The following is a 53,497-nucleotide window of genomic DNA, read 5'->3' as shown; positions in this document are numbered from 1 at the left end:
ACCGGTCGCCTCCACCGGCAAGGGCACGCCCGCCATGGCCTCGGGCGCCCCGCAGCGCCTCGCCGCGGACGGTCTCGACCCCGAGAGCGAGACCATGATCCGCTCCGAGGAGGAGATGCACGTCAGGGTCGAGCGGGAGACCATCGGCCAGGCGCGGCTGCACAAGGTCGTGGACGTCGAGGAAGTCGAGCAGACGGTGCCGATCCGGCACGAAGAGGTCCACCTGGTCCGTGAGCCCATCGACCCGAAGACCGCCGCGGGCCGCACCGGCGACATCAGCGAGGCCGAACAGGTCGTCACCCTCCACGAGGACAAGGCGATCATCGAGACCGAAGTCGTGCCGAAGGAGCGCGTCCGCATGCGCGTGGACGAGCACGTCGAGCAGAAGACCGTGCACGGCCGGGTCCGCAAGGAGCGGATCGAGACCGACACGAGCCCCGCGACCACCGAGGAGACCAGCGGCTACGAGGGCGAGCAGGGCCGCAAGGGCCGCCGCTTCGGTAGCTGAACCGACCTGACGGCCGGTCGAACGGCCTCATCGCACCACGCGAGCGGGCCCCCACCCCCTGAATCCGGGGTGGGGGCCCGCTTCCGTGCCCGCGGACGCGCCGCGGGCACGGAAACGGGCCCGTGAGCGGCGGCTCGGCGCAACGAATCGCCGGTAGTGCCGGTGAAGACGCAACGAACAGCGGCAGCGGCCGCAATGATCGCGTCTTGCCGCCGCCACGCGCGCAACCGTACTGTCGAAGGAGTCCCGTACACCCTCTCTGAACAGGCGAAAGAGATCCATGGCACCGTTGCGCGCAGCGCTGTATCAGGGGCCGGGCGGCGTACCCGAATCGGTGGACGCGGCGCTCGCCGGATTCGAGGAGGCGGCTCGACGGGCCGCCGAGGGGGGAGCGCGGCTGCTGGTGACGGCCGAGCTGTCACTGACCGGCTATGCGGTCGGCGACCGTCTCGCGGCGCTGGCGGAGGAGGCCGACGGACCGTCGGCGCGACGAGTGGCGGAGATCGCCGCCCGGCACAGGATCGCCGTCGTCTACGGCTACCCCGAGCGGGACGGCGCTGCCGTGCACAACGCGGCGCGGCTCATCGGCCCGGACGGCACCCCGCTCGCCAACTACCGCAAGACGCACCTGTTCGGGGACTTCGAGCGATCCGCCTTCACCGCCGGTGACACGCCCGTCGTGCAGGCCGACGTCGACGGTGTACGGATCGGCCTGCTGATCTGCTACGACGTCGAATTCCCCGAGGCGGTACGGGCGCACGCGCTCGGCGGCACCCAACTCCTCGTCGTGCCGACCGCTTTGATGCGGCCGTACGAATTCGTGCCGCGCACCCTCGTCCCGGCCCGCGCGTACGAGAGCCAGGTGCACCTGGCGTACGCCAACCGCTGCGGGGCCGAGGGCGACTACCACTTCGCGGGGCTGAGCTGCCTCGTCGGGCCGGATGGGACGGTGCGCGCGCGGGCCGGGACCGGCGAGGAACTGGTCTTCGCCGACGTGGACCCGGCGCTGATCGACGCCGCCCGCGCGGAGACGCCGTATCTGGCCGACCGCCGCCCGGAGTTGTACCGCGCGCTCGGCTGAGCCCCCCATGCTCGGCTGAGCCCCGCGCGCCGGAGCGTCCCGCGAGCGCCCGTAACCCCCTTTTCCGCCACACCAGTTCAGCCAGGAGAGCCGCCCCATGACGTCCGTGCCCACCGCGGTCCACGACGAGCAGCACGCCGAGGCCCAGGAGCAGCCGCCCGTCACCATGTTCGGGCCGGACTTCCCCTACGCCTACGACGACTTCCTGGCGCACCCGGCGGGCCTCGGCGCGGTACCGCCCAGCGAGCACGGCACAGAGGTCGCGGTGATTGGCGGCGGCCTGTCCGGCATCGTCACCGCGTACGAACTGATGAAGATGGGCCTCAAGCCCGTTGTCTACGAGGCGGACCAGATCGGCGGGCGGCTGCGCACGGTCGGCTTCGACGGCTGCGATCCCGGCCTCACCGCGGAGTTGGGCGCGATGCGCTTCCCTCCGTCGTCCACCGCCTTCCGGCACTACGTGGACCTGGTGGGTCTGGAGACCAAGCCGTTCCCCAACCCGCTGGCGCCCGGCACGCCTTCGACCGTCGTGGACCTCAAGGGCGAGTCGCACTACGCCACATCGGTGGACGACCTGCCCGAGGTCTACCACCAGGTGATGCACGCCTGGAACGCGTGCTTGGAGGACGGCGCCGACTTCTCCGCGATGCAACGGGCCCTGCGCGAGCGGGACATCCCCGTGATCCGGGAGATCTGGTCGGCGCTGGTCGAGAAGCTGGACAACCAGACCTTCTACGGCTTCCTGTGCGACTCCCCGGCCTTCGCGTCCTTCCGGCACCGCGAGATCTTCGGGCAGGTCGGCTTCGGCACCGGCGGCTGGGACACCGACTTCCCCAACTCGATCCTGGAGATCCTGCGGGTCGTGTACACCGGCGCGGACGACGACCACCGCGGCATCGTCGGCGGCTCGCAGCAGCTCCCGCTGCGGCTGTGGGAACGCGAGCCCGACAAGACCGTGCACTGGCCGAAGGGCACCTCGCTGCGCTCCCTGCACGCCGCCCGCGACGGCCGGCCGCGCCCGGCGGTGACCGGGCTGCACCGTACGGCGGGCAACCGGATCACCGTCACGGACGCCTCGGGGGACATCCGTACGTACCGGGCCGCCGTCTTCACCGCGCAGAGCTGGCTGCTGCTGTCCAAGATCGCCTGCGACGACTCGCTCTTCCCGATCGACCACTGGACGGCGATGGAGCGCACCCACTACATGGAGTCCAGCAAGCTCTTCGTGCCGGTGGACCGGCCCTTCTGGCTGGACAAGGACCCGCGGACCGGCCGCGACCTGATGTCGATGACGCTCACCGACCGGATGACCCGCGGCACGTACCTGCTGGACGACGGACCCGACCGGCCCGCCGCGATCTGCCTGTCGTACACCTGGTGCGACGACAGCCTCAAGTGGCTGCCGCTGAGCGCCCACGAGCGCATGGAGGTCATGCTGAAGTCGCTCGGCGAGATCTATCCGGGCGTCGACATCAGGAGGCACATCATCGGCAATCCGGTGACGGTCTCCTGGGAGAACGAGCCGTACTTCATGGGCGCGTTCAAGGCCAACCTGCCCGGCCACTACCGGTACCAGCGGCGGCTGTTCACCCACTTCATGCAGGACCGGCTGCCCGCCGACAAGCGTGGCATCTTCCTCGCGGGCGACGACATCTCCTGGACCGCGGGCTGGGCCGAGGGCGCCGTGCAGACCGCGCTCAACGCGGTGTGGGGCGTCATGCGGCACCTCGGCGGCGCGACCGACCCGCTGAATCCCGGCCCCGGCGACCGCTACGACGAGATCGCGCCGGTGCTGCTCCCGGAGGACTGAGCCGGAGGACCAAGCCGGAGGACCAAGCCGGAGGACTGAGCCGGAGGGCTGGGAACGGGGCCCGCACGTCACGTACGACGGCCCACCGGCGTGAGCAGGAAGCGGCCGACCAGGCCGACGCCCGCGTCCAGGCGGCTCACGCACTCCTCGTACGCGTCCGGCCTGTCGCGCAGCGCCCACAGCAGCCGGGCCGCCGCCCAGGCCGCGTCCCGCGCCCGGTCCAGGCTCCACGAACCCACGACGTGGGTCAGCGGATCGGCGAGTTCGAGCAGGTCGGGGCCCGGCATCAGCTCTTCGCGCACGCGCTCCTCGACGCCGGTCAGGATCTCGCCGACGCGGTCGAAGTCGGCGGCCAGGGCGGGGGGTTCACGGCCGACGGCGCGGCAGGTGTCGACCACCGCCAGGGGGAGGTCGTGGCCGACATGGGCGTTGATGCCCGCCAGGGCGAACTGGAGCGGGCGGATGTCGCGGTGGGCGCGCATACGGAGCAGGGGCCGCCAGGACGCCGGCGCTTGCCTTCCCCTGGCGTCGTCCTCGACGGCCGTCAGGTAGCGGTTCGCGAACCGCACCGCCAACCGGGTCGCCGTCTCGGCGTCCTCGAAGCTGTTCGCGGCCAGTTGCCGCCCCACCTCGCGTGTCACCTCCACGTACACGGCGTTGAACACGCCCAGTCCGTCGCGGCGGTCCCCCGCCCGCCGCATCCGCCCCACCACCGAGGCGACATCCTGCTCCGTCGTCCGCATCCCCCCACCCTCCCGCGCCGCTCCACCCCGGCGCCTGCGGCGCGACCGGTTTCCCCTCCGCACCACCCGTGCGGCGCCGGTCGCGCTGTTCAGAGGGCGCCCGCCGCGGCGGCGGACCAGACGGTGGGGTGGAGGGGGCGGAAGCCCAGTTCGCGGTGGATGCGCAGGGGGGAGGAGATGCCCTCCCAGGGGTCGGGGAGAGGGCGGTCGGCCATGCCGGCAGGCACCTCGGCCCCGTTGACCCAGTGGATTTCGAGGGCGGTGACCGGCGCGTCGTCGGTGATGTTGTAGATCCGCCCGGCCACACCGGGGGCGTACAGGACGCGCAGGAGGCCCTGGGCGACATCGGCGTGGTGGACCATGGACATCCGGCGGTGGGCGGGCCAGTCCCCGGCCCACCGCAGCGCCTGCGGAAGGTGGGGATCGCCCTCGCCGTAGACGAAGGAGAGCCGCCCGACGCGCACGTCGATCCCACTGTCGCGGCCGAGGGCGAGCAGCCCGACCTCGGCCGCGCGCTTGGCGGCGGGATAGGCGCCCCACAAGGAGGCGCCGGGCAGCGTCTCGTCGTCCTCGACGGCCGGACGGCCGCGGCCTGCGCCGTACACCAAGGTGGTGCTGACCTGCACGAAACGGCCCACGCCCGCGTCGGCGGCGGCGCGGCCGAGGCCGAGCGCGGCGTCGCGGTTGACGGCCCACGCCTCCTCGTCGGGGACGCCGCGGAAGGCGGCGGCGATGTTGAGCACGGCGTCGGCGCCCGACACGGCCTCGCGGACGTCGTCGGCGTCACGCAGCTCGCCGACCACCGCCTCCGCGCCGAGCCGGGTGAAGGGCTCGGCGCGCGCCTCGTCGCGTACCAGGACGCGTACGGTGTCGGCGGTCCCCGCCCGTTGCAGCAGGCGGGGTACGAACCGGCGTCCGACCTGTCCCGTCGCGCCGGTGACCAGGATCTTCATAAGGTGCTCCTCGTGGTGCGGACCTGCGGCGGGACCCGGTGGTCCGCCGCTGTCCCCACCCTGCGCGGTGCGGCGCGCGGGCGGCAGAGACCTCTCTATCCGGGGAGTGGCACTCCCTGGATAGCCGCGCGGCGCGGACGCATGCTGGAAGGGTGAACCGACCCGAGCTCGCCGACTTCCTGCGCCGCTGCCGCACCCGCCTCGCCCCCGCCGACGTGGGCCTGGCCGAGGGGGCCAGGCGCCGCACGCCGGGGTTGCGCCGCGAGGAGGTCGCCCAGCTCGCCGGGATGTCGGCGGACTACTACGCGCGGCTCGAACAGTCCCGCGGCCCGCGCCCCTCGCGCCAGATGCTCACCGCGCTGGCCCGCGCGCTGCGGCTGACCGCGGACGAGCGGGACCATCTGTTCCACCTGTCGGGGGAGGAGCCGCCACGCGAGACGGGCGGCAGCGGGCACGTCAGGCCGGGGCTGCTGCTGGTCCTCGACCGGCTGCACGACACGCCCGCCCAGGTGGTGAGCGACTTCGGCGACGTCCTCGCGCAGAACGCGATGGCCGCGGCCCTGCTCGGCGACGTGTCGGCCCGGCCGCCCGCGCAGCGCAATGTCGTACGGCGGATGTTCACCGACCCCTCCGCCCGCGCGCTGTTCCCCGCCGAGGACCACGAGACGCTGGCCCGTCACCATGTGGCGAATCTGCGCGCCGTGCTCGCGGCCCGACCCGACGACCCGCGCCCGGCCGCGCTCGTGGCCGAACTGCGCGCGCAAAGCCCGCAGTTCGCCCGGATGTGGGACGACCACGAGGTCGCGGTGCGCCGCTCGGACACCAAGCGCTTCCGCCATCCGGTCGTCGGGGAGCTGGAGTTGGACTGCGAGGTGCTGCTCAGCCCCGAGCACGACCAGCGGCTGATCGTCTACACCGCGCGGCCCGGCAGCGCCGCGTACGACCGGCTGCGGCTGCTCAAGGTGGTCGGCCTCCAGGACCTGGCCGTCGGCTGAAACGGTCCCAGGACCGTCGCCCCCCGCGGGCCGCGGAACGTGACTGTCACGGCCCAACTCCCTTCGTACGTACGGGCGATGGCGCCTACGTAAGGGGTATGGAGGCGCGCCCGTGCCATGGCGTATTCCCGCGGCATCATTTGCCCCCTGGCATGCCCAACAGCGAGTGAAGGGCCGCTAACGTGAAGACACGGTCCGGCGGGCACGAATCCCCCGTGCGTGCCCGCCGGACCTTCGCTTCCCCGGGAATCCCCAGGGTTCCCCGGACGTTCCGGACCGTGCCGCCGCCCCGCTCCCCGCGCGGGCCGCGCGTACGGCCTCGCCCCTGCCGTCGCCGTACCGGATCAGTCGGCCGCGGCCCCGCCCGTCGCGGCGGCGACCCCCGGCGCGGGCGCGGGGGAGCCGGTGACCTCCTTGCCCGCGGCCGGGCGGACGACGCCCGCGCCCAGCACCAGGCCGAGGGTGAGGACGGTGACCAGCGTGAAGGAGACCGTCAGCGAGGTGGCCCCGGCGATACCGCCGATCGCGGCCGGGGCGACCAGGCCCGAGGTGTAGGTGACGGTGGCGACGCCCGCGATGGCCTGGCTCGGATGGGGGCCGCTGCGCCCGGCGGCGGCGAAGCACAGCGGCACGACCACGGATATCCCGATGCCGAGCAGCGCGAAGCCCGCGATGGCGGGCAGCGGCGAATGCGAGAGCACCACCAGCAGACCGCCGAGGGTGGCGAGCACACCGCCCGACCGCAGCGTCCGTACCGCGCCCAGCCGCCGTACCGCGAAGTCGCCGAACAGCCGGGTGACCGCCATCGTGCAGGAGAACGCGGTGTACGCGACCGCCGCGATGCCGGGCGAGGCCCCGGCGACATCGCGCAGGTAGACCGCGCACCAGTCGGAGCTGCCGCCCTCCGCGAACACCCCGCAGAAGCCGATCGCCCCGATCACGAGCGCCGTGCGCGGCGGCAGGGCGAACCGCGGCGGCGCGGCCTCGTCCGCGTCCGGCCGGATGTCGGGCACCCCGGCGCAGACCAGATAACTCGTCACCAGCAGCGCCGCGGCCATCGCGCCCAGATGGATCCTGCCGTCGAGCCCCGCGTGCGCCGCGGGCACGCCGATCGCCGCGCCCACCAGGGTGCCGACGCTCCACATGCCGTGCAGCCCCGACATGATCGACTTGCCCTTGCGGTGCTCCACCTCGATGCCGATCGCGTTCATGACGACATCCGCCATGCCCGCGCTGGCTCCGAAGGCGAGCAGTGCCAGGCACAGCCACGGCAGACCCGGCATGACCGCGGGCAGCGCCAGTACGGCCGTCCACATCCCGAGCAGGACGCGCAGCGCGGTACGGGAGCCGAGGCGGTGCATCAGCCGTCCGGCCAGCGGCATCATCAGCGACGAGCCGATCGCGGGACAGGCCAGCGCCAGGCCGAGAGCGCCGGGTCCCAGGGACAGATGGTCCTTGATCCACGGGATACGGGTGGCGAAGGTGCCGCTCGCCGCGCCGTGCACGGCGAACGCGATGGCGATGGCCATATGGGCCCGGCGGATCCGGGACGGAGCCGTCTTGTCGTCGGCGGCGGCGGTTGTCATGCGGCGTAAACTATCAGGAAGGCTACCTGAAAGTTAAGGGGTCATCGGCTGCCCGGAAACGGGGTGACCGGGCCGACGACTCACCGGTTCACGGGCTCGACCAGTCCGCGCTTCGGTCGGGCACCCGCTCCGGGAAGCCGTACGGCGTACGGGCCCACCGGCCCGGTCTGGAAGGATTCCCGCATGACCGTCACCCGCGCGCTTCCGGGCCGCAACGCGTCACCGCGCACCGCCCGCGCCATCAACGACCGCCTCGCCCTCCGCCTCCTCCAGCAGGAAGGCCCGCTCACCGCGGGGCAGTTGAAGGAACTCACCGGAATGTCCCGGCCGAGCGTCGCCGACCTCGTCGAGCGGCTCCAGGACTCCGGACTGATCGAGGTGGTCGGCGAGGCGGGCGAGGACAGACGCGGACCCAACGCGCGGGTGTACGGCATCGTCGCCGACCGGGCGTACGTCGCCGGACTCGACATCCGCGTCGAGAGCATCGGCGTGGAGATCGCCGACCTCCTCGGCCGCACCGTCGCCCGCGCCGACCTGCACGTGCCGGACGGGGCCGACCCGGCCGGGACCGTGGCCGAGGGCGTCGCACTGCTGCGCCGCGCCATCCGCACCGCGGGCGCCACCGGACTCCACACCGTCGCCGTCGGCGCGCCCGGCCTCGTCGACCCGGTCACCGGACGGCTGCGCGCCGCCAACGCGCTGCGCTCCTGGCACGCGGACCTGGTCGACGAGATCCGCTCCCGGCTCGGCGTGCCCGTGCTGCTGGAGAACGAGGTCAACCTCGCCGCCGTCGCGGAACAGCGCGTGGGCGCCGCGCGGAACGACGACACCTTCGTCCTGCTCTGGATCGGCGGAGGAGTCGGCGCCGCCGTCGTCCTCGACGGCAAACTGCGCCGCGGCGCGTCGGGCGGAGCAGGCGAGGTCGGCTTCCTGCCGCTGCTCGGCACCCCCGAGCTGCCGACCGCCACCGACTGCGACAACGGATACCACGGGCTGGTCGGCAGCCGCGCCGTCTGCGCGCTCGCCCGCGACCACGGAATCCCCGTCGGGGGCGCCGACGAGGCCGAGGGGGCCGCCGCGGCCGTCACCGCCGCGCTCGCCGCAGGCGCCGCCGCCGAAGGCTTCCTCGCCGAGCTGGCCTCGCGGATCGCCGTCGGGGCCGCAGCCATCTGCGCGGTGCTCGACCCCGGACGGGTCGTCCTGGCCGGTGAGGTCGCCCAGGCCGGAGGGGCCGCCCTGGCCGAACGCGTCGCCGAGTGCCTCGCACGCATCTCACCGCTGCCGACCGTCGTACGGGCCAGCGCCGTGCACGGCGGCGCCGTCCTGCGCGGGGCCGTGGTCACGGCCACGGACGCGGCCCAGGAGGAACTGTTCGCACCCGCGGTGTGAGGCAGGGCACACGGACGCCCTGGAGGCCGCGGGGGTGTGCGTGGCACACTGGTGCCGTACCAGTGACGTTTGCGCACTCCGGGGTCGGTGTAATTCCGAACCGGCGGTTACAGTCCGCGACCCGTCCGCAGCCAGCGGCCGGTTGACCAGGTGAAATTCCTGGACCGACGGTGAAAGTCCGGATGGGAGGCAGTGCGCGGCGGGCGTTCACTCGGGTACGCCGCCGTCAGCGGCCCCGCGCGCACAGCGCGAGCGGTCCGCGGCCGTCACCGGCGTACGCGATGGTTCGGTTGTCCCGCTCCACATCCCAACGCCCCGGAGTCCGTGCCCGAAGAGGCAGGAGGACCCGGTGGCCACCGCCACGGAAACCGACGCGATGCGACGCGCTGTCGCGCTGTCGGCCCGCGCGCTCGGAGACACCGCCCCCAACCCGGTCGTCGGCTGCGTGATCCTCGACGCCGAGGGCGCCCGGGTCGGCGAGGGCTGGCACCAGCGGGCCGGCGGCCCGCACGCGGAGGTGCACGCGCTGTTCGCGGCCGGTGAGCGGGCCAGGGGCGGCACCGCCCTGGTGACGCTGGAACCCTGCAACCACACCGGCCGTACCGGCCCCTGCGCCCAGGCGCTCACCGAGGCCGGGATCGTCCGCGTGGTCTACGCGGTCGCCGACCCCAACCCGTCGGCCTCCGGCGGCGCCGCCACCCTGCGCGCGGCGGGCGTCGAGGTCGAGGGCGGACTCCTGCGGGACGAGGCGGAGGCGGTCAACGTCGCCTGGCTCACCTCGGTCCGCCTCGGCCGCCCGTACGTGCGCTGGAAGTACGCCGCCACCCTCGACGGCCGGATCGCCGCCGCCGACGGTACGAGCCGCTGGATCAGCTCCGCCGAGTCCCGCGCCGACGTGCACCGACTGCGCGCGGAGTCCGACGCGGTCGTGGTCGGCTCCGGCACCCTGCGGGCCGACGACCCCCATCTGGCCGTACGCGGCATCGACGGGGTGACCCAGCCGCTGCGCGTCGTGGTCGACACCCGGGCCCGTACCACCGCCGCCGCCCGCGTGCTCGACGACGCGGCGCCGACCCTCATCGCCGTCGGCGAGGACGCCGACACCTCCCACCTGCCGGGCGTCGACACCGTACGGCTGCCGTACGCCAGGACCGAGGACGGTACGGAGGGCGGCGGCGTCGATGTGGCCGCGCTCCTGGCCGCACTGCACACGCGCGGGGTGCGCTCGGTACTGCTGGAGGGCGGGCCGACGCTGGCCGGGGCGTTCGTCGCCGCCGGAGCCGTCGACGCGGTCACCGCGTATCTGGCCCCCGCGCTGCTCGGCGCCGGGCCCAACGCGCTCGGCGACGCAGGAATCACCACCATCGCGCGGACGTTGCGGCTCGACGTGACCGATGTCGCCCGCCTCGGGCCCGACGTGCGCGTCACGGCGGTACCTGCCGTACCCGCCGTGTCCCCCTCCTCCCCCTCTCCTCAGGAGCGCTGAAGTGTTCACCGGAATCGTCGAAGAACTGGGTGAGATCACCGGCGTCGAGGACCTGGGCGACGCCAGCCGCTTCCGGGTCCGCGGGCCCGTCGTGACCGAGGGCGCCAAACACGGCGACTCCATCGCCGTCAACGGCGTCTGCCTGACCGTGGTCGACTTCGGCGAGGACGACTTCACCGCCGACGTGATGGCCGAGACGCTGAACCGCTCCAGCCTCGGCGCCCTCGGCCCCGGTTCACGGGTCAACCTGGAGCGCCCGATGGCACTCGGCGGGCGGCTCGGCGGCCACCTCGTCCAGGGCCATGTGGACGGCACCGGCGAGGTCGTGGAGCGCAAGCCCGCCGAGCACTGGGAGATCGTCACGATCTCGCTCCCCGACGACCTGTCCCGCTATGTGGTCGAGAAGGGCTCCATCACCGTCGACGGCATCAGCCTGACCGTGGTGGACGCGGGCGCCGACTTCTTCACCGTCAGCCTCATCCCGACCACCCTCGCGCTGACCACGCTCGGCCTCAAGCAGCCCGGCGACCCGGTCAACCTCGAAGTGGACGTCATCGCCAAGTACGTCGAGCGGATGCTGGGCGAGCGCGCGGCCGTCACCGGGCGGGATCCGGGACCGGAGGCCGTGAAGTGAGCGCCCTGCACTGGCTGAACAGCGAGGCGTTCACCGCCTTCGACCAGCACGTGATGTGGTCGGACATGATCGGCAATCTGCTCGGTCTCGGCGCGCTGGCACTGGGCTGGCGGCGCGCGATGCTCACCTGGCCGGTCCAACTGCTCTCCGGCGCCGTGCTGGTGGCCGCCTTCTGGGCCGCGCACCTCGGCGGCGGCGTCGGCAAGCAGTTCGTGGTGATCACCGTCGCCGTGTGGGGCTGGTACCAGTGGCGGCGCGGCCGGGACGGCAGCGGACGGCTCGCGGTCCGCTTCGCCACCTGGCGCGAGCGCGCGGTGCTCGTCGTCGCCACCGGGCTCGGCACCGTGGCCGTCGCCTCGCTCTTCCTCGCCTACCCGTCGCTGTCCTGGAACCCGTGGCCCGACGCGTACATCTTCGTCGGGACGCTGGCGGCGATGGTCGCCCAGGCGCGCGGCTGGGTCGAGTTCTGGTTCGCCTGGCTGGCGGTCGACGCGGTCGGCGTACCGCTCAACTTCCACAGCGGGCTGCCGTTCTCGGGCCTGGTCTACATCATCTACTTCTTCCTGGTGATCGTCGGAATGTACGCCTGGTGGCAGCAGACCAGGGCCGCCGCGGCCACGACCGCTTCCGACGCAGCCGCTTCCGACTCCACCTCGCAGAACACCGTTCCGGAGGGAGTGACGGCATGAACGCCGTGACCGCACTGCACAACGACTGGTACGAGGACGGTGACCTGGTGCTCGACCCGGTCGAACAGGCCATCGCCGACATCGCCGCGGGCCGCCCGGTCGTGGTGGTGGACGACGAGGACCGGGAGAACGAGGGCGACCTCATCGTGGCCGCGCAGAAGGTCACGCCCGAGATCGTCGCCTTCATGATGACCGAGTGCCGCGGGCTGATCTGCGTACCGCTGGAGGAACCCGACCTCGACCGGCTGGAACTGCCGCAGATGGTCGACGCCAACACCGAGTCGATGCGCACCGCCTTCACCGTCACGGTCGACGCGAGTGCCGAGCACGGCGTCAGCACCGGCATCTCGGCCGCCGACCGGGCCGCCACGATACGGCTGCTGGCCGACCCCGCCTCGCGGGCCACCGACTTCGTCCGGCCGGGACACGTCTTCCCGCTGCGCGCCAGGCCCGGCGGCGTCCTGGTCCGCAACGGCCACACCGAGGCGGGCGTGGACCTGGCCCGGCTCGCCGGACTGCACCCGGCCGCCGCCATCGTGGAGATCGCCCGCGAGGACGGCACGATGGCCCGGCTGCCCGAGCTGGTGCCCTTCGCCCGCAAGCACGGCCTGTCGATCATCTCCATCGAGGACCTGATCGCGTACCGCCGCTCGTCGGAGCCGACCGTCCGCCGCGAGGCCGAGACGACGCTGCCCACCGCCTTCGGCGACTTCCGCGCCTTCGGCTACCGCTCCACCACCGACGGCGTCGAGCACATCGCGCTGGTCGCGGGCGACATCGGTGACGGCACCGACGTCCTGGTCCGGGTGCACTCCGAGTGCCTGACCGGTGACGTCTTCGGCTCGCAGCGCTGCGACTGCGGCCCGCAGCTCCAGACCGCGCTGCGCAAGGTCGCCGAGGAGGGCCGGGGCGTGGTGCTGTACCTGCGCGGCCACGAGGGCCGGGGCATCGGCCTGATGTCCAAGCTGCGCGCGTACGAACTCCAGGAGCGCGGCCGGGACACCCTGGACGCCAACCTCGAACTCGGCCTGCCCGCCGACGCCCGCGACTACGGCGCCGCCGCGCAGATCCTCGCCGACCTCGGGGTCGGCTCGCTGCGGCTGATGACCAACAACCCCGCCAAGACCGGCGCGTTGGTCCGGCACGGCCTCGACGTCCTCGGCAGGGAACCCATGCCGGTCGCCGCCGGGGAGCACAATCTGCGCTATCTGCGGACCAAGCGGGACCGGATGGGCCACGACCTGCCGTGGCTCGACGCGGGCCAGAGCACCACCTGCGCCAACCAGTAGCGCCAACCAGTAGAACGCCCCGCCCTGATACGAGCGATGGCCATGGGATGCCTGATTGCCTTGTTACGGGTGATCAGGTGGAGACAACCGGCACGACAGCACATCGAGCACCGAGGAGAGAAGTGAGCGGTAAGGGCGCCCCCGAGCTGACCGTGAAGAACTGCGGCGACCTGCGTGTGGCCGTGATCGCGGCGCAGTGGCACACCCAGGTGATGGACGGCCTGGTCGACGGGGCGATGCGCGCCCTGCACGACCTCGGCATCGACGAGCCGACGCTGCTGCGCGTGCCCGGCAGCTTCGAACTGCCCGTGGTCGCCAAGGTGCTGGCCGGCCGCGGCTACGACGCGATCGTGGCGCTCGGCGTCATCATCCGCGGCGGCACCCCGCACTTCGAGTACGTCTCCCACGGCGTCACCGCCGGGCTGACCCAGGTCGCCGTGGACAGCGGTGTGCCCGTCGGCTTCGGCGTCCTCACCTGCGACACCGAGGAGCAGGCGCTGGACCGCGCCGGACTGCCGGGATCGAATGAGGACAAGGGACACGAAGCGGTCACCGCGGCCGTCGCGACGGCCACCATCCTGCGCTCGGTCTCCGAACCCTGGCGCTGAACAGGCGGCGGTTCCCCGTAGGCTAGGCCCCACCATGGCCAACAAGACATTCGAGCAGCTCTTCACCGAGTTGCGGCACAAGGCCGCCACCGGCGACCCCAGCACGTCCCGCACCGCCGAGCTGGTGGGCAAGGGCGTGCACGCGATCGGCAAGAAGGTGGTCGAAGAGGCCGCCGAGGTGTGGATGGCGGCCGAGTACGAGGGCGCCGACGCCACCGCCGAGGAAATCTCCCAACTGCTGTACCACGTTCAGGTGATGATGGTCGCCCGGGGTATCTCCCTGGACGACGTCTACGCCCATCTCTGAGCGCGTACGCGACCCGTACGCGCTCAGCGGCAGCCGGCCGCCACCCCCGTCACCCGTACCGCTTCCACAGCCTGCCCACGACCCGAAACCCGCCTCAGAGAAGGAAACCGTCCTCATGCTGCGCATCGCCGTCCCCAACAAGGGCTCATTGTCCGGACCCGCGGCGGCCATGCTCCATGAGGCCGGCTACCGGCAGCGCAAGGAGTCCAAGGAGCTCGTGCTGGTCGACCGGGACAACGAGGTGGAGTTCTTCTACCTGCGCCCGCGCGACATCGCGATCTACGTCAGCACCGGCCGCCTCGACATCGGCATCACCGGCCGCGACCTGCTGCTGGACTCCGGCGCGGTCGCCGAGGAGATCCTCCGGCTCGGCTTCGCCCGCTCCACCTTCCGCTACGCGGCCGAGCCCGGCACCGCCGACACCGTCCAGGACCTCAACGGCAAGACGGTGGCGACCTCGTACGAGGTCGTCGTCGAGAAGCACCTCGCGGACCACGGCATCGAGGCGTCCGTCGTCCACCTCGACGGCGCCGTCGAGACCGCCATCCAGCTCGGTGTCGCGCACGCCATCGCCGACGTGGTGGAGACCGGCACCTCGCTGCGGAACGCCGGGCTCGAAGCCTTCGGCGAACCCATCATGGAGTCCGAGGCCGTGGTGATCCGGCGCACCGGGGCCGACCCGGACGAGCCCAAGGTCCGGCAGTTCCTGCGCCGCCTCCAGGGCGTCCTGGTCGCCAGGCGCTACGTGATGATGGACTACGACATCCGTGTCGAGCAGGTCGAGAAGGCCGTCGCCCTCACCCCGGGCCTGGAGTCGCCCACCGTCTCCCCGCTGCACCACGAGGGCTGGGTCGCGGTCCGCGCCATGGTCCCGACCAGCGACGCCCAGCGGATCATGGACGAGCTGTACGACCTGGGCGCCCGCGCGATCCTGACCACCGGCATCCACGCCGCGCGGCTGTGACCGGCGCCGAGGACCGTACGCGGGCGGCGCTCGACGGGCTGCCGCGTACCTTCCGTCCCGTCGTCACCCGCGTGGTGCTGCTGTCCCTGGGCGCCGCGCTGGTGGTGGCGCTCACCGTCGTCGCGCTGATGATGCCGCACGACGGCGCCGGCCCCTGGAGCACGGGCGACCGGATCACCGTGATCATGGTGGGCGTGCTGATCGCCGCGGTGCTCGCGCTGCTCAGCCGCCCCAAGGTGACCGTGACGGCCGACGGCGTGACCGTGGTGAATCTCACGGTGAAGCGGCGGCTGGCGTGGGCCGAGGTGGTGCGGGTCAATCTGCGGCCGGGCGACGCCTGGGTCCATCTCGACCTCGCCGACGGCACGACGCTGCCCGTGATGGGCATCCAGCCCGGTATCGCCAAGGAGCAGGCGCTGCACGACGCCAGGCTGCTGCGCTCGCTGGTGGAGACGCTGGGTGAGGCGCAGGGCACGACGTCCGCCGACCACTGAGCGCGCGGCGGTGAACCCGTCGGCGAACCCTTCCGCGAGCCCGTCCGCGAGCCCGTCCGTGAACGCTGCCCCCGCCGTCCTTCGCGGGCGCGGCGCCAATGGCTACTCTGGGGGACGAACGGCGCCCACCGCGCTTGCCCCGCACCCCTGGTGCACCGCCCGCGGGGCCCCGACCAACCAAGGAGTGACACTCACACCCCGATGGACGAACCGTCCGGTAGTACCTGCGCCGCCCCTCCCTCCCGGGAATCCGGAGCGGCGGCCTCATGAGCACCTCACTGCTGCTGCTCGCGGCAGCCCTCGTCCTGATCCTTGCCAACGGCTTCTTCGTCGCCGCCGAATTCGGCCTGGTGACCGTGGAGCGCCCCGCGGCCGAACGCGCCGCCGCGGCCGGTGACCGCCGGGCCCGCAGTGTCGTGGCCGCCCTGCGCAAACTCTCCTTCCAGCTCTCCGGCACCCAGCTCGGCATCACCATCACCTCGCTGGTCGTCGGCATGCTGGCGGAACCCGCACTCGCCGACCTGCTGACCGGCCCGCTGACCTCGGCCGGCATCCCGGACGGCGCCGCCCCCGGCATCGCCGTCGTCGTCGGCATGATGGTCGCCTCCGCCGTCCAGATGGTGATCGGCGAACTCGTCCCCAAGAACTGGGCGGTCTCCCGCCCGCTGGCCGTCGCCCGGGTGGTGGCCGGACCGCAGCGCGTCTTCTCCACCGTCTTCCGGCCCGTCATCGAAGTGCTGAACACGGCCGCCAACCGGCTGGTGCGGCTGTTCGGAGTCGAGCCCGCCGACGAGCTGGCGTCCGCCCGTACCCCCACGGAACTGGTCTCCCTGGCCCGGCACTCGGCGCTCGCCGGGACGCTGGAGCAGGACACCGCCGACCTCTTCGTACGCACCCTGTCGCTCGGCGACCTCATCGCGGAGAACGTGATGACCCCCCGCGTCCGGGTCAGCGCGCTGGAGGACACCGCCACCGCCGCCGATGTGCTCAACCTGACCAGGGCCACCGGCCTGTCCCGCTTCCCGGTCTACCGGGAGCGGCTTGACGACATCATCGGCATGGTCCACCTCAAGGACGCCCTCGCCGTCCCCGCCGAGCAGCGCGACCGCGTCCCCGCGGGGACGATCGCGGTCGCCCCGCTGCTCGTCCCGGAGACCCTGCCGGGCCAGCAGCTCCTGGAGCTGCTGCGCAGCCAGCAGCCGATCGCCGTGGTCGTCGACGAGTACGGCGGCACCGCCGGGGTCGTCACGCTGGAGGACATCGTCGAGGAACTGGTCGGCGAGGTGCGCGACGAGCACGACGCCGCCGACCTGCCCGAACTGGTGCAGGTCCCGGCGGCCGAGGCAGACGGACCCGCCTGGGACGCCGACGGAAGCTGCCGGATCGACACCCTGACGAGAATCGGCCTGCAGGCCCCCGAGGGACCCTACGAGACGGTCGCCGGCCTCGTCGCCGACCTGCTCACCCGGATTCCCGAACCGGGCGACGAGGCCGAACTGCCCGGCTGGCGGCTGCTGGTCCGCGAGGTCACCCACCACCGGGCCGAACGCGTACGGATCGTGCGTACGGATCGCGTGGCGGGGGAGGCGAGCTCGTGATGAGCGCTCTCCAACTCCTGTTCGCCGTCCTGCTGGTGCTCGGCAACGGCTTCTTCGTCGGCGCGGAATTCGCCCTGGTCTCGGTCCGCCGCAGCCAGATCGAACCGCTCGCCGCCGAACAGCGCAGGGCCCGTACCGTGCTGTACGGCCTCGAACACCTCCCGCAGATGATGGCCGCCGCCCAGTTCGGCATCACCGTCTGCTCGTTGACCCTCGGCGCGGTCGCGGAACCGACCATCGCGCACCTGCTGGAACCGATCTTCGAGGCGGTGCGCGTCCCCGAGGACTTCGTGCACCCGATCGGATACGTCCTGGCGCTGGCCGTCGTGGTCTTCCTGCACCTGGTGATCGGCGAGATGGTGCCGAAGAACCTGGCGATGGCCGCACCGGAGAAGACCGCGCTGTGGCTGAGTCCGGGTCTCGTCGGCTTCGCCAGGGTGTTCCGCCCGGTGATCTCGGTGCTCGGCACCTGCTCCCGGCTGATCCTGCGGGCCTTCGGCGTGGAGCCGAAGGACGAGGTCGACTCCGTGTTCACCAGCGCGGAACTGACCGTGCTGGTCGAGGACGCCCGGCAGGCCGGACTGCTCGACATCGACGAGCAGGAACGCCTGGAGGACGCACTGGAGCTGGGCACCCGCCCGGTCACCGAAGTGCTGCTCACCCCGGCGGAGCTGATCACCCTCGACCCGGCCGCCACTCCGCGGCAGGTCGAGGAGCTGACGGTCCGCACCGGGTACTCGCGCTTCCCGATCGCGGGCGCGGGCGCGGACTTCCTCGGCTACCTCCACGTCAAGGACGTCCTCGACGCGGACGACCTGGACCGGCCCGTGCCGCAGCGGCTCTGGCGGCCGATCACCACCCTGCGGGCCGACCTGCCGCTGGACGACGCGCTCACCGCGATGCGGCGCGCCGCCTCGCACCTGGCCGCCGTCGCGGACGCCTCGGGACGGGTCCTCGGCCTGGTCGCGCTGGAGGACGTCCTCGAAATGCTCGTCGGCGAGGTGAAGGACCCCGCCCACCGCGCGCCTTCCCCCGCCCGGGAGGTGCCGCTCCCGCACGCCGCGGAGGACTCCGCCGAACTGGTCAGGTAGATCCGGTAGGTCCGGTAGGTCCGATAGGGCAGTGCCCGAAGGGGCGTGCGGAACCGCGTGTTCAGCGGTTCCGCACCCCCCTTCTGCGTCTGGTCCGGACGGTCCGGACGGTCCGGACGGGCCGGGCGGGCCCGCCCGGCCCGCCCGGTGCTACTCGACCGGGTCGGTCGGGGTCGCTCCGGGGCCGCGCCCCGAGAGGACTTCGCCGTACGCCTGCATGAGGTCGGGCAGGCGCAGGGTGGACAATTCGTTGCGGCTGGGCGCGGCCGGGTACTCGGACAGCCGCAGGTCCCGGTAGGCGCAGCTCTTCTCGTACAGGGTGCGCAGCAGGCGTCCGTTGCCCAACTCGTCGATCCAGCCCTGGTCCACCACGTGGCCCGCGATGGCCTTCAGCTCCTCCAGTGCCTCCTCGTCCCAGCGGTCGCCGTTCTCCGCGGCGAGGACTTCACCGATCCGGGTGAGTTCCAGCGGCCGGTAGCTGGGGAAGTCGACGCGGGTGGTGAAACGGGAACTGAGTCCGGGGTTGGCGGCCAGCAGCCGGTCCATCCCCTCGGGGTAACCCGCGAGGATGACCACGAGCCGGTCGCGGTTGTCCTCCGCGCGCTTGAGCAGCACCTGAAGCGCCTCGTCGCCGTACGCGTCGCCCTTGCTGTAGCCGGAGTTGGACAGCGCGTACGCCTCGTCCACGAAGAGCACGCCGCCGAGCGCGGAGTCGATCAGCTCATTGGCCTTCACCGCGGTCTGGCCGAGGAATTCGCCGACCAGATCGGAGCGTTGGGCCTCCACGAGGTGGTCGCCGCCGAGCAGCCCGAGTGCGTAGAAGACCCGGCCGAGGATGCGGGCGACGGTGGTCTTGCCGGTGCCGGAGGGCCCGGAGAAGACGAAGTGCCGTTTCGGCGGCTGCACCGGCAGGCCCTGTCCGGCCCGCAGCCGGGCCATCCGCAACTGCGCGGACAGCGCCTTGACCTGGCGCTTGACCGGCTCCAGACCGACCATCCTGTCCAGTTCCGCCAGCGCCTGGGTGAGCAGCACCGGGTCGGAGCCGCCCATCGGGACCTGCACCGGCAGGGCGCCGCCGAGCGGGGCGGCGGACCGGCCGCGTACGTCGTCGTCCAGCGGGCCCGCGGACAGCGGCGACTCGTCGGGTTCCGGCCCCGGACCGCGGCCCTCGCCGGGGTCGGCCAGCAGCGCGGACTCCATGTCGACGCCGCCCTCCGGCATCGCCTGCCCGGTCCCGGCCAGCGATACGGCCGCCAGCCCCAGGCCCTCGTCGAGGCCGTCGTCGGTCTCGTGGATCGCGGCCAGCCGGGCGGAGGTGTCCATGAAGGCGGGGTCGACGCGGTGCACCGCCCGGTAGAGCGGCACGGCCGCCGCCGTACGCCCGGTGCCCTCGTACGCGCGGGCCAGCCAGTAGCGCAGCTCCTTGCGCTGGGGCTGCTCGCTGCGGCAGCGCATCAAGGCGGCGGCCAGCAGCGGCTCGGCCTGGCCGCACATCTCCAGCCTGACCCTGGCCATGCCGCCGAACAGCCCTGCCTCGATGCCGAGTACGGGATCGCCCAGCAGCGGCTCGGTGTGCCGGACCAGCCGCTCCCAGTCCTTGACGAGATAGGCACGGCAGGCGTGCAGGAAGCGGACCTGCGGGTCGGTGTCGACCGGCGGGCAGTCCGCCAGGGCCCGGTCCAGCTCGGCGACATGGCGGCCGTCCAGCCAGTGCGAGGCGTGCGCCAGCAGCAGGTCACGGCTGGTCTCCAGCACCGGCTGCACCCACCAGCCCAGCCAGTACCAGGAGTTGAGGGTCCTGCGGTGGGCGGCCCGCTGCTCGCCGAAGCGGTCGCGGTGCCGGTACATCTGGAGCAGCGCGGTGGCGGTGTCCGCGCGCAGCGCGTGCAGCCCGAGCCAGGCGTCCGCCATGCCGGGGTCGATCCGGACCGCGGTCCTGAACTCCTCCTCGGCCTGGACGTAGGCGCCCATCGTGTACGCGTCGACGCCGCGCAGCCAGGCGAGATCGGCCGGGGCGCCCGGACGCTCGGTGCCGAAGTCCATCAAGTCCCCACCAATCGTTCCCCCGCGCCGCACTGTCGCCCGCTGTCCCAACCCGTGCGCACCGGGCGGGAGTTGGGGCAGGCGACAGTCCACCCCCGGCTGCCGGTCCGCCCTTTTCGCATCGTACCCGCGATGTCCCGCGGGCCGTAGGGTGCCGTGACCTGCGGGACAGCGTGAATCCGCGCGAGCGCGGGGAACGCGGCCCCGACGTACGGCCGTCGGGCGGTGACCGTGAGTGAGAAAAACCGGCTCTCGACGGGCCGATTCCGGCCCGGAGACAGGGCAGAGCCCCCGGTCACGGGGGAACAACCGGGGGCTCCGCGTCTTGTCGACGGCCGTCTCCGGCCGCTTGTTGAAAACGTAAGTGCTGGATACCCGGCCGGTCAAGCGGTGTTGACGGACGTGTGTCCGGCGGCGGGGGAGTGGCGGCGGGCTGCCGCCGAGCCGTCACTCCCGGTGATCACGGGCGGGGTTCGGGACGGCCCGGCAGCCGCCGGCGTCGTCGGTCTGGCGCACCAGAAGGTCGGCGAAGGGGCGGGACGGATCCGCGGCGAAATGCGTGTCCTCCGCGCGGGACCAGCCGGTCCAGAAATGCGCCAGTTCCGGTCCGTCGCGCAGCAGTCCGCGCTGGCGCGCGGTCGCCGGGTCCACCTCCAGCCACAGCAGCAACGCCAGATACGGGCGCAGCGCCCGCCGCCCGCTGCCGACGCCGTCCAGCAGCACGACCGGCGCGGCCGGGATCTCCCGCTCGCCCGCGAAACGGCGCGCGGTCCAGTCGTACACCTGGTGCCGGGCGGCCCTTCCCTCGCTCAGCGGCGTCAGCACCTGTTCGGCCAGGCGGCCGGTCCACTCGAACGGCTCCTCGTGCGTGGCCAGGTCGTCCAGATGGACGACGGGCGCGCCGCCCAGTTCCGCCGCCAGCCGCCCGGCCAGCGTGCTCTTGCCCGAGCCCGCGTGCCCGTCCACGGCGATCAGCCGCGTCCGCCCGCAGGACGGCTCCGCCCCGTCGAGCAGCCGCCCCAGCTCCCGTACCGTCAGTCCGTTCACCCACCTGACCTTACGGTGGGCCCGCGCCCTGTCGCGTGTCCGCGCGCCGGTGGTCCGTGCAGGTCGGCCGCGGGTCCGTGCCGGGCCGGTCGGTGGGCCGGCGGTCCCGCGCTCCCGCCGGCCGGGTGGGCGGTACGGTGCGAAGGTGACCCACTCCGAGAGCGGCGGCGCAGCCGCATCCGTGCTGTACACCTCCGAGCGCCTGACGAGGGCGTGTACCGAGGCCGAAACGGCGGGCGTCCAGGCCCTGCTGGTGGCGCCCGGCGCGGACCTGCGCTATCTCACCGGGTATCAGGCGCTGCCGCTGGAGCGGCTGACGTGCCTGGTGGTGCCGGTGGAGGGCGAGCCCTTCCTGGTGGTGCCGCGGCTGGAGAAGCCCGCAGCCCAGGCGTCGCCCGCCGGCGGGCTCGGCATCGAGATCGTCGGGTTCGACGAGACGGACGACGCGTACGCGCTGATCGCCCGGCGGCTGCCCGCCGGGATGGCCCGCTTCGCCGTCGACAACCACATGTGGGCCGAGAAGCTGCTCGCCTTCCGGGCCGCGCTGCCGGACGCCGAGGCCGTCCTCGCCGGTGACGTGCTGGCGGAGCTGCGGATGCGCAAGACCCCGGCGGAGATCGCCGCGCTGCGCCGCGCGGGCGGGGCGATCGACCGGGTGCACCGCAGGATCGGTGAGTGGCTGGTGCCCGGCCGCACCGAGCGCGAGGTCGCCAAGGACATCGCGGACGCCATCATCGAAGCGGGCCACGAGCGGGTCGACTTCGTGATCGTCGGGTCGGGGCCGAACGGCGCGAGCCCGCACCACGAGGTGTCGGACCGGGTGATCAGGGCGGGCGACCCGGTGGTGATCGACATCGGCGGCACCACCGCGGAGGGCTACTGCTCGGACTCCACCCGTACCTACGCCGTGGGCGAGCCGCCCGCCGCCTTCCGCGAGCTGTACGACGTGCTGTTGCGCGCCCAGACCGCGCAGACCGCGGCGGTACGGCCCGGTGTCACCGCGGAGGAACTGGACGCCGTCGGCCGGGACATCATCACCGACGCGGGCTACGGCGAGCACTTCATCCACCGCACCGGACACGGCATCGGCCTGGACACCCACGAGGAGCCGTACATCGTGGCGGGCAGCAAACGCCCCCTCGAACCGGGAATGGCGTTCTCCGTGGAACCGGGCATCTATCTGCCCGACACGTTTGGCGCACGCATCGAGGATATTGCCGTCTGTACGGAAAGCGGTGGCGAGCGGCTCAATCTGACAGGGCGTGACCTGGTGGTTCTTCCCTGTTGAGTGCCAGTGGTCCAGTCCAATATTGTTCCCGGCGCGCGGTCGGAAACCCTGGTGGAAACGGCCGGTGAACGACGATAGTTGGGGCCACCTGTCATGCACCCGTAGGAGCGGACAGGAATTCCCGATCACATCGAGGGGAACACCGCCATGACCAGACCCGCGCCCCGGCGTGCCGTACTGACCGCCGCGCTCGCGGCGGCCGCGGCCACCGCGACCGCGTCCGCGCAGTCCGCCTCCGCCGCCCCGGCCACCACCTCCGGCGCGGCCGTTCCCGACGCCGCGCGACACCAGGGAGGCGGCGGCACGCCCGACGCCGCCCCCGTCGACTACCACGGCTGGACCTCGCTGCCCGACTGGCTGTTCGGCGCCCACCACGGCACGCTGCCGCTGCCCGGCCGCCGGCCCGGCGTGGTCATCGGCCGCGCCACCGGCACGCTCGACTACACCGACCCGCACACCGGCACCACCGCCACGTGGGAGTCGGCCACCTGGACCTCGCCGGTCCGCCGGGTGCCGCACCCCGCCAGCGAGCTGATCGCGTCCTGGAACGCGCACACCCCGGCCGGCACCTGGATCCAGATCGAACTGCTCGGCACGTACACCGACGGCACCGCGACCCCGGCGTACGTCATGGGCCGGTGGACCGCGGGCGACGGTCCCGAGGACATCCGCCGTACCTCGGTGGACGACCAGACCGACGGCAAGAGCAGCATCTGGACCGACACCTTCTCCATCGACGACACCACCGCGGGCCCGCTGCTGGCCTCGTACCGGCTGCGGCTGACGCTCTTCCGCAAGCCCGGCAGCCACGCCACGCCCACCGTGTGGCGGCTCGGCGCGATGGCGTCCAACATCCCGGACCGCTTCACCGTCCCGGCGTCGGTGCCGGGCGTGGCCAAGGGCGTCGAACTCCCGGTGCCGCGCTACTCGCAGAACATCCACAAGGGCGAGTACCCGGAGTACGACAACGGCGGCGAAGCCTGGTGCAGCCCGACCTCCTCGACGATGGTCATCGAATACTGGGGCCGCGGCCCCACGGCCGCCGACCTGGCCTGGGTGAACCCCGCCTACGCCGACCCCCAGGTCGACCAGGGCGCCCGCTACACGTACGACTACCAGTACGAGGGATGCGGCAACTGGCCCTTCAACGCGGCCTACGCGGCCACGTACAAGGACCTCCAGGGCGTCATCACCCGGCTGCACTCGCTCGACGACATCGAGCGGCTGATCAAGGCCGGTATCCCCGTCATCACCTCGCAGTCCTTCCTCGCCACCGAACTGGACGGCGCGGGATACGGAACCTCGGGCCACCTGATGTGCGTCGCGGGCTTCACCGCGGACGGCGACGTCGTCGCCAACGACCCGGCCAGCTCCAGCGACGACGCGGTGCGCAACATCTACAAGCGCGCCCAGTTCGAGACCATCTGGCTCCGCACCAAGCGGATCAACGCCACCGGCGGCGTCAGCGGCGGCACCGGCGGTGTCGCCTACGTCTACTTCCCGGCGCAGCCGAGCCCCGGCCAGCGCCGCGCGCTGGCGGCGGTCGGCATCGTCTGACATCCCTTCGGCCGGGCTGCTGTCTGTCCGGTTGTCCGTCCGTCCGACCGACCGACCGTCCGTTTCCGGCCCGGCCCCGCTCCCCGTACGCGACGGGGCGGGGCCGGGTGCGTTCGGGGTGGACAGGCCGTCGCACGTGGGGAATTGGACTCGAAGTGGTAGAGACCAATTCGTGGTTTAGTCCAAAGGTCTGGACCAACCATTGACGGGTTCGCGTCACCGCAGGATTCTGTCTGCCACGTTCCCCCACAGGAGGCTAGACGTGAACCGTCTCAAAGCAATCGGCTCGGGCGTGGCCGCCGTCGCCCTGGCCGTGGCCGGGCTCGGCACCGTTGCCGCTCTCGGCCCAAGTCAGGCCAGCGGAGCCACGGTCTCGACGAACGCCCTGACCAACAACTGGTACGCCGCCGCCCCGTATCTGATGCCCAACGACAACAACCCGCCGAGCGCGACCGCCATCATGGACGCGACCGGCCTGAAGGCGTTCCAGCTCGCCTTCATCCTCGCCCCCAACGGCGGCGGGTGCAGCCCCACATGGGACGGGACCAGCGCGGTGTCCTCCGACACGGCGGTGGCGAACGTGATCTCCGCGATCCGGGCCAAGGGCGGAGACGTGTCCGTCTCCATCGGCGGCTACGGCGGCACCAAGCTCGGCCAGGCGTGTTCCGACGCCGCGTCCACGGCCGCCGCGTACCAGCAGGTCGTCACCAAGTACCAGCTCAAGGCGATGGACTTCGACCTGGAGGAGCCGGAGTACGAGAACACCGCGGCCGTCGCGCGCGAGATCGGCGCGGCCAAGATCCTCCAGCAGAACAACCCCGGCCTGTTCATCTCGGTGACCACGGCGGGCACCGCGGCGGGCACCGGCTGGTTCGGCCAGCAGATGCTCAACGAGGCCAAGTCGCAGGGCTTCACCCCCAACAACTTCTCGATCATGCCGTTCGACGGCGGCTTCAACGGGGCGGCGTCGCAGACCAGCGCGCTCACCGCCTTCAACGGCCTGCTGAAGACCACCTTCGGCTGGGACACCGCCACCGCGTACGCCCACGAGGGCTTCTCCGGCATGAACGGCCGCAGCGACACCGGCGAGTACTTCTACCAGGCCGACTTCCAGACCGTGCTGGACTACGCGACCAGCCACGGCATGGGCCGCTTCACCTTCTGGTCGCTCAACCGCGACCGCCAGTGCAGCCCGCCGGACAACAACGGCAGCACCTCGGGCACGTGCAGCAGCGTGGCGCAGAACTCCTGGGACTTCGCCAAGTACTCGGTGAAGTTCGCGGGCGCCACGCCTCCCACCAACCCGCCCACGACGCCGCCGACCACACCGCCGACCACCCCGCCCGGCGGCGGCACCTGCACGGTCGCCCAGTGGGCCGCCTCCGCCGTCTACGTCGGCGGCAACGAGGTGGCGCACAACGGGCACAAGTGGAAGGCCAAGTGGTGGACCACCAACGAGGAGCCCGGCACCACCGGCGAGTGGGGCGTGTGGCAGGACGAGGGCGCCTGCTGACCGGCCGCCGACCGTGACCGTCCGACGACCCGGGGCGGCGGCCGGACAGGCCGCTGAACCGCTGTCGGTCGAACTGGTCTGAACTGGTCTGAGGCTGTCCGAAAACCTATCGCGGGTCCGCGGCCGTCACCGGCAGCGGACCCGCGCTGGTGTGTGCGCGAGTCCGCATCTGCGCGTTTTCGCAAATGCACATGCTGGTGGTTGTTGACCGAAAACGGACCCTGGATCTCCGGTCGCGTGTTTCACTCCGAACACGTGATCAGTAGCCTCGCAGGGTAGACAGGTGCGCGCCCGTCGGCCGAACCACCGTGTGCGACGCGCCCGTTGAGCCCGATGACCTGGAGACAGCAACCGTGACCGACCGTCCTTCCTGGGCCCCGCAGGGCATCGACCTGACGGTGCCCAGCGTGTCCCGGATCTACGACTACTTCCTCGGTGGCTCGCACAACTTCGAGGTGGACCGGGAGGCGGCGCGGCTGGCCATGCGGGCCATGCCGGGGGCGCCCAAGATCGGCCAGGCCAACCGGGCGGTCATGCACCGCGCCGTGCGCTTCGCGATGGACCGCGGCATCGACCAGTTCCTCGACATCGGCTCCGGCATCCCCACCTTCGGCAACGTGCACGAGGTGGTGCAGCGGGCGAACCCCGACGCCCACGTGGTGTACGTCGACAACGACCCGGTCGCCGTCGCCCACAGCCGCGCCGTCCTGGAGGGCAACGACAAGGCGACCATCGCCGCCGCCGACCTCCGCGACCCCGGCTCGGTCCTGGACAACCCCGAGACCAAGCGGCTGCTGGACTTCGACCGCCCCATGGGCCTGCTGCTCGTCGCCGTCCTGCACTTCCTGTCCGACGCCGACAATCCGAACGAGGTCGTCGCCGCTCTGCGCGACGCGCTGGCCCCCGGCAGCGTCCTGGTCGTCACCCACGCCACCCTCCAGTTCGGCCCCGTCCCCTCAGGACAGCGCGGCGTCCAGGCCGTCTACCAGCGCACCGCCACCCCGCTGATCATGCGCACCAAAGAAGAGGTGGAACGCTTCTTCGACGGCTTCGAACTCGTCGAGCCCGGCGTCGTCCCGCTGCCGCACTGGCGCCCCGAGGCGCCGCTCAGCGACGACGACGACCCCGCCGTACTCCACGGTCTCGCCGGTGTGGGGCTGAAAGCGTGACCGCGCTCCCGGCCGCGGCCGGAAACGAGGGAGCGCAAGCGCCCGACGCACGCCCCGGCGACAATCTGCGCAGATTCGCCGCCATCTGGGCACGCGCCATCTACCCGGTCACGGTCACCTCGATGACCCGCGCCGAGTTCGAGGACCACCTGCTGCCGCTCACCCGCGTGCTGAGCGACACTCTCAGGGGCCGCCCGTTCGACCCCCGCCCGGCCGCAGAGGTCGGCACCGCCCTGGTCGCCGCGCACTGCACCGACCCCGAGGCGCTGCCCAGCATCCTCGGCGTCATCGACGCCTACCTCGTCCTGTACTGCCCGCCGGGACCCGGCCTCGACACCGACGAATGCCGGGCCCGCTGCTCACGCCTCCAGCACGCGGTCGCCGTCGGCTTCTCGCGGGCCCTGCGCGAACGCACCCTGCGCGAGCAGGAGTCCATCATCCGGGCCGCCCTGGACGCCCAGCGCGACGCCGAGGGCGCCCTGGCCGCCAGCGAGGCCCGCTTCCGCGCCGTCTTCGAGGGCGCCGCCCTCGGCATCGGGATCGCCGACCTCGACGGGGAAGTCCTCGAGGTCAACGACGCGATGACCCGGATGTTCGGCAGCGAATCCCTGACCATGCGCCGCAATGTCACCGAGTGGGTGCACAAGGACGACGGCACCGGCACCGGCACCCGCCGTCTCAACGGCGAGCTGGTACGCGGCGAACGCGACACGTACGACGTCGAGCGCGCCTACCAGCGGGTCGACGGCACCATCTTGTGGGCCAACGTACGGGCGTCCCTGCTGCGCGACGCCACTGGCCGCCCGCAGTACCAGCTCGCGCTCGTCGAGGACGTCACGGAACGGCGCGGACTGCTGCGCCGGCTGCGCCACCAGGCGACCCACGACGCGCTCACCGGACTGCCCAACCGCGCCCTGTTCTTCGAACGCCTCGACGTCGCGCTCGACGCCGACCCCGCCAACGGCACCAGCCGCATCGGCGTCTGCTACCTCGACCTCGACGGCTTCAAGGCCGTCAACGACAGCCTCGGCCACGCGGTGGGCGACCAGCTCCTCGTCGCCGTCGCCGAACGCCTCCAGTCCTGCGTCACCTCGCCCGACCAGCTCGTCGCCAGGATCGGCGGCGACGAATTCGTCGCCCTCTACACCGACCCGCCGAGCCTCGCCGCGGTCACCGCGCTCGCCGAACGCATCCTGGACGCGCTGTCCGCCCCGGTCCTGCTCGACGGCCGCGAACTGCCCGTCCACGGCAGCATCGGCATCGTCCACGGCCCCGTCGAGTCCCGGATCGCCGCCGACGTCCTGCGCAGCGCCGACATCACGATGTACCGCGCCAAGGAACAGGGCGGCAACCGGTACGAGGTCGCCGACCCGGTCGCCGACGCCCGCGCCATCACCCGGCACGGCCTGACCAACCAGCTCCCGAGCGCCCTGGAACACGACGAGTTCTTCATCGAGTACCAGCCGCTCGTCGGCCTCGACGACGGCGCCGTGCACGGTGCCGAAGCGCTGGTGCGCTGGTGCCACCCCACCCACGGCATACTCGGACCCGACCAGTTCATCCCGCTCGCCGAGAGCACGGGACACATCGTCGGCCTCGGCCGCTGGGTCCTGGAGCGGGCCGCCCGCCAGGCGTACGCCTGGCAGAGCGAGCACATCGGCGGCGGCCCGCCGCCACGGGTCAACGTCAACCTCTCACCGATCCAGTTGCACCACCCCGAGCTGGTCCAGGAGGTCTCCCGCGTCCTGGAGGACACCGGCCTCGACCCCGCCTCGCTCTGCCTTGAGGTCACGGAGAGCGCTCTGATCGGCGCCGACGAGGACACCCTCAAGCCGCTGCGGCAGATAGTCGACCTCGGCGTCTCCATCGCCCTCGACGACTTCGGCACCGGCTACTCCAACCTGTCCTCCCTGCGCTGGCTCCCCGTCAGCGTCCTCAAGCTCGACCGCTCCTTCACGCGCGGCATGCGCGGCCACGCCGCCGACCCCGTCGATCTCAAGATCGTCGGCGGTATCGTCTCCCTCGCCCACGCCCTCAACCTGACCGTCACCGTCGAAGGCGTCGAGACCCGCACCCAGGCCGACCATCTGCGCGCCCTCGGCTGCGACACCGGCCAGGGCTGGTACTACGCCCGCCCCGGCCCCCCGGAGCGGCTCCACACCCTGTCGCTGGCCGACGCCAGCTAGGACCTGTCCGGCCCGTCGTCACGGCTCCGCCATCGCGCGGGGCCGTGAGAAACGACGCACTCGGGCGCGTCGGGCGGGCGCCGGGGCGGAGCCGCGCGGCCCACGTGGTGGAATCAGGCGGTACGCCAGCCCGTGGTCCGTCCGAGGAGAGCCCCCTGAACACCGCCGTCGCGGAGACGATCTCCGCCCTCGCTCTCCTGGTGGTCCTCGGCTTCGCCGTCCTGCGCCCGCGCGGCTGGCCCGAGGCGGTGGCCGCGGTGCCCGCCGCGGGACTGCTCATCGGCATCGGGGCCGTGACGCCGTCCGCCGCCTGGCACGAGACCAGGGAACTGCTGCCGGTCGTCGGCTTCCTGGCGGCCGTGCTCGTCCTGGCGGAACTGTGCGCCGACGACGGTCTGTTCACGGCGGCGGGCGACGCGGTCGCGCGGGCCTGCCGGGGCGAGCCCAAGCGGCTGCTGGCCGGGGTGTTCGTCGTGGCCGCGCTGGTCACGGCGGTGCTGAGCCTGGACGCCACCGTCGTCCTGCTCACGCCGGTGATCATCGCGACGGCCGCGCGGGCGGGCGCCAAGGCCCGCCCGCACCTGTACGCGACCGCCCACCTGGCCAACTCCGCCTCCCTGCTGCTGCCGGTCTCCAACCTCACCAATCTGCTGGCCTTCACCGCCGCCGGAGTGTCCTTCACCCGCTTCGCGCTCCTGATGACCCTGCCGTGGCTGCTGTCCGTCGGCATCGAATACACCGTCTTCCGCCGCTACTTCGCCGCCGACCTCGCCATCCGCGAGCACCCGCCGGAGCAGGGCGAGCCGCCGGCCGTGCCGGTGTTCACGCTGGTCGTCCTCGGCCTGACCCTGGTCGGCTTCGCGGTCACCTCGCTGGGCGGCCTCAACCCCGCCTGGGCCGCGCTGGCGGGCGCGCTGGTCCTGGGCGTACGGGCGCTGCGCCGCGGCCGGGCGACGGTCCGCGGCCTGGTCGCGGCGGCCGGGCCGCTGTTCTGCCTGTTCGTGCTCGCCCTCGGCGTCGTGGTGAAGGCCGTGGTCGACAACGGGCTGTCCGACGCCGCCGACCGGGTGCTGCCGCACGGCAGCGGCCTGCTCGCGCTGCTCGGGACCGCCGCGTTCGCCGCCGTCCTGGCCAATCTGATCAACAACCTGCCCGCCGTGCTCGCCCTCCTTCCGCTGGCCGCCGCGGGCGGCCCCGGCCCGGTGCTCGCCGTGCTCATCGGCGTCAACCTCGGCCCCAACCTCACCTACGCGGGTTCGCTCGCCACCCTGCTGTGGCGGCGCGTGCTGCGCGACCACGGCACCGACTCCGACCTGGGCACCTTCACCCGGCTCGGGCTGCTCACGGTGCCGCCGACGCTCATCGCCTCCACGGTCGCGCTGTGGGCGGGCCTGCGGCTCACCGGAACCTGACCGCCGCCTTTCCCAAGGGCCCGTCAGCTCCGCTTGGTGAGCGTGCTCGGGGCGCCCTCGGCCTGCGGCCCCGCCTCGATCCGCAGGGTGCGCGCGTCCGTCATGGAGACGGAGTACTCGTGCCCTGTCATACAGGTCCGCGACGAGTCAGGGTCCGTGGGCTTGGCGGCGGTGACCCGCAAGGTCATGGTGTTCCCCCGGACCTGCGCCAGCGACAGCGCTTCCGTACAGCCCCGCTCGGCCCCCGTGCCCGACTCGGGGATGTTGCTGACGTCCTGGCCGACGGCCTCGCCGCGCGCCCCCGCGTGCAGGCTGAGCGTGACGGTGAACCGGTCGCTGCGCGGCTGGCCCCCGCTGCCGCTCGGATTGCCGGGCCCCATACCGACCCAGGTGCCGACCCACGAGGCGGGCAGCGCGTCCGTGGGCGCGGAGGTGTGGGTGCTCGTGCTCGGGTCGGGATTCCCGTTGTTGTTGTCGCCGGAGCCGCGCTGCTGGTCGAGGATGACGCCGATCACCACGAAGAGGACCAGCAGCCCGGCGACGACCAGCCCGACGATCGCGCCCGGCCCCATGCCCGAGCGGCGGCGCGCCGGATTCCACGGCACGGGCTGCGGTCCCGAGTACGGTCCCGTGGGCGCCGCGGGTCCCGAGACGGGCGACGGTGTACGCGGCGGCGCGTACGCGGCGTGCGGGGGAGCGGGGGTCTGGCCTCCGGAGCCGGGCCCGCGGCCGGGCGCGGTCAGCGGCGCCGTGGGGGAGTACGGCGAGGGCCCGACGGCGGCCGTCGGGTCCGCCAGCAGCGTGCGGACCCGCGCTTCACGGCCGCGCAGCTCGTCGGTGAGGCCGGGCGCCGGGACCTCGTGCCACACGCCCGTACGGTGACCCGCCTCCCGCAGCAGCGCCAACGCCTCCTCGGCGGTCGGCCGGTCCGCCGGTTCCTTGGCGAGGCACGCGTGGACCAGCGGCGCCACCGCGTCGGGCAGCCCGGTGAGGTCGCCGTCCTCGTGCACGATCCGGTACATCAGCGCGGGCGTCGACGGCTCCTCGCCCGGCCGGTTGAACGGGCCGTGCCCGGTCCCCGCGTAGACCAGTACGGCCGCCAGCGCGAACAGGTCGCCGGGCTCGGCGGACGCGCCCGCGGTCGCCTGCTCGGGCGCCATGTAGCCGGGGGAGCCGATCACCCCGCCGGTCCTGGTGTGCCGGGAGTCCTCCGCGGCCCGCGCGATGCCGAAGTCGATCAGCAGCGGCCGGTCGGGGCCGAGCAGCACGTTCGACGGCTTCACGTCGCGGTGCGCGAGACCCACCGCGTGCACCGACCGCAGCGCCTCGCAGAGTTCGGCGGCCAGCGACGCCAGTGCCGGTTCCGGCAGCGGGCCGTGCGCCGAGACCCACTCGGCCAGTGAGGGCGCCGCCACGTACTCGGTCGCCAGCCACGGGGGGCGGGTGCCGGGCGGGCTGTAGTCGACCACCGCCACCGTCCACGGCGAACGCACCCGGTCCGCGTGCCGGATCTCCCGCGCGAACCGTTCCCCGAAGCCGGGGTCGAGCCCGAACTCGGACCGTACGGTCTTCAGCGCGAGTGCCCGCCCGGCGGGTGTGCGCGCCAGGTAGACCTGTCCCATGCCACCCGCGCCGAGCCGCGCGAACAGCGGATATCCGCCGACGGTGCGCGGATCCGTGGTGTCCAAGCTCTCCATGGGCAGCAGCGTAGGGCCGCCTGCGGCTGTGCGGGAGCGCGTTCCTACTCATCCGCCTTCGTCGCCGTACTCAGTCGCCACTCCAGGCCCGCCTGGTGTTTCCCACCCCGCCCGCCCGTGCGGGTGCTTTCTCCGTCTGCGGGTGCCGCTTGTGCCTGGTCGGTGCCGGTCCGGGGTACCTCCTCGAAATCCGTAACACCTGGCCCCTCGTATCCGGTGCCGTTCCTGTCAACGTATTTCTGCGGGGGCACCCCGCCCCGTCCCCTCCGGGTCCGTCGGCGTCCGCCTGTCCGTAGATGGCCGGGGAGGGTGTCAAAGACCGTGAGGGCGCCCCGCGTGTCCTCCGCCCACCCGGGGGCCGGGCCCACCCAGCGGACGCCGACGTACGTGCTGGCCCACCCCCTCCCGGCCGCCCCCCCACCGGCAGCCGGACGCCGAGGTGCCCGAGCCTGCCCACCCCCACCGGCAGGCGGACGCCGAGGTGCCCGAGCCTGCCCACCCCCACCGGCAGGCGGACGCCGACGTACGCTGGCCCACCCTCTCCCGGCCGCCCCGGTTGGGCGGCCGGGTGGCGCAGGGCCCGGCCCCCACTCACCCCCCTCCGCCACCCCCACGGACAGGCGGACGCCGACGTACCCGAGCCCACCCACCCACTTCCCGCCCGCCCCGGTTGGACGGCGGTCGCGCAGGGGCCCGGCCCCCACCCACCCCCCTCCGCCACCTCCACGGACGGGCGGACGCCGACGTACCGGAGCCTGCCCGCCCCCTCCCGCCTACCCCGGCTGGACGGCCGGGTGGGGCAGGGCCCGGTCCCCGCCCAATCCCCTCCCGCCCACCCCCGCCGGACAGGCACCCGCCGCCGTACCCAAACCCACCCACCCTCGCCCCCCCTCAGCCCCCACCGGGCAGGCGGACGCCGATGGACCCGGAGGGGACGGGGCGGGGTGCCCCCGCAGAAATACGTTGACAGGAACGTCACTGGATACCCGGGGCCAGGTGTTACGGATTTCGAGGAGGTACCCCGGGCCGGGACCGACCAGGCACGGGCGGCACCCGCAGACGGAGAAAGCACTCGCACGGGTGGGCGGGCGGGCAAGACGAACCGCACAGCGGCGAACCGTAAGACGGAATCGCGCCCGTGACGTGGGGCGTCCGATCAGGCATACTCCAACGCGCCAGAACCGCTGATCACCGCGTGCCGCGACCCGGCAGGGGAACATCGGTTCATGGGCACTGCCCACCGACGGCGCCGCCACACCCAGGGCGTGCCGCCGACGCCCCCGACAGGGAGGAGTGTGCCGCGATGTCGCAGCACGGCCCGCAGCCGGTTGTCCGCCAACTGCCCACCGAGGAGGCGCGGGATCTGCTCGCGCTCACCCGGGACCTGGCCCAGCGGGAGATCGCGCCCGTGGCCGCCGCGCAGGAGGACGCGGGCCACTTCCCGCGTGAGACCTTCGCGCTGATCGGGGAGACCGGACTGCTCGGCCTGCCGTACGCGGAGGAGCACGGCGGCGGGGGACAGCCGTACGAGGTCTATCTCCAGGTGCTGGAGGAACTGGCCGCGGCCCGCCTCACCATCGGCCTCGGCGTCAGCGTCCACACCCTCGCGTGCCACGCGCTCGCGCACTTCGGCGCCAAGGAACAGCGCGCCGAGCACCTGCCCGCCATGCTCGGCGGCAGCCTCCTCGGCGCCTACTGCCTCTCCGAGCCCGCCGCGGGCTCCGACGCGGCCAGCCTGCGTACGCGCGCCGTACGTACCGGCGGCGGCGGGGACGGCGGCGGCGCGGACGGCGACGCCGGGAAATGGGCGATCGACGGCACCAAGGCGTGGATCACCCACGGCGGCGTCGCCGACTTCTACACCGTCCTGGCCCGCAGCGGCGGCGACGGCGCGCGCGGCATCTCCGCGTATCTGGTGCCGGGCGACGCGCCGGGCCTCAGCGCCGCCGCGCCTGAGCGGAAGATGGGCATGAAGGGCTCGCCCACTGCCCAGGTGCACTTCGACGGCGTGACCGTCCCCGACAGCCGCCGCATCGGCGAGGAGGGCCAGGGGTTCGCCATCGCGCTGGCCGCGCTGGACGCCGGACGGCTCGGCATCGCCGCCTGTGCCGTCGGCCTCGCCCAGGCCGCGCTGGACGCCGGGCTCGGTTACGTCAAGGAGCGGCGCCAGTTCGCCCGGCCCCTGGCCGACTTCCAGGGGCTGCGCTTCATGATCGCCGACATGGCCACCAAGATCGAGGCGGGCCGCGCCCTCTACCTGGCCGCGGCCAGGACCCGCGACGCCGGTCTCGACTTCTCCCGGCAGGCCGCCATGGCCAAGCTCTTCTGCACCGACGCGGCGATGCAGGTGACGACGGACGCCGTCCAGCTCCTGGGCGGCTACGGCTACACGGCCGACTTCCCCGTGGAGCGGTACATGCGCGAGGCCAAGGTCCTTCAGATCGTCGAGGGCACCAACCAGATCCAGCGCATGGTGATCGCGCGCCACGTGGCGGGCCCCGAGTCGCGGAGCTGAGCGTCCACCTGATGGCGGGTGGTACTCCGGCGCCCCGGACGGGGCGCCGGCTCAGGCCGCGCGGGGCGCCGGTACCCGGAAGGGGTGCGAGCCGGGGCCGCCCACGTGCGAGAAGGGCTGGGTGCGCCAGTCCAGGGTGTCGGGCAGGACCAGGAGGGTGCCGAGGTCGAGGTCGTGGACCTCACCGGGCAGGGAGCCGTCGAGGGGGCTGGCCTCCTCGACCGGGCGGCCCGAGCCGGAACAGACGGTGAGGCCGAAGGGGTTCCACGGCGTGGGGCACAGGGCGTGCTCCGGAAGCCGGTCCTCGTCGGCGAAGACCGCGATCGGCCGCGCGCACTCCGGGCAGTCCACCCGGACCAGGTCCAGATCGTCCTCGAACGAGTCATCCGTGTCGTCGGCGTCCGGCAGCCCCGGCAGCAGCGCGAGCGCGAATTCGCGTTCGTGCCCCTCCTCGGGCGCCGGCTGGGTCCGCTCACTGCGGTTGTGGCGCACATGGTTACGCATATTCGCGTCTCCCCCATCGGACGGATGTGCCCTCCATCGGGCCGGCCCGGCGTCAATCCCGCGGCCATAGCGAGCACTTCCCGCCGCGCTACGCGGGTAATCACGCCATCGACCTCATAGGGATGCATTGGGTGTGGCCTTCGTCACATCCCGCCTTTCGGCCGGTCCATGCGCCCTCGCCATGCCTCCGCGCACCCCTCGTGCCCCCGCGCGGCATCTTGCGGGAGTGCCGGATAAGGTGCGAGCGGGCGTGGCCGGGCAGGGCACGCCGACCGGAGGAAGCGGCTCGGCAGAATGCGTGGCGACGTGATGCGTGACGGGTGGCGGCGTAATGCGTGACGGTGGCAGGCGGACCAACTGGGCCGGGAACATCACCTTCTCGGCGGAACGGGTGCACCGCCCGGAGTCGACCGGCGCCCTGCGCTCACTGGTCGCCGCGAGCCGCCGCGTGCGGGTGCTGGGCAGCGGCCACTCGTTCAACGACATCGCCGACACCGACGGCGCCCTCGTCGAACTCTCCGGCCTGCCACCAGAGATCGACATCGACACGGCCGAGGCCACCGTCCGCGTCGCCGCGGGCGTCCGCTACGCCGAACTCGCCCAGCGGCTGCACGAGTCCGGCTTCGCGCTGCCCAACATGGCGTCCCTGCCGCACATTTCGGTGGCCGGCTGCGTCGCCACCGGCACCCACGGCTCCGGCGACGCCAACGGCGGCCTCGGCACCTCCGTCAGCGCCCTCGAACTCGTCACCGCGGACGGCGAAGTCGCCGTACTCAGCCGGGAGAAGGACGGCGACCGCTTCGACGGCGCCGTGGTCTCGCTCGGCGCGCTCGGCGTCGTCACCGCCCTCACCCTCGACCTGGTCCCCGACTTCGCCGTCCGCCAGCATGTCTTCACCGGACTCGAACTGGCCGACCTGGACGGGCACTTCGAGGCGATCACCGGGGCCGCGTACAGCGTCAGCATGTTCACCGACTGGCGCGCGCCGCGCTTCGGACAGGTCTGGCTCAAGCAGCTCGCCGACGCGCCCGCGCCCGAATTCCCCTGGGCCGCGCCCGCCACCGGGCCGATGCACCCGGTCCCCGGCGCCGACCCGGTGAACTGCACCGCACAGCAGGGCCTGGCCGGCCCCTGGCACGAGCGACTGCCGCACTTCAGGCCGGGATTCACCCCCAGCAGCGGCGCCGAGTTGCAGTCCGAGTACCTGCTGCCCCGCGAACACGCCCTGCCCGCGCTCCACGCCCTCGCCGCGCTCGGCGCCGACATCGCGCCGCTGCTCCAGATCTGCGAAGTGCGTACCGTCGCCGCCGACCGGCTCTGGCTCAGTCCCGCCTACGGGCACGACACCGTCGCCTTCCACTTCACCTGGGTGCCGGACACCGCCGCCGTCCTCCCCGTCCTCGCGCTCCTCGAACAGCGACTCGCGCCGTACGCGCCGCGCCCGCACTGGGGCAAGGTCTACGTCGCCGACGCCGCCGAGGTCCGGTCCCGCTACCCCCGTATGGCGGACTTCCGGGCGCTGGCCGCCGAGCTGGATCCGGGCCGCACCTTCAGCAACGCCCACCTGGACCGGCTGCTGCCCGCGTGAGCGCGACGGCGCGACCCCCGCGCGGGATGTGACCGAACCGTGCACATGCATACGTAACGCGGCGCTGTGCCTATGGGTAAGGTCATCCGCTATGGAGGAGTTGGACCGGCACATCGTGGAACTTCTCGTCGCCGACGGGCGCATGAGCTACACCGACCTGGGCAAGGCCACCGGCCTGTCCACCTCGGCGGTGCACCAGCGCGTGCGCAGGCTCGAACAGCGCGGGGTGATCCGCGGCTACGCGGCCCTCGTCGACCCCGAGGCGGTCGGCCTGTCCCTGACGGCCTTCATCTCCGTCAAACCGTTCGACCCCAGCGCCCCCGACGACATCGCGGACCGGCTCGCCGAGGTCCCCGAGATCGAGGCGTGCCACAGCGTCGCGGGCGACGAGAACTACATCCTCAAGGTGCGGGTCGCCGCCCCCATCGAGCTGGAACACCTCCTGACCCGGATCCGCACCCTCGCGGGCGTCTCCACCCGCACCACGGTCGTCCTGTCCACGGCGTACGAGGCCAGGCCGCCGCGCGTCTGAGCCGCGAACCGGCTGCCGCGGACCCGCCGTCACGAGAGGCGTGGAGGGGTCGGGGGCCGCCACCCCGGAGTCGGGCGCGCGCCCCGACCGGGGGAGACTGTGCCCATGCACCGCACCTCCACCCCGCAGCCCCCCGCCACCCCCGCGCCGACCGGCACCGTCCTGCTCCGCGGCGGCGCCGTCTACAGCCCCGCCGACCCCTTCGCGACCGCGATGGTCGTGGACGGCGGCACCGTCGCGTGGGTCGGTTCTGAAGGGGCCGCGGACTCCTTCGCGGACGGCGTGGACAGTGTCATCCAGCTCGAAGGGGCGCTGGTCACCCCGGCCTTCACCGACGCGCACGTGCACACCACCGCCACCGGCTTCGCCCTCACCGGCCTCGACCTGTCCGGCGCCGCGTCGCTGGCCGACGCGCTGACCCGTACGGCCGAATACGCCGCCGCACGGCCCGCCGACCGCGTGCTGCTCGGCCACGGCTGGGACGAGAGCCGGTGGCCCGAGCGGCGCACACCGACCCGCGCGGAACTGGACGAGGCGGTCGGCGGACGGCCCCTCTACCTGACCCGTACGGACGTCCACTCGGCCGCCGTCAGCACCGCGCTGCTCGATCTGGTGCCCGGTGTCAGGGACGAGCCCGGCTTCGACCCGCAGGCGCCGCTGACCCGCGACGCGCACCACGCGGTACGCCGCGCCGCGTACGCCGCCGTCACCCCCGCCCAGCGCGCCGCCGCCCAGCGCGCCGCGCTGCTGCACGCCGCGGAACAGGGCATCGGCGCGCTGCACGAGTGCGCGGGCCCCGACATCTCCTCCGAGGACGACCTCACCGGCCTCCTCGCGCTGGCCGCCGCCGAATCCGGGCCGCGGGTCTTCGGCTACTGGGCACAGGCCGCGTCCGCCCCCGCCGACCTCGACCGGGTCCGGGACCTCGGCGCGATCGGCGCAGGCGGCGACCTCTTCGTGGACGGCTCGATCGGCTCCCACACGGCCTGCCTGCACGCCCCGTACGCCGACGCGCCGCACACCGGCGTCAGCTACCTCGACGCCGAGACCATCGCCCGCCACCTCACCCTCTGCACGCAGGCGGGCCTCCAGGCCGGTTTCCACGCCATCGGGGACGCGGCGATCGGCGCGGTCGTCGACGGCGTACGGGCCGCCGCCGCGGCCGTCGGCCTGGAGCGCGTCAGGGCCCTGCGGCACCGCGTGGAGCACGCCGAACTGATGACTCCCGCCACCATTGCGGCCTTCGCCGAATTCGGCCTCGTCGCCTCCGTACAGCCCGCCTTCGACGCGGCCTGGGGCGGCGAGCACGGCATGTACGCCGACCGGCTCGGCGCCGGGCGGGCCCGCGACCTCAACCCCTTCGCCGCCATGACCCGTGCCGGGGTGCCGCTGGTCCTCGGCTCCGACAGCCCCGTCACCCCGCTCGACCCCTGGGGCGCCGTCCGCGCCGCCGCCTTCCACCGCACCCCCGAGCACCGCGTCTCGGCCCGCGCCGCCTTCAACGCCCACACGCGTGGCGGCTGGCGCGCCATCGGGCGGGACGACACCGGCGTCCTGGTACCCGGCGCCCCCGCCGACTACGCCGTCTGGAACAGCGGCGACCTCGTCGTCCAGGCCCCCGACGAACGCGTCGCCAACTGGTCCACCGACCCGCGCTCCGGTACCCCGGGCCTGCCCGATCTCACCCCCGGGCGCCCGCTTCCGTCCGCCCTGCGCACCGTCGTCGGCGGCCGTACCGTCTTCGAGCGGCCGAACGGGTGAGCATCGCTCGGCACATGCGGCCGAACGGTGTGCCCTCGGCCTGTCGCGGCGTGTCGCAGGGGCCCGCACTGACCTGCTGATTTGGCGAAACCCCGCAGGTCAAAGGGGTGTTGACAGCCGATGGTCAGAGGCGAGTAGGTTCGGCCAAGTCCACCACAGGACGTCGGACCGGGGGCCCTCCGCGGTTCTGTCGACCGCCGCTGGGCCATGGGGCGCCGCGCCGCACGTGCACGCCGCCACTGGCAGCCAGGTCCAGCGTCAGCGGCGCCGGAACGCGTACGCGCCCCGGTCGGCAGGTGTGACCCGGGAAGGGCCCGGACGCCCAGTAGACAACGGCCTTGGTACTGACCCGCAGCCAGCGGATCCCAGGTCGGCCCGAAGGGCGTCCGGGCCCGTTCCGTTGCCCGCAGCCTGGGGTCCCCCCGGACGGAGTCTGGGGGAGGGTCCCGCGTCGGCCTGAAGGGCGTCCGGGCCCGTTCCGTTGCCCTCGCCTCGATCCCGCGTCGGGCCGATGGGCATCCGCGCCCGTCCACCTCCGCGCCGTCCGGCTCGCCATCGGCGGTCTCCCGCCGACCGGCGCGCTCTTCACCGCCACGACCGCCCGCGCCCCGGGCCCCGGGCCGGGTCACCGCGTGTCTCCTCCCAGCTCTCCGCAGGAGAATGTCTGCCGACCTGCGATCCTCCCTCCAAACTCCGTCCGGGGGTGCCCCCAGGCGGGTGGCGCGGGGTACCGTCGCCTTCACCACCACTTCACCTGCAAGAAAGGCCGCGACGTGCGCCCGCGACCCGACACCGTTTCCGCGGCGACCGCGGTTGAGCCGTTGACGGAGCCGTCAGCGGCGCCAGGGGTTGGGGCGGAGGGGAAGGCGTCGTGGCGCAAGCGGTTCGCGGCGGCTGCGCGGGCGGCCGCGCCCCGATCGGCGGTGGCCGCGGTGAGCGGCTGCGCGCTGGCGCTGGCGTTTCCGCCGTACGGGGTGTGGCCGCTGTCCGTGGTGGCGGTGGCGGCCCTGGCGCTGGTGCTCGAAGGCAGGTCGGTGCGCCAGGCGGCCTGGCTGGGCTTCGCCTTCGCCTTCCCCTTCTTCCTGTGGCTCCTGGTGTGGCTGCGCTCGGTGATCTGGCTGGCCGTACCGCTGCTGTCGGCGGTCGAGGCGGCGTACCTCGTGCTGATGGCCGCGCTGATCGTGCTCGCCCGGCGGTTGCCCGGCTGGCCGCTGTGGACCGCGTGCCTGTGGGTCGCGCAGGAGTCGGTACGCGACCGGCTGCCGTTCGGCGGCTTCCCGTGGGGGCGGCTGGCGTTCGCCAACACCGCCTCCCCGTACACCCCGCTGGCCGCGCTCGGCGGCGCCCCGCTGGTGACCTTCGCGGTGGCGCTCAGCGGCACGCTGCTGGCCGCGGCGGCCCTGGCCGGGTACCGGGCGTACCAGGCCCGCCGCGCCGCCGTCCTGCCCGGCGCGACCGCCCTGGCCCTGTCGGTGGCCGTCCTGCTGTCCGGTCTGCTCGTGCCGGTGCACACCAACGCCGTCGGGCACGTACGCGTCGCCGTCGTCCAGGGCAATGTGCAGCAGCCCGGCATGCACTTCCTCGGCCGCCCGATGCAGATCCTCAACAACCACGTACAGGCCACCCTCAAGCTCGCCGCCGACATCGAGGCGGGCAAGGTGCCCAAGCCCGACATCGTGCTGTGGCCCGAGAACTCCTCCGACCTGGACCCCTTCACGTACCCGGAGGCGTACGACAAGATCACCGAGGCCGTGAAGGCGGTGGGCGTGCCGGTGCTGGTCGGCGCCCTGGTCGACGGCCCGGACGAGGACCACGTGCAGAACGAGGGCATCGTGTGGGACCCGGTCACCGGCCCCGGCGCCCACTACACCAAGCAGCACCCGGTGCCGTTCGGCGAGTACGTGCCCTTCCGCAAGGAGCTGACCAAGGTCGTCCCGATGCTCAACCAGATCCCGCGGGACTTCTACCCCGGCAAGGGCACCGGCGTGATGCGGATCGGCCCGGCCGAACTCGGCGACGTGATCTGCTTCGAGGTCGCCTACGACGGCATCGTGCGCGACACGGTGAAAGCCGGGGCGCGCGCTCTGGTCGTCCAGACCAACAACGCCACCTACGGCCGCACCGGCCAGCCCGAACAGCAGCTCGCCATGTCCCGGCTGCGCGCCGTCGAGCACGGCCGGGCCATCGTCACCGCCGCGACCAGCGGAATCAGTGCGATCGTCGCTCCTGATGGCAAGATCGAACAGCAAAGCGCGGAGTTCACCCAGCAGGTGCTGAGTGCCGACATCCCGCTGCGCGACGAGATCACGCTCGCCGACCGCGTCGGTACGGTTCCCGAGTGGTCACTCGCTATTGTTGGGCTCCTGTCCTGTGCGGTCGCCTTCGCGCTCGGCAGGCGCGACCGCACACGCATGGGCATGGCAAAGGGGCAGTAGTGAACGACGGCGAGCAGCGGAGCTTCGGGCCGCTCGGCAAGGTTCTGGTCATCATCCCGACCTACAACGAGGCCGAGAACATCAAGCCGATCGTGCAGCGGGTGCGCACGTCGGTACCCGACGCCCACATCCTCGTCGCCGACGACAACAGCCCGGACGGCACCGGCAAGCTCGCCGACGAGCTGGCGGGCGCCGACGACCAGGTCCACGTCCTGCACCGGCAGGGCAAGGAGGGCCTGGGCGCGGCCTACCTCGCGGGCTTCCAGTGGGGCATCGACAACGGCTACGGCGTCCTGGTCGAGATGGACGCGGACGGCTCCCACCAGCCGGAGGAACTGCCCCGGCTGCTGACCGCGCTCAAGAGCGCGGACCTGGTGCTCGGTTCGCGCTGGATCCCGGGCGGACGGGTCGTCAACTGGCCGAAGTCCCGCGAGTATCTGTCGCGCGGCGGCAGCACCTACTCCCGGCTCCTGCTGGACGTCCCGATCCGTGACGTGACCGGCGGCTACCGCGCCTTCCGCAAGGAGACGCTGGAAGGTCTCGGCATGGCCGAGATCGCCTCCGCCGGCTACTGCTTCCAGGTGGACCTCGCCTGGCGCGCGGTCAAGGGCGGCTTCCACGTGGTCGAGGTGCCGATCACCTTCGTCGAACGCGAGCGCGGCGACAGCAAGATGAGCCGCAACATCGTGGTCGAGGCGCTGTGGCGGGTCACCGCGTGGGGCGTGGGCTCCCGGGCGGGCAAGATCGTCGGCCGCAAGCAGTAGGGCGGCTCACGGCCCCCTGAGGCCCTTCGTGGGGCATGCGGGGGCCTGACGCGCGGACGTGCGCGCGGGTGTCCGCGGGAATCCCCCGCGGAACCCGAAGAGGGAAGCGTCCACCGATCCGGTCTTTACCTGATCTTTGGCACACTTGAGCTATGACGATGAGCACTCCGCCCTCTGTCCGACCGCAGCAGCCCGGCCCGCAGCGACGGCGCCGTTCGCGCGTCCGTACCATTCTGCCGCTGGCTGTCGCGGCCTGGTCGGTGCTGGAGATCTGGCTGCTCATCGTGGTGGCCGGGGCGACCAGCTGGCTGACGGTGTTCCTGCTGATCGTTGCCGGGCTGATACTGGGCGCGAGCGCGGTCAAGCGGGCCGGGCGCAGCGCGTGGCGGAATCTGACCGCGCAGGTGCAGGCCGCCCAGGCGCAGGCCGCGCGGGACCCGAACGCGGCCCCGACCCCGCCCGCCGCGAGCAAAGGGCGCAACGGACTGGCGATGCTCGGCGGACTGCTGCTGATCATCCCCGGCTTCATCTCCGACGCCATGGCGCTGTTCCTGCTCTTCCCGCCGACCCGCAGGCTCATCGGCAAGGGCGTCGACCGGCTCAACGCCCGCACTCTCGCGGCCCGGCCCGCCGCCGCCGCCGCGGAGCCCGGCTCCGTCGGCGACCTCTTCCAGCAGGCGCGGGACGCCAACGAGCAGATCCGGATCCACAAGCCCGACGGCAAGGTCATCCAGGGCGAGGTCGTCGACCGGGACTGATCACGCGCCGCCGACCGAGACTGATCGACCGGGACTGATCACGCGCCGCCGACCGGGTCGAGCCCGCGGTCGGCGCCGCGCTGGTAGGTAGGTCCCGCGGTCGGCGGTCACGCAGAAAACCGCCGGGGGCGGAGCAGGTGCTCCGCCCCCGGCGGGAAGTGTCGGGGGGCCTTGGTCCCCGGGGAGGTGATCCCTGGGGTGCCCCCATGGGTGAGCCCGCGCTGTCAGGCGCTCTTGCGATTGTCGCGCGGATGCACGGCGATGTTCATCGCTCCGGAGCGCAGGACGGCCAGCCGTTCGGCCAGCACCTCCTCCAGCTCCTCGAGCGTGCGCCGCTCCATCAGCATGTCCCAGTGCGTGCGCGCGGGCTTGGTCGTCTTCTCCTCCGGGCCCTCTCCGTCCACCAGCAGGGCGGTCTGGCCGCAGGCGCGGCACTCCCACTCCGGCGGAATCTCGGCCTCAACCGAGAACGGCATCTCAAATCGATGTCCGTTCCGGCATGCGTACTCAACGGTCTGGCGCGGGGCCAGATCGATACCGCGGTCGGTCTCGTAGCTGGTGGCCCCGAGTCGCGTGCCGCGGAGAGCTCGCTCACTCATGAATCGTGCCTCCCGGGCTTGGTCGCCCACAGGACAGGTGTCGCTGTCGTCGTCATCCGGTCAACGTCCGGTCGGCGGTGAAGATTCCCGTTTAGGGAGATGCGTCGCCCGTCGTGTCGCCCCTGTTTGTACCCACCGGTGCCCGGTTTGTCACATCTGAGCGGAGATGTCACCCGGTGTCGTCATATCTTTTGCGTGCAGTAACGGTCAAGCTGCTGGGCCAACCGCGTACACTACCGGTCCGCACCGCCTCCGGCTAAATCGGATCGACCACAGCGCGTTCGGGCGCGTCCCGACGAATCACCGCAGAAGCGGGCATTGTGTCCGGGGTCGAGCCCGCGTCAGCACCCGAATTCGTATCCGAATTCACATCCGCGTGCCTGACCGCGTCCCTGACTGCGTCCCTGACTGCGTGCCTGGTCGCGTGTCTGACCGCGTCCCTGACTACGACCGGGCCCGGCGCCCCGTCCGGTTCGGCGAAGACCCGCAGGAAGAACTGCGCGAGCGGCCCGATGGCCAGCGCGTAGAGCACCGTACCGACGCCCACGCCGCCGCCCAGCGCGAAACCGGCGGCCAGCACGGTGACCTCGATGCCGGTGCGCACCAGGCGTACGGAACGGCCGGTCCTGCGGTGCAGGCCGGTCATCAGACCGTCGCGCGGTCCGGGGCCGAAACGGGCGGTGATGTAGAGGCCGGTCGCCAGGCCGTTGAGCGCCACCCCGGCCAGCAGCAGCGGGACGCGTACGGCCAGGGCCTCCACGTGCGGCACCAGACGGCAGGTCCCGTCCATCGCCAGGCCGACGACGAAGACGTTGGAGACCGTGCCGAGCCCGGGACGCTGCCGGATCGGCCACCACAGGAGCAGAACGGCCGCGCCGACGACAATGGAGACGACGCCGATGCTCAGTCCGGTCAGCCGGGACAGCCCCTGGTGGAAGACGTCCCACGGGTCCAGACCGAGCGCGGCGCGGATCATCAGCGCGGAGCTGGCCCCGTACAGGACCAGCCCGACGTAGAGACGGACGAGGCGGCGGTACGGGACGGGCGGGAGCGACGGGTGCGGGAACGACGAGGACAACGGAACCCCCCTGGCGGACGTGTTGGCGCACATGCCACTCTGTGGCCTGTAAGTGCTTCCGATCCACGGCCAATCTGTGGAAGGTGGACTGATTTCTGTGTCCCAGTGGACTGCGACGGTCGGCGCCGCGCACCTCGCCCGGCTTCTCGAACCGCGCCCGCAAAGTAGCCGCGGCGCCGGAGCCTCGGCGGGCCACGGGCGGAAACTGCCCGCCTACCGGGGACTGGCCGACGGGATCAGGCTGCTCGTGCTCGAAGGCCGGGTACAGGTCGCCGCGCGGCTGCCCGCGGAACGCGAACTGGCTCTCGCGCTCGGCGTCAGCCGGACCACCGTCGCCGCCGCCTACGAGGCGCTGCGCGCCGAGGGGTTCGCCCGCTCGCGGCGCGGCGCCGGAAGCTGGACCGCGATCCCCGACGGCCATGTGCTGCCCTCGCGCAGCCTGGAGCCGCTGCCGCCGGACGCCGCCGGGTCCGTGATCGACCTCGGCTGCGCCTCGCTGCCCGCGCCCGAGCCGTGGCTGACCCGCGCCATGGAGGGCGCGCTCGCCGACCTGCCCGCCTACGCCGCCACGCACGGCGACTTCCCCGCGGGGCTGCCGGTGCTGCGCGAGGCCATCGCCGACCGCTACACCGCGCGCGGTGTCCCCACCATGCCGGAGCAGATCATGGTGACCACCGGCGCGATGGGCGCCATCGCGGCGGCGGCCCGGCGGCTGGTCGGCTTCGGCGAACGGGTCGCCGTCGAGTCGCCCAGTTACGCCAATGTGCTGGAGCTCTTCCGCGAGACCGGCTCCCGGCTCGTACCGGTCACGCTGCGCGAGGGGCTCGGCGGCTGGGACATGGACGCCTGGCGGCGCGTGCTGCGGGACGCCGCGCCGCGCATGGCGTACGTCATGCCGGACTTCCACAACCCGACCGGCGGTCTCATCGGCGAGGACCAGCGGCGCGACCTGGTCGAGGCCGCGCGCGCGGCGGGCACCGTCGTCGTGGCCGACGAGACGATGGCCGAACTCGTCCTGGACGGCGAGGAGTCGGGGGTGCGGCCGATGGCCGCCTTCGACCGCGGCGGCACCGTCATGACCGTGGGCTCCGCCAGCAAGGCGGTCTGGGCGGGGCTGCGGATCGGCTGGGTGCGTACCACCCCGGACGTCGTACGCCGCCTGGTCTCGGCCCGTGCCTACCTCGACATCGGCTCGCCCGTCGTCGACCAGCTCGCCGTCGCCTGGCTGCTGCGCGGCGGCGGCTGGGACCTGGCCCTCGCGGCCCGCCGCGAGCGGGCCCGCGAGTGCCGCGACGACCTCGTCGCCGCCCTCCGCGAGCACACCCCCGACTGGGACTTCGCGGTGCCCCGCGGCGGCATGACCATGTGGGTCCACACCGGTGACGTCTCCGGCTCGCGGCTGGCCGTCGCCGGCGAACGGCTCGGTGTCCGCGTGCCGTCCGGGCCCCGCTTCGGCGTCGACGGCGCCTTCGAGCCGTACATCCGGCTTCCCTTCACCGTCAGCGGGGCCGCCGCCGTCGAGGCCGCCGCCCGCCTTGCCCAAGCCGCCCACGTCGTCCGCTCCGGCGGCGCCGCCGACGGCGAAACCACCGGCCTCTTCGTGGCCTAGGGCCTCCGGCCCGGTTCCTCGTTCCCTGCCCTCGCGCAGGGCCCGCCTTGCGTAGGGGCGTGGTTCGAGGGGTGCGGGGGAACTGCGCGGCTAGCCGTCGTGGGGGCGAGCTGTGGAGACTGGTCCCAGCGGGGCAGATGCTGTGTGGTCTCGGGCCGCAGGCCCGCCGGTGGCTACCGCTGGGAGGTGCCCCCAGCGCGCCTACGGGGCGCGACCGGCCGCGCGCCCAAGAAGGGTGAGGGACTGTCCGGCGGATCACGAACGGCCCCTTCGGTGAGGCGGGGCTCGCACGGACAAGGCATCGCCTGGTCCGCCCGTGATCCGCCGGACGGGCCCTAGCCGAGTTCCAGGTCGGCGACGGTGCGGACGACGGCGTCCTTGCGGAGGGCGACGGGGGCCGGTTCGAGGACGGCGGGGGAGGACTCCTCGGGCTCGGGGACCTCGACGGAGTCGGCCTCGGCCTCGGAGGTGGTCGGGAGGAGGCCGAGGACGGCGTCGCGGTGCGACTGGGCGCACTCGTCGTCGTAGGGGTCGGGGGTGGAGGGCACCTGGAGGCGCAGGACGGGTCCGGTGCCGAGCCGGGCGTACCCGCGGCCGGGGGGAACGTCGGCGGCCGGAGTGGTGCGCTGCGGGGCGCCGAGAACGGCCTCGACGTGCTCGGGGGCGAGCGGCCCGAGGACGACCCGGGCCCGGGTCTGGGCGATCACGACGGGCGCGAGCGCCTCCGTGGCGTCGAGCTGGTCGGCGACGGCGACGGCGACATTGGCCGCGCGCCCGTGCCGCAGCGGGACGTCGAGGAGGGTCTGCGGGTCGGGCCGCCCCTCGGCGAGGGCGAGCTGGGTCAGGGCGGTGGGCCGGTCCACCAGGATCCACAGCGGACGGCGTACGTCCTCGGAGACCGGATCGCCGTTCTGCCGCGCCCGGTTGACGGCGATGAGGCGCCGTTCCGTCTCGTGCGCGGCCCATTCGAGGGTGGCGGAGGCGCCGGACAGACCGCCCTCCACGGCGAGGACGCCGGGCCGCCCGATCAGGGACGCGTACTCACCGGTGCCGCTGCCGTCCACGACCACCACGTCACCGTGGACGAGCGCCTGGAGCGCGATGGACCTCAGCAGGCTGGTGGTGCCGGTGCCGGGCTGACCGAGCGCCAGCAGGTGCGGCTCGGTGGAGCGGGGGCCGGTGCGCCAGACGACCGGAGGGGCGTCCCTGGTGCCCTCGCCGCCGGTCACCGGCACCGTGCGCTGGACGGCCCCGGCGTCGGTGAAGCCGAGGACCGTCTCGCCGGGCGAGGTGATGAACCGCTGCGCGACGATGTCGGTCGGCAGCGGCGCCAGCGCGGTGAGGGTGAGGTGGTTCTCCTCCTCGTTCCAGTCGAAGCGGTACTCCCGGCCCCGGCCCGCCTTGGCGTGCAGAAGCTGCTCCACCCGGGTGCGCGACTCGGCCTCGCCGTCGGTGAAGTACGCCGGGTAGCGCAGGTGCAGCCGGGCCAGCCGCCCGCCCTGGAACTCGTACTCGCTGAACACCTTCGCCCAGCTCCCCTCGTGCGCGTACAGCGGCGCGGGGTCCCCGGCGTCCGACAGGTACGGCACCAGCGCCTCGTACAGCGCCTGGAGCCGGCCGGTCTCGGCCTCGCTCGGGCCCGCCGGGGCGGCGGGGGTGCGGTCGCGGCCCATCCACGCGGCGGACGCCATGATCGCGCCGATCGCCAGCAGCGGGCCGTACGGCATCATCACGACGACGACCACGCCCGCGGCGGCCAGCAGCAGCGCGGGGCCGCGGCGGTCCTTGGGCGTGCGGCCCCACCAGCCGCCCGCCCACAGCACCTGCTTGCGCATGCCGCGGGCGATGGTGATGACCGGATGGAGCACGTCGGTGGCGCTGTCGGCCGCGGTACGCGCCAGATCGCGCCCGCGGACGAGCGCGGGTCGGCTGGTCAGAATGCTGGGAAGGGGACGCCTGGCCACGGGGTGCTCCATGGGTGGTTCGGGGTTCGGGCTTCGGGTGCGGGAAGGGCCGCGTGGGGAAGGGCGGCGCCCTGAGGGTGCGGCGGGGGACGGGCGGCGAGGGACCGGCGGCGGGGGACTGGCGGCGGCCGGAATGGACACGGGCCCGGAGCGGACGACCGCGCCGGGCCCGTACTGGAGTGGCCGCCCGCCGGCGACGGCCAGGTCCCGGGCCGGGGCCCTAGACCTTGATCCCGCCCAGCAGGCTGGCCAGGCTCGCGCCGCCCGCCTTGATGCTCGGGGCGATGGCCGTGCCCGCGAGGTAGAAGCCGAAGAGGGCGCAGACGAGGCCGTGGGACACCTTCAGCCCGTCCTTGCGGAAGAACAGGAAGCAGATGACGCCGAGTAGGACGACGCCGGAGATCGACAGGATCATTTGGCTTTCTCCTGGGTGATGGGGACGGTCACCATGAGTTCTTCCAGGCTCACAAAAAGTAATGGATCACGCACGGTGGCAAATGAGTGGTTTGTAGCTGATTTCCACCATGTGGGGGAGGCGGTGAACGCTGTCCGGCGCGAGCATTGCCCGCCAGTACCGGTTCATGTGCCCACCGCGCCCCCCGCCCCGCTCCTGGCGCAGTGAAGTCGCCCGAACGGGTGACGGCGGTGCAGGATGGCCGGTGTGCAGCTCACCCCGATCACCTGGTCACGGCTGGCCGACACCCTCGCCGAGCGGATCGCGGACGCGACCGCGGGGATGACCGCGGAGGTGAGCGCAGGGGTGACCGCGGGGGTGACCGCGGACGGGCCGGGGCCCTGGTGGCGGGTGGCCGTGGACGGCGCGGACGCCGCCCGCCCCGGCGATCTGGCGGACGCCCTCGCCGCCGCCCTGCCCGCCCTCGGCCGCCGCGCGCTGCGGGTGCGGGCCGCCGACTTCCTGCGGCCCGCGTCCCTGCGCTACGAGTACGGCCACCACGACGCCGACGCGTACTACCAGCTCTGGCTGGACACCGGCGCGCTGCGCCGCGAAGTGCTCGCCCCGCTCGGCCCCGGCGGCTCCGGCCGGGTCCTGCCGACGCTGTGGGACGCCGCCACCGACCGCGCCACGCGCGCCGACTACGTGCACCTGCCGCCCGGCGGCGTCCTCGTACTCGACGGGCCGCTGCTCCTCGGGCAGGGGCTGCCGTTCGACCTGACGGTCCATCTGCGGCTGTCCCCGGCCGCGCTGGAGCGGCGCACGGCGCAGGCCGACCGGTGGACGCTGCCCGCATTCGACCGTTACGACCAGGAGGCGATGCCGGAACAGACCGCCGATGTCCTGGTACGTGCCGACGACCCGCGACACCCCGCCTGGACCGGCTGAACGGCCCTTGCGCGTAAGCCTGTTGACCTCCCGGCCGCCGTCGGTCCCGCCCTGCCTTGCCGTGGGACCGCGCACCCCGCTAGCGTCCCCATCCACCATGACTGTCGCCATCGCGCCGCTGACCACCGAGCACATACCCCAGGCCGTGCAGCGCTACGACCGCTGGTTCGCGCGCGCCCGCCGCCCGCCGTCGCAACGGTCGTGGCTCGCTGACGGCCCCGTGCGCGGTGAGGAGCTGCTGGGCAAGCTGATCGGCGTCCCGGGGATCGAGGCCGCCCGCGCGCTCGACGGCGACGGCGGCCTGATCGGACACCTCGCCGCCGTCCCGGTGGACCTCACCCAGGACGACCCGGCGGGGCTGCGCAGCCACCCGCACTCCGCGCTGGTCCCGCACGGCGGCCACGCGCTGCCCGGCGGACGCGAGTCGGAGGTGCTGCGCGCGCTGTACGCCCGCGTCGCGGCCCGGCTCGTCGCGGAGCGCCGGCTGGTCCACTACGTCGACGTGCCCGCGGGGGAGACCGCCACCCTGCCCTGGGCGGACCTCGGCTTCGGCCGCGAGCTGGTGCACGGTCTGATGGCGGTCAAGGCGCGCGGGCGTCAGCCGCGCGGCGTCGAAGGGCTCGGCATCCGGCGCGCGGGCGTCGGCGACCTGCCGCAGATCGGCCGGATGGCCGCCGAGTCCTCGCGCAGGCAGCGCGAGTCCGCGGTGTTCCAGCCCCAGCCGGAACGCGCGCTCGCCGCCCTTCGGGTCTACTACGCCGACGCGCTCGGCGACCCGCGCAGCGCTGCCTGGATCGCGTCCCGCAGGGGCGAGGAGATCGGCATGGTGCTGCTGGTCCCCGCCACGCCCGACCCGGTGATCCCCGAGTCCTGCGTGGAGCTGGCCGAGGCGTACGTCGAACCCTCCGCGCGCGGCGAGGGCGTCAGCCGCGTCCTGCTCGCCACGGCGCTGGCCTGGGCGTACGACAACGGCCACCGCTACATGTCGGCCCGCTGGCACTCCGCCTCACCGCTGGCGGCGGGGCACTGGCCCGCGGTCGGCTTCCGGCCGGTCGCGTACCGGCTCAGCAGGTCGCTCGACGGCCGGATCGGCGGCTCGCCCGGCAGCTACTGATATCCCCAAGTAGCATATTAAATCGGGCATTTAGGCGTGATGCCGCTCACTCGGCCGGTCCGCAGTGAGCGGCATCACCTCGGGAACACGGTCCGATTCCTCCGATGTACCCACTGTTCCCGATCCGGGCGGTTTGTCACCGGGAATCGGTCACGGAGGCACGGACGGTGAGCGGCCCGCACACGCAGCGCCGACGGCGGATGACCAGGAGTGACGGCGCGCCGCTCGGGGCGCCCGATGACGATCACGGTTGGTTGCCCGCCGCTCGGCCGGTCGTTTAGCTTCGCCTCCTGCGGGCCGGATGCCCGCGAATTGCGAATGTCCGTCGGGCGGAACGCCGAATCCTGCCGCCGCCCGGTTTCCTGGATCTTTGATCACACACGGCAGGGGCGGGGGACCCAGGTAAGTCGCCGTCCAGCAGTACCGGACGGCTCGGGGTGAAGTCGCGGCGCCTTGCGTACACGCAACGGCATTTCCACGTGACCGGGCATCTCCTGCCCGAACCCGACAGCTCACCTCGTAGGCGTAGGAGAGGAAATCCCCCATGCCCGCAAAGGGACAGCACCGCAAGACCCGTATGAGCCGTCTCACCCGCATCTGCATCGCCGCGGGCACGGGTGGCGTGGCCATCGCCCTGCCGCTGGTCGGCGCGGGCATCGCCTCGGCGGCCGAGCCCGCCCACAGCGCCCCCGCCACCGCCTCGCACACCTCGGCCGTCAAGGCGACGACCGTGGCCGACAAGAGCGCCGCGCCCAAGGCCGCCAAGTACTCGGTGGTCCGCGGCGACTCGCTGTCGAAGATCGCCGACAGCCACCACGTCACCGGCGGCTGGCAGCAGCTCTACTCCGACAACAAGTCGGTCGTCGGCTCCAACCCCGACCTGATCTACCCCGGCCAGCACCTCACGCTGAACGGCGCCTCCGCCGAGAAGCCCGCCGCGCCGAAGAAGTCCGCCCCGGCGCCGAAGAAGTCGGCCCCGGCCCCCACCAAGAAGGCGACCCCGGCGCCCGCCGAGACCACCGCCCCGTCGAAGTCGTCCGACACGACGACCACGACCACCAAGTCCGCGGACACCACCGCCGCCAGCTCCTCCGGCTACACCAAGCCGGTCGGGGACGCGGCGATCGGTACCCAGTACCACGCCTCCGGCGCCAACTGGTCCAGCGGCTACCACACGGGTGTGGACTTCCTGGTCGGCTCCGGCACCAGCGTGAAGTCGGTCGCCGCGGGCACCGTCGTCTCCGCGGGCTGGGACGGCGCGTACGGCAACGACGTGATCATCAAGCACGCCGACGGCAAGTACACGCTGTACGGCCACCTGACCCAGGCGCTCGTCTCGGCCGGGCAGACCGTCACCGAGGGCCAGCAGATCGGCATCTCCGGCGCGACCGGCAACGTGACCGGCCCGCACCTGCACTTCGAGGTCCGCACGACCCCGGACTACGGCTCCGACATCGACCCGGTCGCCTACCTGGCCTCCCACGGCGTCACCGTTTCCTGACCCGCCCGCTCCACAGCCGCTGTGGCGGCTCCCCGCGGCACCCGTGCCCGCCCGGTTCCTCACCACCGGGCGGGCACAGCCGCGTGACGGGCCTGCGGGCTGACGAGGCTGCGTGCCTGCGTCTGCGTGCCTGCGGGTTCACGTGGTCACGCGGTGACGCCGTTACGCGGTCACGTGTCCGGGAACAGCGCGGCCAGCTCGCCGCGCGAGACCACACCGAGCTTCGGATACGCCTTGTAGAGGTGGTGGCCGACCGTGCGCGGGCTGAGGAAGAGCTGCGCGGCGATGTCCCGGTTGGTCAGCCCGAGCGCGGCCAGCCGGACGATCTGCGACTCCTGCGGTGTCAGCCCCGCCTCGTCCGCGACCGACCTGACCGTTTCCTGACCTACCGTCACCGAGGCTCCCGACGCGCCCAGTTCACTGCGCGCCCGGTCCGCCCACGGGCGCGCGCCGAGCCGTTCGAAGGTCTCCAGCGCGGCCCGCAGGTGCCCGCGCGCCTCGCTCTTGCGACGGGCCCTGCGCAGCCACTCGCCGTACAGCAGCGCCGTACGCGCCGACTCCAACACCCTTCGGTGCGGGTCGTGACGGGCCAGCGCCTCGACGAAGTACGCCTCCGCGTCGGCGTCCTTGGCCCGCAGCGCCCGGCAGCGCGCCACCAGCGCCCCCGCCCAGTCCTGCCTGGAACGCGCGGCCCACGCCTCGAATCCGGCCACGGGCTCGTCCGCCCGCTCCGGTACGCCCAGCCGCACCGCCGCCTCCACCAGGTCGGGGACGGCGCGAGTCGCGGAAATGTGGTGCCGTACGGTCGGCTCGGTCAGCAGCGACAGCCGGTCGAGCGCGAACTGCGCACGGCCCAGGCCCAGTTCGAGCAGCCCCTGCGACCAGTACGCCCACGGCGCGCCGGGCGCCATCGCCGCGCCCGCGCCGCCCGCCAGCGCCTCGTCCACCAGCCGGCGGCACTCGTCCTCGTCCCCGCGCAGCGCCGCGACATGCGCCAGCGCGCTGCTCAACTGGCTGACCCACTGCCGCTGTCCGGTGTCCCGTGAGATCCGCAGCCCCTCGGACGCCGTGGCGACGGCCTCGTCGAGGCGGCCGTCGAACAGCTCCGCCTCCGCGCGGAAGAACATCAGCGTCGTCAGCCTCCCGACACCGCCGCTCTCGCGGCTCTCCGCCGCCAGCGCCGTCGCCAGGCCGTACGCCGCCGCGTCCTGCCCGAGCGCCAGGCCCACCCCGCACAGCATCACCAGGTCCCGCGGATCGACCCGGCCCCCGCGAGCGGCGCGCGACGCCGCCGCG

43 protein-coding genes, 1 pseudogene and 2 riboswitches are annotated in these 53,497 nt (G+C 73.0%); of the genes and pseudogenes, 32 read left to right on the top strand and 12 right to left on the bottom strand.

The genetic code is table 11. The features are described 5' to 3' along the window. The 3 genes from BGM09_RS03185 to BGM09_RS03175 all read left to right on the top strand — a co-directional run. Positions 1 to 508, top strand: a 508-nt coding sequence (locus BGM09_RS03185) for a YsnF/AvaK domain-containing protein (RefSeq protein ID WP_223186224.1), incomplete at its 5' end; no start/stop codon positions are given. 280 nt (positions 509 to 788) lie between these two features. Next, on the top strand, positions 789 to 1,589 hold the full coding sequence (locus BGM09_RS03180; RefSeq protein WP_188279821.1) for a carbon-nitrogen hydrolase family protein: 801 nt from the start codon (positions 789 to 791) through the stop codon (positions 1,587 to 1,589). 97 nt (positions 1,590 to 1,686) lie between these two features. Then, positions 1,687 to 3,399 (top strand): flavin monoamine oxidase family protein, encoded by a 1,713-nt coding sequence (locus BGM09_RS03175; protein WP_188279820.1) that lies wholly within the window; start codon positions 1,687 to 1,689, stop codon positions 3,397 to 3,399. Between the two features lie 68 nt (positions 3,400 to 3,467). On the opposite strand, the gene BGM09_RS03170 is transcribed toward BGM09_RS03175, so the two are convergent. Together BGM09_RS03170 and BGM09_RS03165 are read right to left on the bottom strand one after the other, a co-directional pair. Then, the gene (locus BGM09_RS03170) at positions 3,468 to 4,142 is read right to left on the bottom strand and encodes a DUF5995 family protein (RefSeq protein WP_262928347.1); all 675 of its coding nucleotides are present in this window, start codon (positions 4,140 to 4,142) and stop codon (positions 3,468 to 3,470) included. Between the two features lie 89 nt (positions 4,143 to 4,231). Further along, entirely contained in the window at positions 4,232 to 5,095 is an 864-nt protein-coding gene (locus BGM09_RS03165) for an NAD-dependent epimerase/dehydratase family protein (RefSeq protein WP_188279819.1), read from the bottom strand. Between the two features lie 152 nt (positions 5,096 to 5,247). On the opposite strand from BGM09_RS03165, the gene BGM09_RS03160 reads away from it, so the two are divergent. Next, positions 5,248 to 6,090, top strand: coding sequence for a helix-turn-helix transcriptional regulator (locus tag BGM09_RS03160; RefSeq protein WP_188279818.1), 843 nt, complete (start codon positions 5,248 to 5,250; stop codon positions 6,088 to 6,090). Positions 6,091 to 6,434: 344 nt separating this feature from the next. On the opposite strand, the gene BGM09_RS03155 is transcribed toward BGM09_RS03160, so the two are convergent. After that, positions 6,435 to 7,676, bottom strand: a complete 1,242-nt coding sequence (locus BGM09_RS03155; protein ID WP_188279817.1) for an MFS transporter — start codon at positions 7,674 to 7,676, stop codon at positions 6,435 to 6,437. 183 nt (positions 7,677 to 7,859) lie between these two features. Between BGM09_RS03155 and BGM09_RS03150 the strand changes: the two genes are divergently transcribed. From BGM09_RS03150 to BGM09_RS03100, 11 genes are all read left to right on the top strand, one after another. Then, a complete protein-coding gene (locus BGM09_RS03150) occupies positions 7,860 to 9,065 on the top strand; it encodes an ROK family transcriptional regulator (RefSeq protein WP_188279816.1) in 1,206 nt (401 codons plus the stop codon). 69 nt (positions 9,066 to 9,134) lie between these two features. After that, positions 9,135 to 9,265, top strand: a riboswitch (FMN riboswitch). Between the two features lie 149 nt (positions 9,266 to 9,414). Further along, entirely contained in the window at positions 9,415 to 10,551 is a 1,137-nt protein-coding gene (gene ribD / locus BGM09_RS03145) for a bifunctional diaminohydroxyphosphoribosylaminopyrimidine deaminase/5-amino-6-(5-phosphoribosylamino)uracil reductase RibD (protein ID WP_188279815.1), read from the top strand. Position 10,552: 1 nt separating this feature from the next. Beyond that, on the top strand, positions 10,553 to 11,185 hold the full coding sequence (locus BGM09_RS03140) for a riboflavin synthase (protein WP_188279814.1): 633 nt from the start codon (positions 10,553 to 10,555) through the stop codon (positions 11,183 to 11,185). Beyond that, a complete protein-coding gene (locus tag BGM09_RS03135) occupies positions 11,182 to 11,874 on the top strand; it encodes a nicotinamide riboside transporter PnuC (RefSeq protein WP_188279813.1) in 693 nt (230 codons plus the stop codon). Before BGM09_RS03140 ends, BGM09_RS03135 begins: the two co-directional genes overlap by 4 nt. Then, a complete protein-coding gene (locus tag BGM09_RS03130) occupies positions 11,871 to 13,163 on the top strand; it encodes a bifunctional 3,4-dihydroxy-2-butanone-4-phosphate synthase/GTP cyclohydrolase II (protein WP_223186223.1) in 1,293 nt (430 codons plus the stop codon). Before BGM09_RS03135 ends, BGM09_RS03130 begins: the two co-directional genes overlap by 4 nt. A 122-nt stretch (positions 13,164 to 13,285) precedes the next feature. Next, the gene (ribH, locus tag BGM09_RS03125; RefSeq protein WP_188279812.1) at positions 13,286 to 13,771 is read left to right on the top strand and encodes a 6,7-dimethyl-8-ribityllumazine synthase; all 486 of its coding nucleotides are present in this window, start codon (positions 13,286 to 13,288) and stop codon (positions 13,769 to 13,771) included. 34 nt (positions 13,772 to 13,805) lie between these two features. Then, positions 13,806 to 14,078 (top strand): phosphoribosyl-ATP diphosphatase, encoded by a 273-nt coding sequence (locus BGM09_RS03120; RefSeq protein ID WP_188279811.1) that lies wholly within the window; start codon positions 13,806 to 13,808, stop codon positions 14,076 to 14,078. A 115-nt stretch (positions 14,079 to 14,193) separates the two neighbouring features. After that, positions 14,194 to 15,042 carry an ATP phosphoribosyltransferase gene (hisG, locus tag BGM09_RS03115; protein WP_188279810.1) on the top strand — a complete coding sequence of 283 codons (849 nt, stop codon included), beginning with the start codon at positions 14,194 to 14,196 and terminating at the stop codon, positions 15,040 to 15,042. Further along, positions 15,039 to 15,536, top strand: coding sequence for a PH domain-containing protein (locus tag BGM09_RS03110; protein WP_317452505.1), 498 nt, complete (start codon positions 15,039 to 15,041; stop codon positions 15,534 to 15,536). Before hisG ends, BGM09_RS03110 begins: the two co-directional genes overlap by 4 nt. 266 nt (positions 15,537 to 15,802) lie before the next feature. Continuing rightward, on the top strand, positions 15,803 to 17,134 hold the full coding sequence (locus tag BGM09_RS03105; protein ID WP_188279809.1) for a hemolysin family protein: 1,332 nt from the start codon (positions 15,803 to 15,805) through the stop codon (positions 17,132 to 17,134). Then, entirely contained in the window at positions 17,134 to 18,225 is a 1,092-nt protein-coding gene (locus BGM09_RS03100) for a hemolysin family protein (RefSeq protein WP_188279808.1), read from the top strand. The genes BGM09_RS03105 and BGM09_RS03100 overlap by 1 nt, the downstream gene beginning before the upstream one ends. 150 nt (positions 18,226 to 18,375) lie before the next feature. Here BGM09_RS03100 and BGM09_RS03095 read toward each other — a convergent pair whose 3' ends face one another. Together BGM09_RS03095 and BGM09_RS03090 are read right to left on the bottom strand one after the other, a co-directional pair. Beyond that, entirely contained in the window at positions 18,376 to 20,268 is a 1,893-nt protein-coding gene (locus BGM09_RS03095; RefSeq protein WP_188279807.1) for an AAA family ATPase, read from the bottom strand. A 447-nt stretch (positions 20,269 to 20,715) separates the two neighbouring features. Next, positions 20,716 to 21,315, bottom strand: coding sequence for a uridine kinase (locus tag BGM09_RS03090; RefSeq protein WP_188279806.1), 600 nt, complete (start codon positions 21,313 to 21,315; stop codon positions 20,716 to 20,718). 145 nt (positions 21,316 to 21,460) lie between these two features. Here BGM09_RS03090 and BGM09_RS03085 point away from each other — a divergent pair, with 145 nt between their 5' ends. The 6 genes from BGM09_RS03085 (at position 21,461) to BGM09_RS03060 (ending at position 30,440) form a co-directional block, all read left to right on the top strand. Continuing rightward, the gene (locus BGM09_RS03085) at positions 21,461 to 22,603 is read left to right on the top strand and encodes a M24 family metallopeptidase (RefSeq protein WP_188279805.1); all 1,143 of its coding nucleotides are present in this window, start codon (positions 21,461 to 21,463) and stop codon (positions 22,601 to 22,603) included. Positions 22,604 to 22,750: 147 nt separating this feature from the next. After that, on the top strand, positions 22,751 to 24,160 hold the full coding sequence (locus BGM09_RS03080) for a peptidase C39 family protein (RefSeq protein WP_188279804.1): 1,410 nt from the start codon (positions 22,751 to 22,753) through the stop codon (positions 24,158 to 24,160). 262 nt (positions 24,161 to 24,422) lie between these two features. Continuing rightward, complete coding sequence (locus BGM09_RS03075) at positions 24,423 to 25,673, top strand: carbohydrate-binding protein (protein WP_317452504.1); 1,251 nt, start codon at positions 24,423 to 24,425, stop codon at positions 25,671 to 25,673. A 353-nt stretch (positions 25,674 to 26,026) separates the two neighbouring features. Further along, positions 26,027 to 26,842, top strand: coding sequence for an SAM-dependent methyltransferase (locus BGM09_RS03070; RefSeq protein ID WP_188279803.1), 816 nt, complete (start codon positions 26,027 to 26,029; stop codon positions 26,840 to 26,842). Then, complete coding sequence (locus BGM09_RS03065; RefSeq protein WP_317452503.1) at positions 26,839 to 29,028, top strand: putative bifunctional diguanylate cyclase/phosphodiesterase; 2,190 nt, start codon at positions 26,839 to 26,841, stop codon at positions 29,026 to 29,028. The genes BGM09_RS03070 and BGM09_RS03065 overlap by 4 nt, the downstream gene beginning before the upstream one ends. A gap of 107 nt (positions 29,029 to 29,135) precedes the next feature. Beyond that, positions 29,136 to 30,440 (top strand): SLC13 family permease, encoded by a 1,305-nt coding sequence (locus BGM09_RS03060; RefSeq protein ID WP_411158246.1) that lies wholly within the window; start codon positions 29,136 to 29,138, stop codon positions 30,438 to 30,440. Between the two features lie 23 nt (positions 30,441 to 30,463). Here BGM09_RS03060 and BGM09_RS03055 read toward each other — a convergent pair whose 3' ends face one another. Next, positions 30,464 to 32,137 carry a serine/threonine-protein kinase gene (locus BGM09_RS03055; protein ID WP_188279802.1) on the bottom strand — a complete coding sequence of 558 codons (1,674 nt, stop codon included), beginning with the start codon at positions 32,135 to 32,137 and terminating at the stop codon, positions 30,464 to 30,466. 1,303 nt (positions 32,138 to 33,440) lie between these two features. Between BGM09_RS03055 and BGM09_RS03050 the strand changes: the two genes are divergently transcribed. After that, the gene (locus BGM09_RS03050) at positions 33,441 to 34,652 is read left to right on the top strand and encodes an acyl-CoA dehydrogenase family protein (protein WP_188279801.1); all 1,212 of its coding nucleotides are present in this window, start codon (positions 33,441 to 33,443) and stop codon (positions 34,650 to 34,652) included. Between the two features lie 51 nt (positions 34,653 to 34,703). Here BGM09_RS03050 and BGM09_RS03045 read toward each other — a convergent pair whose 3' ends face one another. Further along, complete coding sequence (locus tag BGM09_RS03045; protein WP_223186222.1) at positions 34,704 to 35,156, bottom strand: hypothetical protein; 453 nt, start codon at positions 35,154 to 35,156, stop codon at positions 34,704 to 34,706. A gap of 331 nt (positions 35,157 to 35,487) precedes the next feature. On the opposite strand from BGM09_RS03045, the gene BGM09_RS03040 reads away from it, so the two are divergent. The 6 genes from BGM09_RS03040 to fxsA all read left to right on the top strand — a co-directional run bounded on the left by BGM09_RS03040 (position 35,488) and on the right by fxsA (position 42,994). Then, entirely contained in the window at positions 35,488 to 36,744 is a 1,257-nt protein-coding gene (locus BGM09_RS03040; protein ID WP_188279800.1) for an FAD-binding protein, read from the top strand. 91 nt (positions 36,745 to 36,835) lie between these two features. Continuing rightward, positions 36,836 to 37,276 carry an Lrp/AsnC family transcriptional regulator gene (locus tag BGM09_RS03035; protein WP_188279799.1) on the top strand — a complete coding sequence of 147 codons (441 nt, stop codon included), beginning with the start codon at positions 36,836 to 36,838 and terminating at the stop codon, positions 37,274 to 37,276. Between the two features lie 105 nt (positions 37,277 to 37,381). Next, positions 37,382 to 39,037, top strand: a complete 1,656-nt coding sequence (locus BGM09_RS03030; RefSeq protein ID WP_188279798.1) for an amidohydrolase — start codon at positions 37,382 to 37,384, stop codon at positions 39,035 to 39,037. A gap of 773 nt (positions 39,038 to 39,810) precedes the next feature. Further along, entirely contained in the window at positions 39,811 to 41,472 is a 1,662-nt protein-coding gene (gene lnt / locus BGM09_RS03025) for an apolipoprotein N-acyltransferase (RefSeq protein ID WP_188279797.1), read from the top strand. Then, on the top strand, positions 41,472 to 42,236 hold the full coding sequence (locus BGM09_RS03020; protein WP_188279796.1) for a polyprenol monophosphomannose synthase: 765 nt from the start codon (positions 41,472 to 41,474) through the stop codon (positions 42,234 to 42,236). Before lnt ends, BGM09_RS03020 begins: the two co-directional genes overlap by 1 nt. A 152-nt stretch (positions 42,237 to 42,388) precedes the next feature. Beyond that, positions 42,389 to 42,994 (top strand): FxsA family membrane protein, encoded by a 606-nt coding sequence (gene fxsA / locus BGM09_RS03015; RefSeq protein WP_188279795.1) that lies wholly within the window; start codon positions 42,389 to 42,391, stop codon positions 42,992 to 42,994. A gap of 224 nt (positions 42,995 to 43,218) precedes the next feature. On the opposite strand, the gene BGM09_RS03010 is transcribed toward fxsA, so the two are convergent. Both BGM09_RS03010 and BGM09_RS03005 read right to left on the bottom strand, forming a co-directional pair. Further along, positions 43,219 to 43,593 (bottom strand): RNA polymerase-binding protein RbpA, encoded by a 375-nt coding sequence (locus BGM09_RS03010; RefSeq protein ID WP_093713023.1) that lies wholly within the window; start codon positions 43,591 to 43,593, stop codon positions 43,219 to 43,221. Positions 43,594 to 44,029: 436 nt separating this feature from the next. Then, positions 44,030 to 44,704 (bottom strand): annotated as a pseudogene (locus BGM09_RS03005) (YczE/YyaS/YitT family protein); the annotation flags it as partial. Positions 44,705 to 44,768: 64 nt separating this feature from the next. On the opposite strand from BGM09_RS03005, the gene BGM09_RS03000 reads away from it, so the two are divergent. Beyond that, the gene (locus BGM09_RS03000) at positions 44,769 to 46,280 is read left to right on the top strand and encodes a PLP-dependent aminotransferase family protein (protein ID WP_188279794.1); all 1,512 of its coding nucleotides are present in this window, start codon (positions 44,769 to 44,771) and stop codon (positions 46,278 to 46,280) included. A gap of 335 nt (positions 46,281 to 46,615) precedes the next feature. Here BGM09_RS03000 and BGM09_RS02995 read toward each other — a convergent pair whose 3' ends face one another. Next, complete coding sequence (locus BGM09_RS02995) at positions 46,616 to 48,244, bottom strand: hypothetical protein (protein ID WP_188279793.1); 1,629 nt, start codon at positions 48,242 to 48,244, stop codon at positions 46,616 to 46,618. A gap of 220 nt (positions 48,245 to 48,464) precedes the next feature. Beyond that, entirely contained in the window at positions 48,465 to 48,659 is a 195-nt protein-coding gene (locus tag BGM09_RS02990) for a hypothetical protein (RefSeq protein ID WP_188279792.1), read from the bottom strand. A 246-nt stretch (positions 48,660 to 48,905) separates the two neighbouring features. On the opposite strand from BGM09_RS02990, the gene BGM09_RS02985 reads away from it, so the two are divergent. The 3 genes from BGM09_RS02985 (at position 48,906) to BGM09_RS02975 (ending at position 52,201) form a co-directional block, all read left to right on the top strand. Then, positions 48,906 to 49,586, top strand: a complete 681-nt coding sequence (locus BGM09_RS02985; protein ID WP_188279791.1) for a uridine kinase — start codon at positions 48,906 to 48,908, stop codon at positions 49,584 to 49,586. Between the two features lie 97 nt (positions 49,587 to 49,683). Beyond that, a complete protein-coding gene (locus BGM09_RS02980; protein WP_188279790.1) occupies positions 49,684 to 50,700 on the top strand; it encodes a GNAT family N-acetyltransferase in 1,017 nt (338 codons plus the stop codon). Between the two features lie 325 nt (positions 50,701 to 51,025). After that, positions 51,026 to 51,241: riboswitch (cyclic di-AMP (ydaO/yuaA leader) on the top strand. Between the two features lie 3 nt (positions 51,242 to 51,244). Then, positions 51,245 to 52,201, top strand: coding sequence for a LysM peptidoglycan-binding domain-containing M23 family metallopeptidase (locus tag BGM09_RS02975; protein ID WP_188279789.1), 957 nt, complete (start codon positions 51,245 to 51,247; stop codon positions 52,199 to 52,201). Positions 52,202 to 52,371: 170 nt separating this feature from the next. On the opposite strand, the gene BGM09_RS02970 is transcribed toward BGM09_RS02975, so the two are convergent. Further along, positions 52,372 to 53,497, bottom strand: a 1,126-nt coding sequence (locus BGM09_RS02970; RefSeq protein ID WP_223186219.1) for a helix-turn-helix transcriptional regulator, incomplete at its 5' end; no start/stop codon positions are given.

Source organism: Streptomyces sp. CBMA29, assembly GCF_014596445.1.
GTDB lineage: Bacteria > Actinomycetota > Actinomycetes > Streptomycetales > Streptomycetaceae > Actinacidiphila.
This window is presented reverse-complemented; position numbering and strand designations above follow the sequence as displayed.

Bases quoted from the DNA above. Each gene is read 5' to 3' on its own strand.
- BGM09_RS03030 (WP_188279798.1), top strand. From the start codon at position 37,382: ATGCACCGCACCTCCACCCCGCAGCCCCCCGCCACCCCCGCGCCGACC.
- BGM09_RS03045 (WP_223186222.1), bottom strand. From the start codon at position 35,156: ATGCGTAACCATGTGCGCCACAACCGCAGTGAGCGGACCCAGCCGGCG.
- BGM09_RS02980 (WP_188279790.1), top strand. From the start codon at position 49,684: ATGACTGTCGCCATCGCGCCGCTGACCACCGAGCACATACCCCAGGCC.
- BGM09_RS03040 (WP_188279800.1), top strand. From the start codon at position 35,488: ATGCGTGACGGTGGCAGGCGGACCAACTGGGCCGGGAACATCACCTTC.
- BGM09_RS03130 (WP_223186223.1), top strand. From the start codon at position 11,871: ATGAACGCCGTGACCGCACTGCACAACGACTGGTACGAGGACGGTGAC.
- BGM09_RS03150 (WP_188279816.1), top strand. From the start codon at position 7,860: ATGACCGTCACCCGCGCGCTTCCGGGCCGCAACGCGTCACCGCGCACC.
- BGM09_RS03155 (WP_188279817.1), bottom strand. From the start codon at position 7,676: ATGACAACCGCCGCCGCCGACGACAAGACGGCTCCGTCCCGGATCCGC.
- BGM09_RS03180 (WP_188279821.1), top strand. From the start codon at position 789: ATGGCACCGTTGCGCGCAGCGCTGTATCAGGGGCCGGGCGGCGTACCC.
- BGM09_RS03170 (WP_262928347.1), bottom strand. From the start codon at position 4,142: ATGCGGACGACGGAGCAGGATGTCGCCTCGGTGGTGGGGCGGATGCGG.
- BGM09_RS03105 (WP_188279809.1), top strand. From the start codon at position 15,803: ATGAGCACCTCACTGCTGCTGCTCGCGGCAGCCCTCGTCCTGATCCTT.
- BGM09_RS02975 (WP_188279789.1), top strand. From the start codon at position 51,245: ATGCCCGCAAAGGGACAGCACCGCAAGACCCGTATGAGCCGTCTCACC.
- BGM09_RS03100 (WP_188279808.1), top strand. From the start codon at position 17,134: ATGAGCGCTCTCCAACTCCTGTTCGCCGTCCTGCTGGTGCTCGGCAAC.
- BGM09_RS03095 (WP_188279807.1), bottom strand. From the start codon at position 20,268: ATGGACTTCGGCACCGAGCGTCCGGGCGCCCCGGCCGATCTCGCCTGG.
- hisG (WP_188279810.1), top strand. From the start codon at position 14,194: ATGCTGCGCATCGCCGTCCCCAACAAGGGCTCATTGTCCGGACCCGCG.
- BGM09_RS02990 (WP_188279792.1), bottom strand. From the start codon at position 48,659: ATGATCCTGTCGATCTCCGGCGTCGTCCTACTCGGCGTCATCTGCTTC.
- BGM09_RS03050 (WP_188279801.1), top strand. From the start codon at position 33,441: ATGTCGCAGCACGGCCCGCAGCCGGTTGTCCGCCAACTGCCCACCGAG.
- BGM09_RS03120 (WP_188279811.1), top strand. From the start codon at position 13,806: ATGGCCAACAAGACATTCGAGCAGCTCTTCACCGAGTTGCGGCACAAG.
- BGM09_RS03080 (WP_188279804.1), top strand. From the start codon at position 22,751: ATGACCAGACCCGCGCCCCGGCGTGCCGTACTGACCGCCGCGCTCGCG.
- BGM09_RS03010 (WP_093713023.1), bottom strand. From the start codon at position 43,593: ATGAGTGAGCGAGCTCTCCGCGGCACGCGACTCGGGGCCACCAGCTAC.
- BGM09_RS03055 (WP_188279802.1), bottom strand. From the start codon at position 32,137: ATGGAGAGCTTGGACACCACGGATCCGCGCACCGTCGGCGGATATCCG.
- BGM09_RS03165 (WP_188279819.1), bottom strand. From the start codon at position 5,095: ATGAAGATCCTGGTCACCGGCGCGACGGGACAGGTCGGACGCCGGTTC.
- BGM09_RS03175 (WP_188279820.1), top strand. From the start codon at position 1,687: ATGACGTCCGTGCCCACCGCGGTCCACGACGAGCAGCACGCCGAGGCC.
- BGM09_RS03035 (WP_188279799.1), top strand. From the start codon at position 36,836: ATGGAGGAGTTGGACCGGCACATCGTGGAACTTCTCGTCGCCGACGGG.
- fxsA (WP_188279795.1), top strand. From the start codon at position 42,389: ATGACGATGAGCACTCCGCCCTCTGTCCGACCGCAGCAGCCCGGCCCG.